The following is a 50,473-nucleotide window of genomic DNA, read 5'->3' as shown; positions in this document are numbered from 1 at the left end:
TAGCAAAACAAGCAATCCCCCGCACACACAGCATTTTCAACTTTCAACTTTCTAAAGCGTTCAACATTTCAAAAGAGCCAAACGCAAGTCGCTTGTCATCCCGAGGAACGAGGGATCTGGGCCCAAAACTAGTGAGCACAATGCGTAAACAATCACGCAGATCCCTCCTTCCTCGGGATGACAAGCAGTCTTTTCTTACGGGTCACAGCCACCATTCCGTTCGGAAAAAAAGTAGCAAAGCAACCAAAAGCAAGTCGCTTGTCATCCCGAGGAACGAGGGATCTGGGTGATTGTTTATGCATAATGTTCGCCAGTGTTAGACTCAGATCCCTCCTTCGTCGGGATGACAAGCAGTCTTTTCTTACGGGTCACAGCCACCATTCCGTTCGGAAAAAAAGTAGCAAAACAAGCAATCCCCCGCACACACAGCATTTTCAACTTTCAACTTTCTAAAGCGTTCAACATTTCAAAAGAGCCAAACGCAAGTCGCTTGTCATCCCGACGAAGGAGGGATCTGCGTGATTGTTTATGCATAATGTTCGCCAGTGTTAGACCCAGATCCCTCCTTCGTCGGGATGACAAGCAGTCCTTTCTTGCGAGTAACAACCACCATTCCGCTCGGAAAAAAAGTAAAGCAAACAATCGCAATCTCCACACGCACAGAAAGCATTTTCAACTTTCAATTATCTAAAGCGTTCATCATTTCAAAAGAACCAAATGCAAGTCGCTTGTCATCCCGAGGAACGAGGGATCTGCGTGATTGTTTATGCATAATGTTCGCCAGTGTTAGACCCAGATTCCTCCTTCGTCGGGATGACAAGCGGTCTTTTCTTACAGGTCACAGCCACCATTCCGCTCGGAAAAAAAATAAAGCAAACAATCGCAATCCCCGCCCGCACACACAGCATTTTCAAGTATCTAAAGCAGTCAGCTTCAAATAGCCCAGGTTTATTTTATCTTCTTCTGAATTGCCCCTTTCAGTAATCACAAGCGAAAACCTTTCTTTTAACCCCTCCGGTAAAATATCCGTTATTTCATAAAGGTCATCCACATCTACACCATACTTATCATCAATATGTGAATTAGCGCCTTCAAAGCCGCAGTGTTTATAGAAAGCCGTCTGCTTCGCTTTTTGAATTGCCACGCTTTTTTCTTCCGCCACTACAAGCATTTTGTAGTGAAACTCTTCAAACTCATTTTGCTTATAACCACCAAGGTTTATAAAAAATAGTTTGTTGGCAGTGCTTTGTACAACAGCTTTCCCTTCTTCTTTTTCCAACACCTCAATAGTAAATCCCTCCACATGTTTCACCTCGCGCCATGCATCGATATGTATTTTATCCTTTGCCTCCGGCCAAAAATCTTGAATAGTGGCAACCGTATTTTTCAACGAATCACTGATGGTAAAAAACATATCGTGCTGCTCCGTATTTCTGCCTTTTGGCTTGCAACCCAGCAATAGCATATATAGTTTGAAAGATGACATGTATCGAAGGTAGAGAATAACTGAATAACCGAGTAACTGAGTGGCAAGCCGCACCGTCATTGCACATCAATTTTTGAATCATTGATCGCAACACAACACACACCAAGACCGCGCCGTCATTGCGAGGCCAGCGGAGAAAGAAGTTCGCGTTTAGTCAAGAAGCTTGCTTCAAGTGAATCGGCCGAAGCAATCCCCGCACGTGCAATGAGATTGCTTCGGCCCGCTCGCTGTTATTGCCAATATTGTTTGTTAATTGAAACACGCTTTGTCGGCTGGGCCTCGCAATGACGTGCCGCATCGCACATCAATTTTTGAATCATTCAATCATGGAATGCAACACAACACACACCAAGCCCGCACCGTCATTGCGAGGCCAGCGGAGAATGAATAATGAACTATCTATTGAAAGACGAACAGAAAGCAAGCGGCCGAAGCAATCCCCGCACGTGCAATGAGATTGCTTCGGCCCGCTCGCTGTTATTGCCAATATTGTTTGTTAATTGAAACACGCTTTGTCGGGAGGGCCTCGCAATGACGTGCAGCATTACATCAATCATCGAATCATTGAATACAACACACCAAGACCGCACCGTCATTGCGAGGCCAGCGGAGAAAGAAGTTCGCGTTTAGTCAAGATGCTTGCTTCAAGTGAATCGGCCGAAGCAATCCCCGCCCGCGCAATGAGATTGCTTCGGCCCGCTCGCTGTTATCGCCATATTGTTTGTTAATTGAAACACGCTTTGTTGGCCGGGCCTCGCAATGACGTGCCGCATCGCACATCAATTTTTGAATCATTGATCGCAACACAACACACACCAAGACCGCACCGTCATTGCGAGGCCTGCGGAGAAAGAAGTTCGCGTTTAGTCAAGAAGCTTGCTTCAAGTGAATCGGCCGAAGCAATCCCCGCACGCGCAATGAGATTGCTTCGGTCCGCTCGCTGTTATTGCCAATATTGTTTGTTAATTGAAACACGCTTTGTTGGCCGGGCCTCGCAATGACGTGCAGCATTACATCAGTCATCGAATCATTCAATCATGGAATACAACACAACACACACCAAGCCCGCACCGTCATTGCGAGGCCAGCGGAGAATGAAGTTCGCGTTTAGTCAAGAAGCTTGCTTCAAGTGAATCGGCCGAAGCAATCCCCGCCAGCGCAATGAGATTGCTTCGGCCCACTTGCTGTTATCGCCATATTGTTTGTTAATTGAAACACGCTTTGTTGGCCGGGCCTCGCAATGACGTGCAGCATTACATCAGTCATCGAATCATTCAATCATGGAATACAACACAACACACACCAATCCCGCACCGTCATTGCGAGGCCAGCGGAGAATGAAGTTCGCGTTTAGTCAAGAAGCTTGCTTCAAGTGAATCGGCCGAAGCAATCTCTCACCCGTGCATAGAGATTGCCCGGCCGCGTTCTTTCTGTTCGGCTTTCAGTTATTCAGTTTATTTCTTATTTGTCTTTTAACTAAAAACTAAAGTCCTTTTACCAATCATTACCACCGCCACCACACATAGCTTTGCCATCGCAATTTTAAACAACACCATTGAGCATTAGCTCTTCCCATTAAATATTTTAAAAACAAATCAAATTTTATGAAAAAGAAACTGTTACTCGTATGTTCTTTAGTGGGAGCTGCTTTACTCTCCCAGGCCCAAACAAAAATCGGCGGTGCACCGGGCCCTGCAAACACTGACGCCTATCTTCAATTGGGCGATGCTACAGGCGCCAGCAAAGGGTTATTAATGCCAAGAGTAATTTTAAAGTCTACTGATCTTGCTTTTCCATTGAGTGCGCACGTAGCGGGCATGTATGTGTACAATACAGCTACAGCCGGCAGTGGTACTACACAGGTTACACCGGGTTTATATTATAATGATGGTACGCAATGGCAACGTGTTACTACGGGCCAAACATCTATTTTAGGCAGCAATGCACCAACAGGTACAGCGGCTGTTGGGACTATTTACACAGATACGCTGACTTACTTAAACAATGACTGGACGGTACAAAATCCTAATGACGACTTCGGCCAACAATATACCTATGATGGCAGCAGCTGGATTTCGTATTCTGCGCCAGCGTCTACAGAGTGGTATTTGAAAGGGGGAAACGACGCAGGCGGCAATAAAAAGATGCTCATTTATAGAGATGCGGATATTAATGTTAACGGGCTTACCGTTGGACGTGGAGGCGGAAACATTTCTACTAACGCGGCAGTAGGCGGCGGTGCATTATTTAATACAACTACGGGTGTATGGAATACAGCCCTTGGCGGATCGACGTTGACATCAAATACTACCGGTGTATTTAATACAGCTGTAGGCGGAGAAGCGTTGATGAATAACACAACCGGTGTTTATAATACAGCTCTAGGCGTAAATTCATTAATGAAAAATATAGCCGGAAGCTACAATACCGCCGTAGGTACAAATGCTGGTCAAAATCAAACTTCTGGAAACAATAACATTATAATCGGATCTGGCGCAAATGCAGTTAATCTTACTGGATCTAACCAGATGAACATCGGTAATATAATTTACGGTACGGGTACTAACGCGGCCGTTGGCGCTGGCAACATAGGTATTGGAACTACCAATCCTCAGGCAAAACTTGATGTAAGTGCGGATGCACTGGTAAATGGTGTTACCGTTGGACATGGAGGCGGAAACGTTTCTACTAATACGGCGTTCGGTGGTAATGCATTAGATGCAGTAGCCACTGGCACATGGAATACAGCCGTTGGAGCAGTAGCATTAAGCGCTAATACAAGCGGCTATTTAAATACTGCCGTTGGCGCCGATGCATTGCTGACTAACACAACCGGTTATTATAATACAGCTCTGGGTGTAAATACATTAATGAAAAACGTAAGCGGAAGCAACAATACTGCCATAGGTACGAATGCGCTCCAAAATTCTACAGGTGACCATAACATTGCAGTTGGTGTACAAGCCCTAAATGCTAACACTACAGGAACGCAAAACGTCGCAGTAGGAGGATACGCACTCTCGAGTTCAACAGCCGGTAGTCACAATACAGCCGTGGGTCACGGTGCTTCTCAAAGCGCAACTGGTGATTGGAACACCGCCTTAGGCTGGAATGCCGCAAAAGCTAATACTGCTGGTAATGGTAACGTTACAATCGGTTCTGGGGTACTGGCGGGTCAAACAACCGGTAATAACAATACCGCAATAGGTTTAAACGCTGGCAATAATCAGACTTCTGGAGATTATAACATTTTAATTGGATCTGGCGCAAATGCACCCAATCTGTCCGGTTCTAACCAAATGAATATAGGCAATATCATATATGCAACAGGTATAACCGGTGGTGGTGCCGGCAACGTAGGTATAGGAACTAGCGCACCCACTTCAAAACTTCAGGTTGTTGGTTTGCCGAAGTATGCAAATGACGCGGCTGCGGCTGCTGGTGGTTTAACTGCTGGAGCATTTTACCAAACTACCGGCACAGGTGCAGCACCTCTTAATGTTGCGGGTATATTAATGGTAAAACAGTAAACTATCAATACTTAAGTTTTGGGTAATGAGTTATGAGTTTAATGCATTGATGCAAACAAACTCATAACTCAACACTCACCACTCAAAACAAACAAAAACAATGAAGCAATTTTTAAAAAATAATATAAAACCACGGCTGGGTCTAAGCGCACTGCTGTTGCTACTGGGCAGCGGCAGGATGTACGCCCAAACCAGCTCCACTTACATAGATGGCGTAGTAAGTGTGCCAAAGGGTACTACGCTGCAATGGTATGGTAATGTGGAGATAGCCCCCACGGCCAAAATCTACATTGAAGATGGCGCAAAGATCATTTTTTACGGAGACGTTTTAAAGATGGACGCCAGTGCTCAGATATTCGGTGCCAATGCTGCCTGGACCGTTTTTACCGCAGGCACAGGCACGGGAAGCATCGTATTTCAAAAGCCTAACCCCAATGATAATAGCACCGGTCAACAGGTGCTGATAGGGAACAACAGCGGCAGCGCGACTGCCAATACCTTTCCCAGTATAGAAATTAACAATACCAATGGCGTAAAGCTAAATGGCAGCAATACAAGAATAGGCAGCAACTTAACCTTTACAGCGGGTCATTTGTACACAGATGTGCAGGATGCGGTACTCAGCAGTACGGCCGCTATTACAGGCGCAGATAAGAATAAGTATGTTGTTACGGCTGTGGCAGCTCCTACGGGAGGTCATTTGGTAAAAGAAAGTTTCACGGGAGCTTTTGTTTTCCCGGTGGGCATGGCAGATAATGACTACACGCCGGCAACTATAACACCGGCATCCGCCAACACGATCCACGTAAATGTTACGGACTATGCAAACGATGCCCCTGCTGAAAACAACGGTGCAGACGGTATGAAGCGCAGCTGGAACATTTATGGCAATACGAGCGCAGGAGCCACCGTAGCACTAACGCACAACAGTGGCACCAATGGCGGCCAGTGGATAAGTGGCGCCAACTTTGTTACCCAGTACGGTAGTGCCAATCCCAACCTGACAGGTGATAAAACCACAGGTGTACTGAGCCAGTGGCAAAGTAATACACCAGGTGCGAGCTCTGCAGCAGGCGGCGCCGGTACAGAAACCAACAGCCGCGTATACCCAGCACTTGCTACTACTGCCTCTGCTAACCAGGCATGGTACAGCAAAGCCAGCGATGTGATAAAACCGTTGCCATTGAAATTGCTAAGCTTTAATGCGGGCAAGCAACTTGGCAGCAGCAGCAATACGGCAATATTAACATGGACCGCAGCCGAGCAGGTAAACACCAAATCCTTTATCGTAGAGCGCAGCACCGATGGTAAGAATTACCAGGAGATAGGCAGCAAAGCGGCGGCAGGTAACTACGCCGGTGAAATGACCTACACCTTTACAGATGCCAATGCTTCTACAGGCACCAACTACTACCGCCTTAAAATGGTAGATATAGATGGACAATCTACTTACAGCAGTGTAAAAACAGTAGCGTTTGACGCAGCAGCATCAGTAAACGTGTATATAGCACCAAACCCAACAAGGGGCCAGTTCTATGTGAAGGGATTAACTCAGGCATCTGTAGTTCGGGTAATAGACATGAGTGGTAAAGTATTGCAAACCTACAGTGGCATCACTCAATTTAACATGGTAAACATTTCTCAATTGCCTGCAGCTGTATACCTGGTACAGGTAGTAGAAGAAGGCAAATTTGTAGGTACGTTTAAAGTGGTGAAAGAATAGACTAAACAGAAGAAGCAAACGATAGGCCGCAACACAATTAATAACCTGCGATTGTACAATTAAAGGCATGGCGCGCCGGAGTGTAATTCATTAAATATGAAAATCTCTGGTGCTCTGTGCCTTTGTACATTTAAGCGGGTTCTAAAAATACATGAGCCATCAGCAATGGGCAATATTTACATTGGAATCCGGGCACTTTTAACAGGCACGGTTCTAACCGTTGCCACAGTACTTATAGGGTTCCGTTATTTAGCAGCATGGAAAAAAGCACAAACAGAGAAAACAAAAGATCGCAAATGCCACCTGTCAAAAAAAGAAATCAGCACCCGGCAGCGGATGCTTGACAAGGAAAGAGAAACAAACAGCAAATAAAACATCTCCGTTGCCACAGAGGCACAGAAACACAGAGGAGTTTTTCTTTTCTGTGCTTCTGTGCCTCTGTGGCAAACCTCACGACAAAAAGAAATCAATTGAAAAACCGAAAGTCAGTATGTGTGCTCATTGCACTAATAGTAATAATAGTTGCAATGCATGCACATAAGATAAACAACAACCGCAGTCCTGAATTACAGAATAACATGAGCGTATCAGCTAATCGCTAAAATGCCTGATGCTTAATGCAAAACGCTTAACGCCTAACGCAGTGCAACGTCGACCTTCAACTGCATTAAGCTTTAGGCGTTCAGCGTTTAGCCAAAGCATCATACAACGACATGCCTGTCAAAATAAAAGAAGACTGCACCGTCATTGCCCGCCCGGATGAATCCGTTAGGACGGGCGAGGCCCACTCGCTGTTATTGCCACAGTCAATTCAAGATTCAGTTTTCATCCGCCCCACCACGCGAAGGGCTTTTTTATTTGATAAAAAGCAATTAACTTGGACGTATAAAACAAACTTTATACGTATGACAAAAGTAAAATTAACGCTCTCGGTTACAGCGGAATTTGCGAATAATATTAAACAATATGCCGTAATGAAAAGCACCACCGTTTCAGACTTGTTTGAAAAAGCCTATCCCAGATTAAGGGCGCAAACCGGGACGCTTACAGACTTACCCAACCGTTTAAAAAACAAAATGGGAGAAGACCGTTATAGGAAAATGCAACAATCGTTATCAGGCGTAGATGCCAAACAGGAATTTCACAAACATTTAGATAAAAAATATGGCAGCAAACGTTCTCATTGATGCAAATATTCTTGTTGATTTCCTTTCCAGAAGAGATACAGCTGTCAATCTTACTGCAACCAATAATTTAATGAAGCGCATCTCCGACAAATCAATAAATGGTTTTATCTCGCCTCAAATAATTCATATTGTCTCCTACCTTATGCAAAAAAATTATAGTGCATCAGTAGACGACATAAGGTTTTTTTGGGACGAGTTGCTGTCATTTGTTTACTTGATTGAGTGCAATGAAAATGCCATAGACGATGTTATACTAAGCGATATGGTAGATTTTGAAGATTGCATGCTCGCCTATACTGCCGTCCATAATGGCATGGACTATTTGGCAACGAACGATAAAAATTTTCTAAAGCAACAAATCCCTCAACTACAAATAGTTACACCGTCCGCTTTATTAAAACAACTACCATGAGTTATGATGAAAAAATCCTGGGCTTTTGCCAGGGGCGTTTGTGTGCATCACTTATTTAACCGCAAAGGATACACAAAGGATGCGCAAAGAAAATGAAGGGTTTTTAATCCAATGTCGTTTAGTTAAGCAATTTTTCAATTACTTGGTTGCTATGCAAGGAAAGAAAGACTGCTTGTCATCCCGACGAAGGAGGGATCTGCGTGATTGTTTACGCACAGTATTGGCTAGTGTTAGGCTCAGATCCCTCGTTCCTCGGGATGACAAGCGAGATGCTTTTGTTTTTTCAAACACCTTAACTAAACGACATTGGGTTTTTAATCGGATGCGCATTGCGTAAAGAGGCACTTTGCGTAAAAGAAGAATAAGGAGTGTTTATACTTTCAATCATCCTCACTTGATGTCTACCATATGTTTCAAACTTTGCGCCTTTGCGGTAAAAAATGTCGCCAATCAAAGTGCACTCAACCTAAAATAGCCGGGTTACATCTAAACCACTCAGTTATTCAATTATTCAGTTAATCAGTCTTTAATCCCGCGACCTTCCTCTGAAACCGCCGCCTCCTCCACCACCACCGCGGCCATTAAACGTTCCCGTTCTTCCGCCGAACTTGCCGAGGTTATACATAAAGCTCGCCATGAAAAATCTTTGCAGTACCTGCGTGCGTGTATCCTGCACCCAGTTGTCGCCCGTACTGGTGCTGATGCTCTTGTTTTGATTTAAGATATCAAGCACGGACAAACGCACTTCTCCATTTTGTTTTTTGAACAATCGCTTCGCAACACTCGCATTCCACAAAGGCACATTTTGATTAAAGCCACTGCTTCTTCCGGTGTTTACAAAAAAATCGAAATCAGAGGAGAGCATATATGTTTTGAAGAAAGAATAGGTTACGTCAAGAGAATAGTGATACGAGAAATATTTTATGTCCTGCGTTTTATTTACCGTATAGGTAGAAGTGTTGTAAGTAACATTAGCACTTGCTCCAAGATCAAGCTTGTCCTTAATATTCATGTTGAAATTAAAGCGCTCGTTCAGCACCCAATTGTTAGAAAAGTTTTTAATGGAATCCAAAATACTTACATCACGATTAAATCTTGCCGAAGTAGTAAGATTCAAATTCAGCGGGCTCTTTTTTCCTGAAGCCACCTTCACCAAAGGAATACCTGTTGTAACATACAAAGAGGAATTGTAAGAACCATTCGTGTTTACCGGAATGATCATTTGCGCCTTATCGAGCGTGATGATCTGGTTTACGATCTTGTTGTTGATCGTTGAAAAATTCAGGTCCATGCTCAGGAACATGAAGTTGTTTGGATTAAACGTTTTGTAGCTCAATCCAAATTCCTGTGTGAACTGCTGCTTCAGATAAGGGTTACCTGCACGCAGCTGCAATTGGTTGGACGAATCGATCACGTTTTGCAATTGCGTAATGGTAGGCGATTGCGTATTACCATGATAATTGAAACGAATGCTTTTTCTTGTACCCAGGTAATAATTAAAATTCGCCGTTGGGAAAAAGTTTACAAAGTTCTGGTTGGTGTATGTTGAGTACGGCTTTCTTGTAGAATCGAGTCTGACACTTTCATTTTTGATAGTAGAAAAATTGACAGCACCTCCCAATTGAAAATCATACTTTTCCTCTTTCACACGGAAGTTTGTTCCTGCACGATGCGTGATCTGGCCATTTTCAAAATGATTGGTAAGGCCAATGTTTGGCAAAACAAATTTGTCAAACGTACTGTCATAATCAAAAGTCTTTTTATCGGAAGTATTTTGATTATTAGTATAGGCATAGTTGAATTCCAGGATCTTGTTTAACCCTATCCCTTCAGTAAAAGACGTGCTTACAGTATTGTTCTTTGAATCACCGGTTTGGTTGTTCTGCTGGTTTTGATTGTTGTGATAATATCTCACGCTATCCGGCGTAAACCTTGCCTGGTCTGACAAAACATAACTTGTGCCATTGTTGGCGCTGAACCCTGTATTCCATCCAACCGTTAATGTGCGGCCCACTTTTTTAAACCGGTGGCGGAAAAGCAGGTTGTTGCCAAAATTCCAACCGTCCCTCGTGCCGTTGGTTTGTCTGTCTGCCAACACCGCCAGGTAATCGTAAGGCTTTGTCGATTCCGTTTTCTGACCGCTCTCGCTATAGTTTGTAGAATGCTGTGTGCTGAACGTAGGTATGGCCAAAACAGAGTTCATGGAATCGATCGCATATTCCCATCTGAAATTGATACGGTTGTTCAAATTCTTATTGTTCGAAGACGAAATCGTATTTGAATTGGAAGATGAATCCGTATACAGGTTTTGTCTGTAGGTATAGCTATTATTAACTGTTTCAGAATTTGCAATAAAATAGTTGCCACTTACATCCATTTTCGGCGACCACTTATCGCGATAGTTAAAGCCCGCATCCCAAACGGTTGTGTTTCCATCGGCACTTCCGCTATTGCCGCCGCCGCCACCGCCACCACCACGGTTTCCACCGCCACCACCTTTTCCGCCACCGCCACCACCTCCGCTGCCAAACATATCCGGAGATGTAAAGCCTGCAACGTTCACATTGTTTGCGCCACCCACTACAGACATCTGTGTGTTTTGCTTGAAATCGTTGAACATCAAACTTCCGTTATAGCGGTCGCTCGTACCCGCGCCTACATTCGCACGACCGAAGTAACCTTTCTTTTTATCTTTCTTCAGTTTAATGTTTATCGTTTTTTGTTTATTGCCATCATCGATCTTGGTAAACTTCGCCTGGTCGCTCATGTCGTCAAATACCTGCACACTTTCGACCATGTCCGCAGTCAAATTCTTTGTAGCCAGTTTCGGGTCGTTACTGAAAAATTCTTTTCCGTCCACATATACTTTTGTGATCTGTTCGCCCTGGTTGGTAATGTTACCGTCTTTATCAACTTCCACGCCCGGCAATTTTTTCAAAAGGTCTTCCACCGTTGCGTTTGGTTTCGTCTTGAAAGCGCCGGCGTTAAACTCAACAGTGTCTTTTTTTATTATGATAGGCGGTCTCTGCACGATTACTTCCTGAAGCATATCAGACTGCTTCGCCATGTGGATCGTGCCAATTTCTACAACAGGTTTATCCCCCGTTAAATGCAGTGTTGTATCATAAATACGATAGCCTGTGAAGGTCACTTGCAGCAGGTATTTATTGGCAGGAATGTTTTTTAAAGAAAAATGTCCTTTGCTATCCGCGATGCTAAAGGCGGTCTGAGAAGAGTCAGTTAACAGCATCAGGCTCACTGTAGCATCTGAAAGAGGCTGTTTGTTGGCAGAATCTACGATCGCTCCATTAATGGAGACTTTGTTTTGGGCATTTGCAAAACAGGTTACTAAAACAAGCAATAAAAGGCAATAGATCTTTTGCATCGGGCAAAATGGTTAAGGTTCCGGTTATTTGATGATTAAAATGATCTGGGTGCGGCACCCAGGCCTGACAGGTTTCTAAAAACCTGTCAGGTCTTGTAACTCGCCGTGCTTCGTGGAGACACGAACCACGGCGGTGTCACATTTCTGGTGAGCAACCCTATCAATTATTAATTGACATTACGATTTAGACGAAAAATCGCCCAAAAACTTGCTACCGCCACAAATTTTTATACAAACGGTAAGGGAACGTTCCCGGGACAGGATAACTGAGTGACTGAGTAATTGAATAACTGAACGCCCCTATTTGATTATGCATTTCGACATTGGACTCTTCAGTTATTTGTTTCCCCCCAAAGGTTCCCTTCAATAACGCTCCTCAGCCCTCAACCCTTCAGTTATTCAGTTACTCAGTTATTGAATAATTAAAGGGCCTTATGTCGGGTAGCCGTGGTTCGTGAAGACACGAACCAGTGATTTTTGCAGTTCGTGTCCTCACCATAGCCGTCAACCTAAGGGGGTTTGTTCAAAAGAACAAACGACAACTAACGTGTCGCCCCGCTGGGGCTTGTAATAACGTCGGGAAGTTCAAGATAGCCCCAGCGGGGCGGCATGTTCGTAGTATTATCCAAATCCAGCGAACCGAATACGAGCCCCAGAGGGGCGACATGTTAAATAACGCGAAGCGAAAAAAAATCAACCCCTTAGGTTGACGGTTATGGTTTCTCTACGAACCATTGATTTTTTGCGGTTCGTGGAGACACGAACCACGGCTGCAGAGAATAACTGAGTGACTGAGTAACCGAATAATTGAATAACTGAACGCTCCTATTTGATTATGCATTTCGACATTGGACTCTTCAGTTATTTGTTTCCCCCCAAAGTTTCCCTTCAATAACGCTCCTCAGCCCTCAACCCTTCAGTTATTCAGTTACTCAGTTATTCAGTTATTGGCAAAGCCTTTAAAAAGATCGCGCCAATGCTGAAAAATTCTGTGGTTTACCCTATTTTTGGCAGCCTAGAACCATTTAGACACTATTAATGAAATCTATACCGGAAAAGCATTTTACGCTTAGCGACTTTGAGGAGGTTATTTTTAAAGGAAAGAAAGTAAAACTGCAAGATGCGGTGATAAAACGCATTGAAGAGAACCATGCTTTCTTGAAGAATTTTTCTTCCAATAAACTTATATACGGTATCAATACCGGCTTTGGGCCAATGGCTCAATATAAAGTGAGCGAAGAAAATTTACTTCAGTTACAATACAACCTGATTCGCAGCCACTCTTCAGGCAGCGGGAAATTAATGGAACCCATGCTTGTGAAATCTTTAATGATGGCGAGACTGGGAAGCATTATGCAAGGCTATTCCGGCGTTCATCCACAAGTAGTGGAAGTTTTGCAAGAGCTCATCAACAAAGATGTTTATCCATGTATTTACGAACATGGTGGCGTGGGCGCAAGCGGCGACCTTGTTCAGCTTGCTCACTTAGGGCTTGTGCTCATAGGCGAAGGCGAAGTGATCTACGAAGATAAAGTGCAGCCAACCGAAGAAGTATTTAAAAGATTAAATATTACACCACTTTCAATACATGTGCGCGAAGGCCTTGCCATTATCAACGGAACATCAGCAATGACGGGCGTTGGCATGGTGAACCTGATCCAGGCAAAAAAATTATTGCACTGGTCACTATTGCTTTCTGCAATTACAAATGAAGTGGTAGAAGCATACGATGATCACTTCTCTCACGAATTGAATGTTGTTAAAAGACATTTTGGTCAAAACAAAGTGAGTGAAATTTTGCGCGACCTTTTGAAAGGAAGCAAACTCATCCGCAGCAGAGAAGAACATTTATATGACGCAGAAAAAACCGACAGAGAGATCTTTACCGATAAAGTGCAGGAATATTATTCACTGCGTTGCATCACTCAAATATTAGGACCGATTTACGACACCATTCGCCACGCAGAAGAAACTGTTGTGAATGAGGTGAATTCAGTAAACGATAACCCGGTAATTGATCACGAAAACAAAAACGTGTTTCACGGCGGTAATTTCCACGGCGATTATATTTCCCTGGAAATGGATAAACTGAAAATTGCCGTTACAAGACTGGCAATGCTATCCGAAAGACAATTGAACTATTTGCTCAACGAAAAATTGAACCAGAAGTTTCCGCCATTTGCAAACCTTGGCGTGCTTGGTTTGAACTTTGGTATGCAGGGCATGCAGTTTCCGGCAACATCCACCGTTGCGGAAAACCAAACACTTTCCTTCCCGATGTATGTACACAGCATCCCCAACAACAACGACAACCAGGACATCGTGAGCATGGGTTGTAACGGAGCGCTGATCACTAAAAAAGTTATCGACAACTCCTTCGAAGTACTTACCATCCAGGCAGGAACATTGCTACAGGTAATTGATTACGCAAACTTTGGCGATAAGCTGGCACCTGTTTCCAAAAAAATGTACAAGAAATTAAGAGAACTGTTCCCAAAATTCGTAGAGGATGTTGCTCCTTATAAAAAACTCAAAGCAGTAAAAACATTTTTGGAAAATACAGATCCCTTCGTTGAAGTAAAAAGTGAATCAATTTGAAAATTTGAAGATTTGAGAATTTGAAAATGCTTTAGGCGTGTCCTTCCAACTTTATTATTTGCTCCCGGACATTTAGAGAGCTAGTCCAAAAATGAAAAGTTGCGCAGAACGAATTTTCAAATTCTCAAATCTTCAAATTGGCTAGTTTCAAATTCTCCATTTCAAAAAGAATTTTCACATGAAAAGCGCACTCGTCACCGGCGGTAGCCGCGGAATCGGCCGAGCAGTTTGTTATAAATTAGCAGAGCAGGGCTATCATATTATCGTAAATTACAGAAGCAACGAAGCGGAAGCGTTGGCAACTTTGGAGAACATCAAATCGAAAGGCGGATCGGGCGAATTGTTGAAATTTGATGTAGGCTCAAAAGAAGATATTCAGTCTGTGCTGGGAGCATGGATAGAAAATAATAAGAACAATAACATCGAGGTACTTGTAAACAACGCCGGCATTAAAGATGACGGTCTGATGATGTGGATGAAAGATGAGCAATGGGAAAATGTTTTAGGTACAAGCCTCAATGGATTTTTCTATGTAACTCGCCTCGTGCTCAATGGCATGCTCATGAAGCGTTACGGAAGAATTATCAACATGGTTTCGTTGTCTGGTATTAAAGGACTGGCAGGACAAACAAATTATTCCGCGGCAAAAGCAGGTGTGATCGGTGCTACAAAAGCATTGGCGCAGGAAGTGGGAAAACGCGGCGTTACCGTAAATGCGGTGGCTCCCGGATTTATCAGAACAGATATGACCGAAGGCCTGCCGGAAGATGAACTGAAAAAAATGATTCCTGTGAACAGATTCGGAACGGTGGAAGAAGTGGCGCATGCCGTAAGTTTTCTTGCCGCACCCGAAGCTGGTTACATTACGGGAACAGTGATTTCTGTAAACGGAGGATTGTACACATAGTTACAAGCAGCAAGTTACAAGGGGCAGGGTGCGAGCTGTTTGAATATATAATAGACCAGATTAGTTTCGCAAGACATGTAACCAGAAACTTGCCACCTGCGACTAACCAAAACAACTTTTTATCTTTACATCATGAACAGAGTAGTGATAACAGGATTAGGCATTTATTCGTGCCTTGGGAAAAACCTGGATGAAGTAACCAAATCGCTGCATGAGGGAAAATCGGGCATTGTGTTCGATTCTGAACGTAAGGCATACGGTTATCGCTCCGGGTTGACGGGTTTTGTGGAAAGACCTGCGCTGAAAGGTGTGCTCGACAGACGTGCACGCATCATGTTGCCCGAACAAGGCGAATACGCATACCTCGCTACCTCAGAAGCGATGCAAAATGCAAAGATCGATGCGGATTATCTTGCAACGATTGAAGCCGGAATTTTGTACGGGAACGACAGTTCTGCTGCGCCGGTGATTGAAGCGACAGATATCATCAGGACAAAAAAAGACACTACATTATTGGGTTCCGGTTCTGTGTTTCAAACCATGAACTCTACAGTGACCATGAACCTGGCCACTATTTTCAAACTAAGAGGCGTAAATTTTACCATTAGCGCGGCTTGCGCAAGTGGTTCGCATTCCATAGGATTAGGGTATCATTTTATCAAGACCGGTTTGCAGGAAATGGTAGTGTGCGGCGGCGCACAAGAAATCAACTATCTTTCCATGGGTAGTTTCGATGCGCTTTCAGCATTTTCCATCCGTGAAGGCGATCCAACAAAAGCCTCCCGGCCCTTTGACCGCGACCGCGATGGATTGATCCCCAGCGGAGGTGCCGCAACTGTGATTTTAGAAAGTCTGGAATCTGCCCTGAAAAGAGGCGCTCCTATTTTAGCTGAAGTGGTGGGTTACGGTTTCTCTTCAAATGGTGCCCATATTTCCAATCCAACCGTGGAAGGTCCCTCAAGGGCGCTGAACATGGCGCTGAAAGACGCTGGTTTACAAAGCAAAGACATCGACTACATAAACGCTCACGCCACCTCCACCCCGGCGGGTGATGCCAGCGAGGCGAAGGCGATAGATGAGGTTTTTGGGTCCACAAAACCATATGTAAGTTCCACAAAATCAATGACCGGGCACGAATGCTGGATGGCCGGTGCTAGCGAAATCGTATACAGCATGCTCATGATGCAAAACGGATTCATTGCCCCTAACATAAACTTCGAAAACCCCGATGAGGATTCTGCAAAACTCAATATTGTAAAAAATACCATTAATGCAGATATTGATATATTTTTGTCGAACTCCTTTGGCTTTGGAGGTACAAACTCCTCGCTTATTGTAAAAAAATATACGGGAGTGTAAAAAAATTAACCCAGCGGTAGTAGAGACAAGGCATTGCCTTGTCTGTCCAAAAGACATTGCAATGCCTTGTCTCTACCAAGAAATGTTTAACCCCTTAATGAAAAATAATGAAAATGAGTAATGAAGAAATAATCGGGAAAATCAATGAATTCCTGGTTGAAGAGTTTGAAGTGCCTGCGGATAAAATTACTGCCAATGCTAACCTTAAAGAAACGCTTGAACTCGATAGCCTGGATTACATTGACCTTGTAGTGGTTATTGAAAGCAACTTTGCTTTCAAAGTAAAACCAGAAGATTTTGTAGGAATTGTAACCTTCGAGGATTTTTACAACTACATCATTTCCCGCGTTAATGCTAAAGAATTTGCTTAATGTCTTCCTGGCAAGGTAGATCAAAAGGTACCCCTTTGGGGTACCGGATCTTTATATCCATACTTAAAAACTTTGGCGTTTCTCCTGCTTATTTCCTGTTAAGATTTGTTGCCGGGTATTATTTCCTTTTCGACAGAAAGTCATCAAAAATTTTGCATAGCTATTTTCGTGACCGTTTGCATTTCAGCAAATGGAAAACCTTCCGCATGATGTACAAAAACTATTATGTGTTCGGTCAGGGCATCATCGACAAGGTAGTAATGATGGCAAATGTGGAGAACCAGTTCACCTTCGACTTTGACGGAGAAGAAAATCTGCGCAACATCACCGCACTTGGCAAAGGTGGCCTGCTGCTGAGTGCCCATTTGGGTAACTGGGAAATTGCGGGTCATTTATTGAAGCGCCTCGAAACCCGCATCAACATTGTGATGTACGATGGTGAGCACGAACAGATAAAACAATATCTCGAAGGTGTTACCGGCAAGCGCAACATGAATGTGATCGTAATTAAAGACGACATTTCACACATCTACGCCATCAATGAAGCGCTAAGAAACAATGAACTTGTTTGTATGCACGCCGATAGATTTGTAGAAGGAAACAAAACTGTTTCGCACGCATTTTTAGGCGAAGAAGCAAGATTTCCTCTCGGGCCGTTCGTGCTGGCATCTACGTTTAAAGTGCCTGTTTCTTTTGTATATGCTTTTAAAGAAACCAACAAACACTACCACCTCTTTTCAAGTGAACCCAGGCATTATACTCATTTAGCAAAAGCGGAAATTGTTCCTGCTTTGTTGAAGGACTATGTGGAAGAAATGGAGAGAAAAGCGAAACTATATCCCACACAGTGGTTCAACTATTATGATTTTTGGAAAGCGTGAAGATGGAAGTCGTTTGCCGTTTTACTTTAGACCGATCAACTTAATGATTTCTTACAGATAATATCTATAAGAAAGAATCGGATGTAAAACCCAACAACCGACAACTCAACTATCAACTTGAAAAAATCGTAGCTTCATTTTCTAAACAGCGCTATAGATCCATGACAGTAACTTTTCCGGTAGAAAATATACAGCCACTTATTCCTCAGGCACCGCCATTTGTGATGATTGATGCTATTGTTAAATCTGAGGCAACCGCGACCCGCAGTACGTTAAAAATAAAAGCTGATAATATCTTTGTAGAAAATGGCCTGTTCCGTGAACCTGGTCTTTTAGAGAACATTGCGCAAACTGCCGCCGCTGGCGTTGGTTTCGAAGCGCAGAAAGAAAACAGGCCCGCACCTATCGGCTACATTGGCGCAGTAAAAAATTTTGAAGTGTTTAGTTTACCCAAAGTGGGTACGACAGTTGAAACAGAAATTTTTGTGAGCAACACAATTTTCGATGTCACTGTTATCACGGGTAAAGTTTGGTACGACAATGTACTGCTCGCACAGTGCGAGATGAAAATTTTTGTACAACCGGATATGCCGGCGAAAGTTTTGTGAGTTTTGAGTGTGAAGAGCCGGGTAACGCAGTTTCGCTGCCGCACCTATTAATTTTTAATTCAATGTCGTTTAGTTAAGGTGTTTGAAAAAACAAAAGCATCTCGCTTGTCATCCCGAGGAACGAGGGATCTGGGCCTAACACTAACGAAACACTAAGCGTAAACAATCACGCAGATCCCTCCTTCGTCGGGATGACAAGCAGTATTTCTTTCCTGAACATGGCAACTAAGTAATTGAAAAGTTGCTTAACTAAACGACATTGAATTATTAATTATTAATTTTTTCGCAAAGCGAAAAGCAACACTTTATATCAAATTCACATTGTATGAAACATTTAAAAACAACACTGATCTTTTCCGTTTTGTTAGCCGTGTTTTCTATCGGCTCCGTTTATGCCCAAACACCAACCCCCAAAGACGTTTTTACGACCGATCTTCCGATAACTTATTTGGGCATTGATTTCTCAAACTCGAAATTGATTGGCGATACGGTAATTTCATTGACCGATCTTCCGACAAAGTTCGAGGCAATTAATGGCGTACCCGTTAATGAGGCAAAAAAATATGACATTGGCACAGCGTTGAAAAAAACGCATGTTACTAACGACCTTTCCGCCGTAAAAGAGCAGAACGATAAAATAGATCCTTCAAAATTTCTTTCAGGAAACGATGCTGATTATGCACGCTTCAAAGAAGCAGACATAAGCAAAATAGTAAGCAAGTACAATTTTAAAGGAAGATCCGGCGTGGGCGTTGTTTTTATTGCCGAAGGGCTTACCAAAAGACAGGAAAAAGCTTCCCTGTGGGTAACTTTTGTAGACATGAAAACCAACAAAGTAATTTATACAGAACGAATGGAAGGAAAGGCCGGCGGCTTTGGCTACAGAAATTACTGGGTGAAAACGGTTTGGAATGTAATCGAAGAAATAAAGAAACATAAGGACGAGGAGTGGATAGCCAAGTTCTCGAAATAGTTTTTTAACCACGGAGTTAACTGAGTTTTTTGACAAGGAATGGAGGTTTTGTGACAACTTCTTTTTCATTCTTTGGTAAATAAGCACTTGCCTCGAGACCCTTCTCCTTCACTCTGTAAAAAAACCTTCTTACCAACGAGTGCCATGGTTCGTGTCTCTCGAGCGCCATGGTTCGTGTCTCCACGAACTATCTGTTTGCGTCATCGCGGGTTCGTGAAGACACGAACCGAGGCACTCGAAAACCCGGTTGATTTTAGATTCAGCCGGGTTTCTTGTTTATTCAACCCCGCTATATGTCGCGGGTGTCAAAATAAATTACAATCCAGCCGTTTCAATGCTTTCTGACCGAAAAATTATCGTAGGTTTGGCCTCTTATGAAAAAAGTTCTGACCCATAAAACGGAGATAGCGGTAAAGTTCAATGAGGCAGATCCGTTAGGCATTGTGTGGCATGGCCATTACATCCGTTATTTTGAAGATGGAAGAGAAGCGTTTGGTGAGGCTCATGGGTGCCGGTATCTTGATTTTTATAAAAACGGCTATGTTGTGCCAATCGTAAGCGTAAACTGTAATTATAAAAAATCATTGAAGTATGGCGATAAGGTAATTATAGAAGCAAGTTATATACCAACGCCTGCGGCAAAAATGAACTTTGAATACACTTTGTACAATGCGAAAACTGGAGATGTAGTAGCGACAGGTACTTCGGTGCAGGTTTTTCTTGATCTTGAAAATTCCAACCTTCAGCTTACGCGACCTCCTTTTTTTGATGAATGGCTCAAAGAAAAAAATTTAATGTAAAACCTAAACAAATCAATAAACAAGTAAAGATTCCCAATCCCTTTTTTTACTTTTTATTTTTGCATTTTTACTTTGCTACGTATGCCAAAAGTTTTTGTAGTCGCGGATAATATTTACTCCCCACTCGGCAGCACCACTGCTGAAAACTTTAGTGAGCTGTTGAAAGGCAACAGTGGCGTACGCCGGCATTCACGCCCCGAGATTTTTAGCGAGCCATTTTTTGCAGCTATTTTCTCCCAGGAAAAAAACCAAGAATTTAGCACGGGCATTCAAAACGCCAATAAGTATACGAAGTTTGAAAAGCTTCTTATTCACTCTATAAAAAATGCATTGTCGCTTTGTGATGTGGACATACAGTCTGCATCAACGGCAATTATCATTTCCACCACAAAAGGAAATATTTCTTTGCTGGAAAACGAAATAGTGACGGGTGAAATGAAAGCGCAACTTCCTTTGCATAGTTCTGCAAAAGCAGTGGCTGATTATTTTCATAATCCAAATTTGCCTGTTACCATTTCCAATGCATGCATTTCAGGCATCTCAGCGCTGCTCACTGCGAAGAGACTGATAGAAACAGATCAATATGAAAATGTAATAGTAGCCGGCGCAGATGTAATATCATCGTTTATTTTCAGTGGCTTCAACTCTTTCCAGGCAATCAGCAAGCAAGTATGCAAGCCGTTTGACGCGGATCGTTCAGGTATTAATTTGGGCGAAGCTGCAGCAACTATCATTTTATCAAAACATAATAAAAATGCTTACGCCACTTTGGACGGTGGTTCTGTAAGCAATGATGCCAACCATATTTCCGGCCCTTCACGCACAGGTGAAGAATTGGCGATTGCCATTAAAAAAGCAATGCAGGAAGCTGACGCAAAACCCGATGCGATAGATTTTATTTCCGGTCATGGTACCGCAACTTTGTACAATGATGAAATGGAAGCAAAGGCTATTAATATTGCTGGGTTGCAGCAGGTGCCGGTTAATAGCTTGAAGCCGTATTTCGGCCACACACTTGGCGCGGCGGGAATATTGGAGTCTGTTGTGGCGCTAAGCACAATGAAGCAAAATACAATCATACCGACCCTGGGCTTTGAAAGCATAGGTGTGCCGGTGCCGGTAAATGTGCCTAATACCATTACTACGAAAAACGTTAATAAAATATTGAAAATAGCTGCCGGCTTTGGCGGATGCAATGCGGCACTTGTTTTCAGCAAAAACTAAAACCTTTCTATTCGATGCAATTTTTCAACGCACCTTCCGAAGAAACAGCCCTCGATGCGAGATCAAAAGCTCAGTGGATCGCATTTGCACCTGTGGTTTTCCAGGCCGCAAAATCACTAAGAAATACCGGTATTTTGAAAACGTTGGAAACTCACAAGGCAACCGGCATGACGATGGAAGAGGTTGAAAAAGAAACAGGCATATCTCACTATGGCGTTCGTGTGTTGCTGGAAGCGGGGTTGGGAATGGGACTTGTGTATGTAGAGGACGAAAAATATTACATGACCAAAACTGCATATTTCGTTTTGCACGACGAGATGACAAATGTGAACATGAACTTCATTCATGACATTTGTTACCACGGACTTCACAAACTGGAAGAAAGCATTCGAAACGGAAGGCCAGAGGGCCTGCCTACACTTGGCAACTGGAACACGATCTATGAAGGGCTCTCGAAATTGCCACCGCATCAGCAAAAAAGCTGGTTTGAATTTGATCATTTTTATTCAGACAATGCATTTCCCGGCGCTTTAAGAACGATATTTAAAACACAGTTCAAAACATTACTGGACATTGGTGGTAACACGGGAAAATGGGCCGTTGCCTGTACAAGATATAATCCGGAGGTGGATGTTACCATGATGGATCTTCCGGGACAATTGGGCCTTGCAAAAGAAAGAATTTCTAAAACAGAAGTGGCCGACCGTATTTCTTATTTTGAAACAAATATTTTAGATGAATCGCTGCCTTTTCCAAAAGGCTTCGATGCCATTTGGATGAGCCAGTTCCTTGATTGTTTTTCCGATGCCGAAATAGAGTCCATCCTTAAAAGATGTTACAACGCATTGAATGAGGGCGGCCATGTTTTCATAATGGAAACTTTCTGGGACAGGCAAAAATTTGAAGCAGCAGCATTTTCGCTTCAGCAAACATCATTGTATTTTACGGCCATGGCAAATGGTAACAGCCAGATGTATCACTCTGATGTGTTCAAAAAGATTGTTGTCGAAGCGGGCTTTGAAGTAGCAGAGCAGATTGACAACATTGGATTGGGACATACGATTTTGAAATGCCGGAAAAAATAAAGGCAATGTGCAGTGTACGAAAGTCATCCGGGCCATGCCTCTAAAGAATATCGTACACCGTGATCGCACGATGAATATTAAAACAAACAAAACCTCACTCAGCAATATGAAAAATGAAAAAGTTGATGTACTTGTAATCGGTGCCGGTCCTTCGGGAACCGTGGCGGCATCTATTGTAAACAAAGCGGGATACAAAGTAAAGATCGTAGAAAAACAAAAGTTTCCGCGTTTTGTAATTGGCGAAAGTTTATTGCCGCGTTGCATGGAAGCTTTGGACGAAGCTGGCTTTTTGCCATTCATCGAGCAAAGGGGCTTTCAGCAAAAATCAGGTGCAAAATTCGTGAGGGATGGCGCTGTGTGTGACTTTTCATTTTCTTCTCAATATACAAAGGGATGGAACTGGACGTGGCAAGTGCCTCGTGCAGAGTTTGATAAAACACTGGCAGACGCAGTAGAATCAATGGGCGTGCCTGTTGATTACGAAACAACTGTTACGGATATAAAATTCAACCCCGACCACACTTCCGTTACAACGGTAGAAGACAAAGACGGCAATAAATCAACCATTGAAGCTCGGTTCATCATCGACGGAAGTGGTTATGGAAGAGTAATTCCAAAGCTCTTCAATCTTGACAGACCCTCCACTCAAAAACCACGTAAAGCATTGTTTGCCCACACCGTGGATTTGAACCGTTCAATGGCCGATGAGCCAAACCGTATTACCATTGTAGTACACAAACCGGACACATGGGTTTGGGTAATTCCTTTTTCCAACGGCGTTACTTCTTTGGGCTTTGTAGGCGATCCGGAATTCTTCAAACAATTTGAAGGTGACGACGAAACGGTTTACCGCGCTATCATTGAAAGCGAACCGTACCTCGCGGATAGATTTAGAAATGTGGAGTTGAAATTCGGTACAAGAGTATTGGAATCATGGTCCGCAACAACAGATAAATTCTTTGGCGACGGCTTTGTATTAACAGGAAACGTAACGGAGTTCCTTGATCCTATTTTCTCTTCCGGCGTAACGCTGGCAACGGTTTCCAGCCAAATCGCTGCGAAACTCGTGATCCGCAAACTGAAAGGAGAAGATGTAGACTGGAAAACTGAATATCAGGACGTGATGATGCAAGGCGTAAATACATTCAGAGCTTATGTTTTCGCGTGGTACGACACTTCTTTGCACAAAATATTCTTTGCGCCAAAACCAGTGCCGGAAATTCAAAACATGATTTGCTCCGTATTGGCAGGTTACGTGTGGGACACAACAAACCCATATGTAAAAGATCATGCAAGAGCAATTGAGAAATTAGCAAAAGTGATTACTCTGGAAGAATCAATGGGGAAAAGATAATGACGCATTCGGCAAATATTGAGTCTGGCTCGCTTTCCCGAGAAAATGTTCCCGGCGGAGTGTATATCACGGGGTATAGCATTTTCAGAAATGGTGCGATTGAAAAAGACGATCACCTTGTCTGGAAAGAAGCGTCCGCCCAGCACACAGATGATTTTCTGGTAAGCGCCTATCGGCAAATGGGACTCAGTTATCCAAAATTTTTCAAAATGGATAACTTGTCAAAACTCGGTTTACTGGTTTCTGAAAACCTGTTATCTGGAACCGACTTAAAAGAAAGATACAAGCCGGATGAAATAAGTGTGGTTTTTGCGAATGCAAGCTCTAGCCTGGATGCAGATCAAAAATATTTCGACACCATAAAGGACATTGCGAGCCCCGCGCTATTCGTGTACACTTTGCCCAATATTGTGATTGGCGAAATTTGTATAAAAAACGGCTTCAAAGGCGAAAATGCTTTTTTTGTGTTTGATAAATTTGAAGCGAAGTTCCTGCATCAATATGTACAAACCCTGATGCAACAGAACACCAATAAAGCTTGTATTTTTGGGTGGCTGGAACTAATGGGCGACAGCTATGAAGCGGCACTGTTTCTTTTGGAAAAAGATGTCGCAGACAAAACAAATCCGTTTACACTAGAAAATATTAATAAACTATACTCATAATTTTTTTATGGAAAAATTGATGGCCGACCTTAAGGCACAGATCATTCAACAACTGAATTTGAAGCACTTGAAACCTGAAGACATTGGCGATGATCAACCGCTTTTTGTAGAAGGCCTTGGATTGGATTCCATTGACGCCCTCGAACTGATTGTGCTTTTGCAACAGGAGTACAACATAAAACTCACCAATGCAGATGATGGCCCGAAAGTTTTTCAATCTGTAAGAACAATGGCCGAATACATTACTGCAAACAAACCAGCATAATAATATTAAAGACTGCCGGCGCTGAATGAGCAATAACATTTACATACAAGGACTGGGAATCATTTCTGCCATTGGTAACAATGTACAGGAATGTCTTGATGCGCTACAAAACAGAGCAGACGGCATTGCCGAAATGCGCTACATGCAATCGGCCCACAAACACGAGTTGCCTGTTGCCGAAGTGAAAAAAAGCAACAGGCAGCTGGCTGAGATGGCAGGAATGCCGGCATCATTAACCAGAACAGCGTTGCTTAGCGCCATTGCAGCAAAAGAAGCACTGGCTGATACGGCAATAGAAAATATTGCTGATTGGAAAGTTGGTTTCATAAGCGCCAACACCGTTGGCGGCATGGATAAAACAGAAGATTTTTACAAAGAGTTTCTGCAAGACACTTCCAAAGGAAAATTGCGGGATATAGCGAATCACGAATGCGGCAGTGCAACGGAAATTGTAGCCGAGCAGTTGGGCGCAACGGATTATATCACCACCATAAGCACTGCCTGTTCTTCTTCCGCCAATAGTATTTTCTATGGAGCGAGATTGATCAGGAACGGCATTCTTGATATTGCCATTGCCGGCGGCGCAGACGCGCTGACAAAATTCACACTCAACGGGTTCAATACACTCATGATCCTAGATAAGGAACCATGCAAACCCTTTGATGAAAATAGAAAGGGCCTGAATCTGGGCGAAGGCGCGGCTTATGTGGTGCTGGTTTCAGAAAGAGTGATGAAAACATTAAGCAAGCAACCTTACTGCAAACTCAGCGCTTATTGCAATGCAAACGACGCATATCACCAAACCGCCTCCTCGCCCGATGGCACAGGTTCATACCTCGCCATGAAAGGGGCTTTGGAAAGAAGCGGGTTGCGATTAGCCGACATCGATTACATAAATCTTCATGGCACCGGAACGCAAAATAACGACAGCGCAGAAGGAACCGCCATCAAAAGATTGTTTGATCCGCACTATCCCAAACTAAGTTCCACGAAAGCGTACACTGGTCACACGCTGGGTGCAAGCGGCGGCGTAGAAGCTGTGTTCGCTTCACTTGCTATTAAACACGGGCTTATTTATCCAAACCTTCGCTTCGAAACTCAAATAGCTGACCAGCCATTTGCCCCGGAAACACAATTGATCCGCCAGGACGTAAAGAACGTATTGTCAAATTCATTTGGATTTGGCGGCAATTGCTCGTCACTGATTTTTTCGAAAGTATAGTTCTAGGCCCTATTTTTACAGGGCCATGACCAAATACCAGAGTATTACCTTTTTTGAGGGGCTAAACCCTTTGAGATTTTTTGCCGCGTTATTAGTATTGATGCATCATTCCGAAGCCATCAAATACAAAAATGGCCTGCCCAATCTTGAATGGCTCGGACTTTTCAAAAATGGAAACAACGCTGTTACATTCTTCTTTGTACTAAGCGGTTTTTTGATTACTTATCTTTTATTGAAGGAAAGTTTTAAAACAGAAACCATCAGCATCAAAACATTCTACATTAAAAGAATGCTCCGCATCTGGCCACTATATTTTTTACTTGTACTTATCGGTGCGATATTATTGCCATTTGCGTTCCATGTTTTAAAAGTAGATTATACAATGCCCTATACGTTTGGGCAAACATGGTTTTACTTTTTGTTTTTTTTACCCGGCCTTGTAACATTTTTTTTCGGGCATCATTTACTGGAGCCACTTTGGTCCATTGGAGTGGAGGAAGTCTTCTATCTTATTTGGGCCCCCCTTTTCAAAGGACTGAAGCATAGAATACTGATTGTTTTGCTCTCCGTTATCGCCATCAAAATATTGCTGACCTTGCTTTCGATGTACGCAATACACAGCGAACTGTTTGCTTATGTGGTAAGCATATTTCAATTTGAGTCAATGGCTATTGGCGGTTTAGGCGCTTACTTTTTATTTTACCACGGAGAAAAATTACAGCGACTGGCTTTGTTTAAGAAGCCCGTACAAGCTGTAGTGTATTTTACGTTGGCCATGTATTTGATATTCCATGCAAATATTGACAATGCGATCTGGAACATAGTTTTCAAAACGCCTGTTGTATCAGCACTTTTCATCAACTTCTTGTTTCTGCATTTAATATTGGATGTTTCATCCGTAGATAGCGGCATCTTGAAAATCAAAAGCCGTTTGTTATCCACCTTCGGTGAAATTTCATACGGCATTTACATGTACCACATGCTTGTCATTTTTGCCCTTATTTTATTTCTGAAAAAATACCTGGTGCAAATAAATCCGGTGTTAAGTAACATTGTTTTTTATATAGTGGTTATTCCGGCGGTGCTGTTGGTGTCCTATCTTTCGAAAAAATATTTCGAGAATTATTTTTTGAATCTGAAGGGAAAACTGGAAAAGCGATCAGCGCAGAGCAAACTGGAAAAAACATCGTGAAAAACGTTTTTTAATTACTTTTATTCCAATGTACATACAAGCCCTCGGCAATATATCACCACAAACAGATTTCAATCAGCTTTCGCAAACGGTTGAATATACCAGCAACCATTTGAAGGCTGCAGATGCGGATATTACAGAATTCGTTAACCCGAACATTGCAAGGCGTATGGGACGCATCATAAAAATGGGCGTTGCTGCTGCAATGGCATGTATGAAAGAGGCAGGTCTTGAAAAGCCAGACGCAATTACAATGGGCACGGCCTATGGTTGCCTGGAAGATACTGGAGTGTTTCTGAAAAAACTGGTGGAGCAAAATGAAACAATGCTTACACCGACAAACTTTATTCAATCCACGCACAACACAGTTTCCGGACAAATTGCTTTGCTGCTGAAAACGCATTGCTACAACAATACTTTCGTGCACCGTGGTTTTTCTTTTGAAAGCGCATTGCAGGATGCCATTATGCTGATGAATGAAAACGATGCAGAGCATGTGCTGGTTGGCGCGGCAGATGAAATCACCGACGCGAGCCACAAAATTTTGAACCGCTTTGATCTGTATAAAAATAATGTTGCAAATTCAGAGGAACTTTTTTCCCAACATACAAAAGGTACAATTGCAGGTGAAGGCGCCGTTTTTTTCCTGATGAATAAGAAAGCATCGGAAAATGACTATGCCATACTTATCGACGTTACTATGTTCTACAAACCCATAGGTAGTAATGCAATTATTGATCGCATCAATAAGTTTCTCTCCTTAAACGGATTGTCAATAAATGATGTCGATGTAATAATCAACGGAAAGAACGGTGATGTGCAAAATGATAAAGTGTACAGCCAATTGGAAGAAAATGTTTTTTCTGATAAAACCAGCATCTCCTATAAGCAATGGTGCGGCGAGTTTCCTACATCAAGTGCCTACGCATTGTGGCTGGCAGCTAATATTGCAAAGCATCAGCAATTGCCTTCGGATAAGGCGGTCAAGACCATAAAGCACATACTTATTTACAACCATTATCAAAACATTCATCACACTTTACAATTGGTAACAGCGTGCTAAACTTTAGAAACACGAATATTTTTTTCATTCTGGTATTGGCGGCGTTGGTGTATCTGCATACGAAATATGGAATGCCGCGGCATGTATACATATTGCTATTTATCGTTTACTCGTTGATATTGTTTTACGGATCTTATTATGTAGGCTCCAATTTTTATTTGAAAACAATTTGCGATGGCGACAGCTCCAAAAAGCAAATTGCCTTAACCTTTGACGATGGCCCAGCAGTTGAATATACTCCTGCGATATTGGACATATTGAAATCACACAACGTTCCCGGAACATTTTTTTGCATTGGAAATAGAATTGCAGGAAATGAATCGCTGTTGCAGCGCATTCACGAAGAAGGACACATAATTGGCAATCACAGTTATTCACACGGTTTTTGGTTTGATATGCTGATGGCGCCTCAAATGCAGGCAGACATTGAACAAATGAATGCGGAAACTGAAAGAGCTATCGGTCTTAAACCCAGATTATTCCGACCACCGTACGGGGTAACCACGCCGCCAATGAACAAAGCATTAAAACGAGGAAATTTTAAAGCAATCGGCTGGAACATCCGTTCGCTGGATACAGTGATAAAAGAAGAAGTTAAATTGCTGGAAAAACTACAACAATTGCTAAAACCGGGCGCCATTGTTTTACTTCACGACACAAGTAAAACTACCTTTGCGGTACTGCCGCAATTCATAAACTTCGCGAAAAAGCAAGGATATGAATTTGTAAGGCTCGATAAAATGATCAATGAAAAAGCATATGCATAAATATTTCTTTCTGATAGTTGGTTTTGTGTTTTCTCTCGCTGCGTCAGCGCAGTATCCGGGCTATAAAGCTGTAACAGATGTCGCTTCTTTCAAGCAACAATTTGCCGCTGCAGCACAAAAAACGCAAAGCATAAAAAGCGATTTTGTACAGGAGAAAAACCTGAGCATGCTTTCAGAAAAAATTACTTCTAAAGGAAAGTTTTACTTCAAAAAAGAAAATCTCGTGCGCATGGAATACACGTCGCCGTTTCAATACCTGATGATCATGAACGGAAGCACTGTGTATATCAAAGATGGCCAGAAGGAAAATAAGATCTCTACAAAATCCAACAAACTATTTCAACAGATCAACAAAATAACCGTTGATTGTATACAAGGTACGGCCCTGGATAATAAGGACTTTACAATGAAGGTCTTTGAAAGCGGGCAGAACTATTTGGTGGAGCTTACGCCAACAAGCAAAAACCTTAAAGATTTTTTTAAGAACATCGATATGACGATCGCGAAAAAAGATTTCTCAGTCTCCAAAATTGATATGCTTGAGCCTTCCGGAGACAATACCGCGATTAGTTTTGTAAACAAGGAAATGAACACCAACTTGCCTGATGCGTTATTTACTATTAAGTAGTTTCTTGTGCATTTTGTTTGCCTGCAAGTCTTCTTACAAAAGCTTGCAAAGCACCAACGATGACACAAAAGGCTGTATACAAAAATTCACCCCGCAGTTCACAAGAGCGTTGTACAAAACGCAGGTAGATGTTGTGGGCAAGCACTTGAGCGGCATTCTGCTCATCAAACAAATGCCGGACAGCAGCATGCGCATTTTATTTTCCAATGAAATGGGATTTAAGTTTTTCGATTTCGAATGGAAGAAAGACGGCGCGTTTACTGCGCATTATGTCTTTGATAAAATGAACAAGAAAGCAGTGATCAAAACGCTGCGCAAAGATTTTGAACTTGTGTTGATGAACACTCTGAACTGGCAAAGCGAAAAAATATTTACAAGAGACAGCTCTTTCTATCACCGCTTCACTGCCACCAAAGGTTACAACTACTACATTACCGAACCTTCCTGCAAGGAATTACTTCGCATAGAAAATGCCTCCAGCCGCAAAACCATCGTGTCTGTAATTATGAAAGACTATGAGAACGGAGTGCCGGATACCATAGGCGTATCACATAAAATGTTCAGCTTCGAAATTGGATTGAAAAAGCTGAAGGACGAATAAAGACAAAGAACGCAGATTATTATGATTGTCATGATTTGTCAAGATAATCTAGAATTTGATTTCAATGTTTTAGCGACACTCTTAAAAAAGGATCATAAAAAATCATGACAATCATGAGAATCTGCGTTCTGTTTTTTGCGTTCCATTCTCTACCTTTAGTTTTATGATCTTACTCAACGACTTTTTTACCATACGACATTTGCACTCTGAACCGGAATTGATAACTGCCGATATCGAACTCAATCCACAACATAAAATATTCGAAGGTCATTTTCCAGGACAGCCAGTTGTGCCGGGAGTTTGCATGATGCAAGTAGTAAAAGAAGTGTTGGAAGATGCACTCGACATTAGCACCAATTTAGCCAAGGCGCTTGACCTAAAATTCCTCCTGGTGATCAATCCGCTTGAGACAAAAGCGTTACAAGTAAAAATAAAATACACCCTGCCCGAAAACAATCAATATTCGTTGCAGGCAGAACTCGTGAACGGCGACAAATGCTTCTTTAAATTCAAAGGAAGCTTTGTGAGGCAAATTGAACTGGCAGAACGTAATTAGGGATTTGATAGCACACAGATGACACGGATTAGACTGATTTACACTGATTTTTCTTGATAAAAACTTGCGAATAACCCTTTGTGGACTAATGAATGACATTCAGTTATTCACTTGTTCGCAAAATATCCGTGTAATCCGTGTCATCTGTGTGCTATAGAAGCTATCCCTCGGTTTTTAATATCTCCCGGTAGGAGCTTACTACATGTTGTTTAAACTGTTCATACCATTTTTGCCAGTCTTTTTCTCCCATGCCGGATTGAAGGCCCTTTTCATATGAGGCAAGGGAATCGAATTCGGCTTCAAATACGAGGCGGTAAGAATCACCTGTAAAATCCGTCAGCATTCTCATTGATTTGGCATTCGGAATGAAGTCCTTTCCCTGAACTTCTTTCAGTAAAGATTTGACATCTTTATAATGTCCGAATTGCAAGCGGAAAACATCACGAACTACGTACATAAACAGGAATTTTGAGATGAATAAATATTCCTGTACGGAGCCAAGGTAAAGTAGAAATGGATAAAGGGGAATTTGAACTTTATGTTGACACTGTAAAGCTAGAGAAAGGAACGCAGATATAAAACAGAACGCAGATTTTCATGATTGTCATGATTTGTCAGGATTCTTGAAAACAAGTCAGCGGCATCATTTTTTAGAAAATCATAATAAATCATGACAATCATGAAAATCTGCGTTCTGGTTTTTGCGCTCCTTTCTCTAGAATTTCATCAACCTCTGCACAGTCTCATCCAGCCGGGATTTTGCAAGGAAATTATTTTCGAGTTCTTTATTGAAGGGAATCGGCGTATCAAGTGAAGCGCAACGCATTACAGGCGCATCAAGCCACTCAAAGCAATGCTCAGCGATCCATGCTGCTATTTCACCGCCAATGCCACCAGTCAAAGTGTCTTCGTGAAGGATTAACACTTTTCCGGTTTTCTTAACTGCATCGCGAATGGCGTCGTAATCAAGTGGCTGCAAAGTTCTCAGGTCGGTAATGTCGATTGACAAATGACTCTCCGCGGCATATTCCGTTGCCCAATGCACGCCTAAACCGTAAGTGATAATGCTAAGGTCCTCGCCCTCCTGTACATGAAAGGCTTTGCCGATCTCAACCTGGTAATACGCGTCAGGCACTTTGCCGGAAATACTCCTGTACAATGCTTTATGCTCAAAAAACAAAACAGGATTCGGATCGTTGATCGCAGCAGTGAGCAAGCCTTTTGCATCAAATGGATTGGAAGGATATACAACCTTCAACCCCGGCACGTGGGTAAACCATGCTTCGTTGCTTTGCGAGTGAAATGGTCCTGCGCCCACGCCGGCACCTGTTGGCATACGGATAACAACGTCCGCATTTTGCTGCCAGCGGTAATAAATTTTGGCGAGATTGTTTACGATCTGGTTAAAGGCCATTGTGACAAAATCGGCAAACTGCATTTCGACCACAGCCTTATTTCCTTCCAAACTCAATCCCAGAGCGGCCCCCACGATGGCGCTTTCGCAAATGGGAGTGTTGCGTATTCTTGCTTTACCAAACTTTTCTACAAAACCTTCTGTAATTTTAAATGCACCACCGTACGCTGCAATATCCTGTCCCATGATAACAAGGTGCTCGTGTTTTTCAAGATTTTGCTCCAATGCATCACGAATCGCATCTATGAAACGTATATCTTTTGACTGATCCTCTTCCGCAGAATTTTTTTCCAAAACACGAACGTCATTGCTGGATGCTGTTGGTGCATAGACGCCGTTCAGCTCGACACCGGAATCAATTATAAAATCTTCTGTCGCTTCTGCCTTGTGAAGCTCTTCTTCAATATGTTGCTTCGTTTCTTTTTTTATCGCTTCTATTTGTGAGTAAGCCAGAATGCTTTCCAGTACAAGATATTCCTCATACTTTTTCACCGGATCTTTCTGGGCCCATTCTTCTAATAAATGCGGCGGGACATATTTAATACCACTCGCTTCTTCGTGCCCTCGCATGCGAAAGGTCATACATTCGATGAGGTAAGGCTTTTTGTTTTCAATACAGTATTCCCGAACGCCCTTAATTGTATCATAAACGGTGAGCAAATTATTGCCGTCAATCTGCACGCCTTCCATTCCATAGCCCTTTGCTTTATCTACAATACTTTGGCAGCGAAATTGTTCATCAACAGGCGTACTCAAACCATAGCCATTATTTTCCACTAAAAAAATAACCGGTAGGTCCCACACGGCGGCCACATTTAATGCTTCGTGAAAATCGCCTTCGCTGGTGCCGCCTTCCCCACTAAAGGCAAGCGCCACTTTGTTTTCGTTTTTTAGAACATGCGCCAATGCTACGCCATCTGCCACGGCAAGTTGCGGACCCAAATGCGAGATCATACCACAGATATGATGCTCTTTGCTGCCGAAATGAAAACTCCTTTCCCGTCCGTTGCTGTACCCTTCTTTGTTGCCCTGCCATTGCATAAATAACTTATGCGGCGGCATATTCCGCGTGGTGAAAACACCAAGGTTTCTATGCAACGGCATGATCCATTCATCTTTCTGCAGGGCAAGCGCAACACCAACGGCAATCGCCTCCTGGCCAATGCCACTGAACCATTTGCTGATTTTTCCCTGGCGCAACAATAGCAACATCTTCTCCTCGATCATCCGCGGAAGTAAAATGCTTTTGTAAAAATCGATCAGTTGTTCGTTAGTGAGATCCTTTCTGTGGAAATGCATGGTGGAGTGTTTTGAGTGGTGGCGAGGTGTGAGGCGTGAACCGCGAATCGTGAAACGTGAATGGGAGTCTCCAAATTTTTATAGTGCAAAACTGAATTGTAGGCTACCCATTCACGATTGACTATTCACGCTATTCATTTTTTGAAGGCCTGTAGAATATAGACGTAATCAGCGACAGCAGGAAGCTAAACAGTAGCGCCCACCAAAAACCATCCACCTTAAAACCCGGGACAAATTTCGCCGCTATCAAAATGATGGCAGCATTGATGACAAATAAAAACAGACCGAAAGTAAAAATCGTTATCGGTAAAGTAAGAATTACAATGATTGGTTTTATAATAGCATTCAATATTCCCAAGACGACTGCTACCAATAGTGCTGTCGTGAATTTATCAATATGTACTCCTGATAAAATATACGAAAGGCCAAACGCGACAACTGCACTTATAATGATTCTCAGAATTAAGTTCATGGGAGTTTTTTTTATGAATTTACGATTTCACATTCATAGAAAAAGCACAGGCTTATTTCATATATAATTCTTGAATTGTAACGCTCGTTTTTCTATCAAGTTCCATGATAAGAAAGCCAATACAAATGTAATTAATACAATAAGAAGAAATAAAGACGCCCCTTTTATATGCGGATATGCATAGTTTGCCAATAACTGTTCAACAGGATATCCGTAAATATACAAACCGTATGAAAAATCACTATTTGGGGTTATTTTTTTTAGCCATTTAATATTTAACACTGTAAAGCCCAAGGTAGTGGCAGCAATGCAAATATGAACCACGTATCCAAAAAAAGGCAATCCTACAAATGGCAGAAATAAAAGAAGGCCAATGAAAAACCAATACGGCCTCACCACTATCTTACCTCTGTATGAGTAGGATAACATTCCCAATAGATACATGGGTACAGCGGAAACGTAAGGAAAGATCTTAAAATTTGTGAAATGAATTTGTGTACGAAAAAAAAACTCCGCCTGCTGTGGGCATGCCGTTCCAATAAAAATCAGGAACAGTGTGATAGCAATCAACACCGCATTTTTATTGCGAAATTTGAGCAGACCCCACATCAGCGAAAAAACATACATCTTGATCTCAAGCGGCAAGGTCCACAAACAAGCGTTAACGGATCGTTCTATAGGAGAGGTTTCAAACACACCAGGGAGATCAAAATGGATTTGGACCAGAAAAACAGAGGAAATGTATTTGAAAAAAACAGGGCTTTTAAAATAATCGCCAGGTGTAAGCGAAGTGATTATTGGACCCATAACGAGCGCACAAATTAAAATCACAACAACAGCCGCGGGATAAATTCTTAGTAGCCTGCGCCAGATAAAATTTTTGACAGTGCCGCTTGCTTCAAAGCTTTGCGAAACAAGCAGCCCACTTAAGAAAAAGAACACCGGAACACCGAAAGCTCCCGCATATCCTACAGGACCTACAAACAAAGTACAATGAACGTATATAACTATTAACGCGGCTAAGTGCCGTATTGCATCAAAATTATTTTTATGTCGGCTAACAATAATTTCTTCCAGACCGCACGGACCATTTAACCAGTTCCAAACTTTTTTCATTGTTGAATTTAGATACTACACAACCACTAATTCATAATATTCTTTTGGCTGTAAATATTTATTAGCCAGCTCCTGCAATTCTGCCGGGGTAATAGACTTGATGGCGCGAATAGAATTGTAGAAATAGCTCTCATCAAGATCGTTGAGAATAATATTTTTCCATCTTCCTATGATATGGAACGGTCCATCAAGGTCTCCTAAAATAGAACCCATCATAAAATTTTTCACGAGCAACAATTCTTCGTCATCAACTAGTTTTTCACGAAGCTTTTTCATTTCCTTGTATACTTCTTTTACTGTTGCATCGCACACATCTTTGCCGGCTTCAGTTGTAATCATCCACGCAGAAGAATGAATATGATTCTGCAAATAACTGTGAATGCCATATGTGTAACCTTTGTCCTCACGGATATTGTTCATCAACCTCGATCCAAAGAAACCACCAAATAAAGTATTCAAAACCTGTACGTTCAAAAAGTCTGGGTGGTGACGATTTGGAAATGGTCTTGCTATACGCACCGCACCTTGAACGCCTTCCGGGTCGTTTGAGAGACGAATCGGTGAGCCAATATTTGACGATTGCACAATCGGATGTGCGCCTTCCGGTAACGTTTTATTGTTAAGCGGCAGGCTGCCAAAGTATTTGTTTAGCTGCGCAAACAGGTTCGCTGGAATCTTACCGGCAACAAACAAAATGCATTTGCCATGACGATAAAACTGATCGTAAAATGCTTTCAACTGATCTCTTTCTACCGCATCATAAGCCTCTGCAGAGCTATATTTCCCGTAAGGGTGATCAATACCAAACAGATATTCATCAATATGCCTGTTCGCTACGAAATCGCATTTCTTCAGGTTAACAGAAAGGCGCTGTTTATTATTTTGTTTGTAAAGCTTTAGTTCATCCTCGGGAAAAGTCGCATCTGTAATCAACTCCTGCACCACAGGCAAAAGCTCCTCAATATGTTTGTTTAAACAATGCAGCGTAATAGTTGACGTTTCATTATAACAGCCGCGATTCAAATAAGCACCATAATATTCAAAATGCTCACTGATCTGAAAAGCCGTTTTAGAAGCCGTTCCGTTTTTAAGTAAAAAGTTGGTTGTGGCCGCAATCATGTTTTGCTGCTCATACCAGTTGCCTGCAAAAAACACCCATTCTATTTGCAAAACCTCTTCTGCTCCTGCATCGATTGCATACACTTCAATACCGTTGTCAAGCGTCTTCTTTTCGTAAGGCTTTAAGTGCAGGTCAAATTCAACCGGATCAATTATTTTAGGGGCTATTGTTCTGTTTGCCATATGTTTTGTGAGTTATAAGTTTTAAGTTGTAAGGGATAAGTAGTGAAGTTGCTGTGCTACACTCAGAACTTATTACTTACAACTTATAACTCAATTAGCGTAATAGTATAAAGTATTTGAATTGTTCTCGTCGAAAATTTCGTTGCTCAGTTTTTGAATATCGCTTATTGTTACCTCTTGATATTTTGAAAGTTCGGTATTCATTAGCTGTGCGTCGCCTAGCAGTTCGTACATAGCAATACTGCTTGCGCGGTTCATAACGCTCATGTCTTCAAAAGCGATTGCACTCTCTGTTTTGTTCTTCACCTTTTCCAATTCGCTTTCCGAAACTTTTTCATTTTTAATTTTCGTCAGTTCCTCTTCCACTGCTTTTTCGGCATCCTGCAATTTTACGCCCTTCACAAGTTTGCCCTCGATAGCAAGTAGGCCCGCGTCTGTAGACCCGAAATGATAACAGTCGATATTGCTGAACAATTTCTTTTCTTTCACCAATGCCTGGTACAATCTTGAAGAACCGCCACCGCCAAGTATTTCTGTGATCAGGTCCATAGCGTAGTAAGTGCTATCGAGCCTTGAACCCACGTGCCAGCATTTGTAGAATGCATCCAGCGGAACATTCGCTTTTACTTCAAGCCTGCGAGGTTCCATTTGCTTTGGTTCCTGTGGCAAATTTCTTTCGTATTTTTCTCCGGCAGGAATGTCTCCGAACCATTTTTCTGCTAGTTCCTTTACCTGCGCCGTTGTAATATCGCCGGCAACAACAAGGATAGCATTCGAAGGACGATAATGTTTGAAGAAGAAGTTCTTTACGTCTTCAATCTTTGCATTTTCTATATGGCTCAGTTCCTTGCCAATCGTTTGCCATTTGTACGGATGTACTTTATATGCCAGTTCGCGCATCTTGAACCAAACATCTCCATACGGCTTGTTGATATAATGTTCCTTGAATTCTTCGCAAACCACTTTGCGCTGAACCTCGAGACTTTTCTTGCTGAAAGCAAGACTCAGCATGCGATCACTTTCCAGCCAGAAAGCTGTTTCTATGTTTTGCGCGGGAAGCTGGCAATAGTAATTCGTAAGGTCATTGGTGGTAAAAGCATTGTTTTCGCCACCCGCCAGTTGCAGCGGATCATCATAGCTTGGCACGTTCACACTTCCACCAAACATCAGGTGTTCAAATAAATGGGCAAATCCTGTTTTGCTTTCACTCTCATCTTTTGCACCAACATCGTATAATACATTAACCACCGCCATAGGGGTAGAATGGTCTTCGTGAACCAACACTCTAAGCCCGTTGGCCAGTGAAAAACGATCAAATTGTATCATGGGAAAGTCTCCTTTTAAAATTGAAATGGAGTGCAATATAATTAATGTGGGGGTGTGCCAATGGTAGAAAATTTGTAGAAGGCGGTTTGTGGACTGATTTAGAGCAGATTGAAAGTTGGTAATCAACACAAGTTTGAATCTGAAAACGGATAAACAATAGGAGTTTCAAAATAGCTGGGATTAAAGAAGGCACAACAACTATGCCTTCTTTATTTATATTTGCCACAAATTTTTTGGAGATGTTACAGGTTAATTTTATTCGTCAAAATGCAGAACTGGTAAAGCAAAGACTGGCAGTAAAGAATTTTAAACAGCCGGAACTGGTAGATGAGTTACTGCAATGGGATGAAAAAAGAAAAAAGTATCAATTTGAGTTGGACGAGGCTTTGGCAAAAGTAAATGCTGCTTCCAAAGAAATTGGCCAGTTAATGGCCAAAGGCGAAAAGGAAAAAGCAGAAGCAAAAAAGCAGGAAGTAGCGCAGCTGAAAACCTCACAGGACAACTCGAAATTGGTGGAGGCAGAAAAAGAAATTGAAAAGATTCTTTATCAGCTGCCAAACCTGCCATCGGAAAAAGTTCCTCCGGGAAAAACGCCGGAAGACAATGTGGTAGTAAGAGAAGGCGGCAGCAAACCTGCGCTATTCCAAGGCGCTGTTCCTCACTGGGATCTTATTAAAACATACGACCTGGTAGACTTTGAAACAGGTGCAAAAATTACAGGAAGCGGGTTCCCATTATATAAAGGCAAAGGTGCAAAGTTGCAACGTGCGTTGGTGCAGTATTTCCTTGACTTCAATACAGCTGCAGGGTACACAGAATATCTGCCGCCATTGTTGGTAAACGAAGCGTCTGCTTACGGCACGGGCCAGTTGCCAGATAAAGAAGGGCAAATGTATCATGCGACAGAAGACAACTTGTTCCTGATCCCAACCTCTGAAGTTCCGGTAACGAACATTTACCGCGATGAGATGCTGAAAGAATCTCAATTGCCGATTAAGATGACCGCATTTTCTGCGTGTTTCAGAAGAGAAGCCGGAAGCTTTGGTAAAGATGTGCGTGGTTTGAACCGTGTTCACCAGTTTGATAAAGTTGAAATAGTACAAATAGTAAACCCTGAAAAAAGCTACGATGTGCATTTGGAAATGGTGGCACACGTGGAAAAACTGTTGCAAACACTTGAGCTGTCTTATCGCATATTGGCGCTTTGTGGTGGTGATATGGGTTTTGCAAGCGCATTGACCTATGACTTTGAGGTGTACAGCGCAGCACAGGAAAAATGGCTGGAAGTAAGCTCTGTGAGTAATTTTGAAAGCTTCCAAGCAAACAGGATGAAATGCCGCTTTAAAGATGGCAACGGAAAATCTCAGTTGGTGCACACGCTGAACGGAAGCTCATTAGCCCTTCCAAGAATTGTAGCTTGTTTGCTGGAAAACAATCAAACAGAAAGTGGAATTAATTTGCCGAAGGCGCTCCATCAATATTTTGGCGCGGAAGGAATTTCTAAATAAGATCATTAAGAGATAAATGTAAAAACGGAAGGCGAGAGCTTTCCGTTTTTTTGTTTTAACAGACCACACGGATGGAAATGTGAATATCCGAATACACGGTTCGTGAGTTTACAATAGTCGCTAACCTAAGATCTATCTGTTCAAAGAACAGATGACATTTAACATGTCGCCTCTACGGGGCTGGCTCTTGTGTTCCAAATTCTTTCTTTTTCTGTGCTACTAACGTGTCGCCCCGCTGGGGCTAGTTGGCGTCCCCGAGTGTTTCTTATAGCCCCGGCGGGGCGACACGTTAGTAGGCCAATATTACGTTTCAGCGATCCAAATACCAGCCCCGTAGGGGGCAGCATGTTAAATATCGCGAAGCGAAAGATGTTCGGTTCGCGTTCCATTAACTGCTATGGTGTCTACACGACTCACTGCAGTTGAACTGTCAAGTAATTCTTGACAGTTGCCATTTTTAGACCTAGCTCATTAAATCAACTACCGAGAACTCCTCGGTAGTTGATTTTTCCATCTAACGAGTGTCTATCACATTCACCTTGAAAATCAAAATAAAAATCAGTGCAAATCAGTCTAATCAGCGTCATCAGCGTGCTCCTTCAAAATAAAACTAAAAAAATAGTTGTATAACTAAAGAATTAGTTTATATCTTTATGTCACGAATCTTTTATATGAATAAGTCACTTACAAAAGCAGAAGAACAGGTAATGCAGGTTTTATGGAAACTGGAAAAAGGTTTCCTGAAAGAGGTTGTGGAAGCTATGCCAGAGCCCAAGCCGCATTCTAATACTGTTGCCACCATTCTTAAAATATTGGTAGAAAAAGAGTTTGTTGGTATTGAAGTTTTCGGAAGGCAGCACAGCTACTACCCACTGGTAAGCAAGGAGAATTATTCCGCACAAACAATGAAGCAGCTTGTGCAGGGATATTTTGATGGCTCAGTTAACAACGTGCTTTCTTTCCTTGTAAAAGAAAACGAAATAGACGTAAAGGATCTCGAACTCTTGTTGCAGCAATTGAAAAAACAAAAGTAAAGACCATGACAGCGATTGCCTATTACTTACTCAAAATGCTCATTTGCTCCGGCATACTGACGGCATACTATTATGCCTGTTTACAAAACAAATTGTTTCATCAGTGGAACAGGTTCTATTTGCTGTTAACAGTGATTTTTTCTATCACATTCCCACTGCTGTATATACCAATATTTGATTTTAATGAAACTTCAAATGCGGTTGGGCAAATGGTTTATAAGGTAAGTGCCTCTGAATTGCTTTTGCTTAAAAACCAAACACAATCCGTTTCCTTTTTTAACCTGATGGTTTACGGAACATACTGCGTCGTTGCAATTGTTTTTTTGTCGCTGTTCATCGTCAGTTTGTATAAAATTCATTCACTAAAAAGAAGATCGACTTTTATAGAGCAGAGCGATATTAATATTTACCAAACCAATGCATCGCAAGCACCGTTCTCTTTTTTCAAAAATATTTTCTGGAAACAAGACATCAATCTTCAATCAACGGAAGGCCAGCAAATATTGAAACATGAGCTGGTTCATGTGCATGAAAAACACAGTGCCGACAAAGTATTCATGCAATTGGTGCTGAGTGTGTTTTGGATCAATCCGTTTTTTTGGCTCATTAAAAAAGAGCTGACCATCATACATGAGTTTATCGCCGATAAAAAAAGTATAGGAAACAATGACGCATCTGTATTGGCGTCACTCATATTAACCACCGCGTATTCGTCCGGACGTTTCGATATCACCAATCAATTTTTTCATTCATCCATTAAAAGAAGAATTACAATGGTCACAAAAATTAAAGACCCGAGGTTTTCATATATCCGCCGCATTGCAGCCTTGTTTGTATTGCTTGCAACGCTTGGCATGGTGGCGTTTCGATCAAAAAATGTTAAAGAGTCAGGCGTCATTAAGTCTGGAAAAGATACGAGCATTACTCCCACAAAAAGAGGTTCGGTGGATACTGCAAGGAAAGGCAGCATATCTTTGGATAAGGCGAACCCCATTTATTATATTGACGGTAGGGAAGCCACTAAAGCAGATATAGACAAAGTAAATCCCAATGATATCCAATCCATAGATGTATGGAAAGGCGAAAAAGCCATTGAAAAATTTGGCGAAAAAGGTAAGCACGGCGTAGTAGATGTTACTATGAAAAAAGAGCACATCAATAAACCTGCAGTTATAAACACCGCAACCAATCACAATATCACGCTTTCGCAACAGACGCCGGATAAAGGCGCAGACACAGCCAAGCAAGTTTCCATAACTAACGGCGACATAACCATTACTGCCAACACTATTATTGTTATGAGTAAGAAAGATGAATCAGGAAGTTTAATCAATTCATCAACCCTGCTCTATATTCTAGACGGCAAAGAAATTAATGAAAAAGACTTTAAAACTATTAATCCGAATAACATTGAATCTATCACTGTGTGGAAAGACTCGCTTGCCATTGAAAAATTTGGCGACAAAGGGAAAAACGGAGTAATAGATATCGTAACAAAAAAAACAATCAATCCGGCATCTCTTACGCCTTAGCGCCTACGCCGGCTGCAACAACTTAAAGCAGTTAGGAATTATTTTAATATCAAAAGATGAAGACGTTTCCTTTGGCTCTCCATCAATGTGAAGCGGAGCATGGGAAACGTTTTTTATTTTGATTTTCGATGTTTGAAAATAAGTAATGCCCGGCGTTTTAATTTCTTTCTCAGAAGTGATCTTTCCTGTTTTTACCTGCTGCAAAACCGCCAGCGGCAAAACAACTTTGTTCATGTACGGAACAATTACAATATCCAGCAAACCATCGCTGAGACTGGCTTTGGGTGCAATGGTAAATTGATTGCCGAACTGATTACTATTGGCAATGCTGATGAAAAACGCCTGTGTATTAAATTTCGCACCATTCACCGTCAACTCAAATGTATAAGGCTTTGCAGAAAAGAAGTTTTTGAAAGATTCCTTTACATAGGTCAACAATCCGCGTGTTTTTTGCTGCGCAAAATCATGCGCCACCTTCGCGTCAAAGCCGATGCCACAAAGCATGCAGGAAAATTCGTTGTTGATGGTAAATGCATCTATATAAGTCGCATGTCCTTTAATCACAATGTCAAGCGCCTTTGCAGAATCCTTTGGAATTTTCGCCGTATTTGAAAGTCCATTACCCGAACCAAGAGGAACAATGCCAAAATTTACGCCTGTAGTATATAACTGCTGCGTCACAGTATTCACGCTGCCGTCACCACCACAAATCACCACATCAGTAATCTTCTCCTCTTCAATTTTTTGCTTTACAAACTTGTAATCGCCGCTGGCAACTGTTGGTAAAATTTCAAAATGAATCTTTGCCGCCTTTGTTTTAGCAGCAATCAGCTCCGGAAGGTTTTGTTTATTCTTAGTACCGGAAATAGGATTTACGAGGTATATGATTTTGCGGGTCATTCGGCAAATGTAGGGAAATGATAGGAACGCAGAAGTTTAGAGAAAGAACGCAGATTGTCATGATTTTCATGATTGGTCAAGATTTTTTTGAATCTGAGTATTGATAAAATAAAAGCCACCAATTTTCAAATCATAACAAATCTTGACAGTCATGAAAATCTGCGTTCAATCTCATCGTCCCGCAGGGACAGGTACCACCGGTAATCCTTCGTTGCCATCTTCGCTTATGGATTGAACCGCAAAGAAATAATTGTCTTTTGAATAAGGCAGATCTATTTTTAAATCGGCGGTAAAAATTTTTTTCTGCCACACCGCGCTTGTTGTTTCCCTCATCAAAATATAATAACCTTTCACTTTACCGGTCTTTGGTACTTTCCAGCTTAAGTTTGTATAATTGGTAAGTTTCTTTACATCTATTCTTACTTCCTGCGGCATGGAAGGTGACTTAGCAAGATTGGCAAGATTGCTGAGGTTCATGCAGGTGTTTTTTCGCAGGTATTCGAAATCGATATACTGTACCAGATCGCCATATTGAATGCCGTTTTCCACCCGCACATCCTGGTGCTGATGATAATAGTTTTCGTTCATCTCCGTGATGCGTACTGCAGCATAACCACGCTGTACGAAAGGCGAATGATCGCCGCCTCTTAAGAACCGGTCATTGCGATAGATCATCATCACTTGAAGATTATCAACGTAGCGTTCGCCAATTTCTTTTACATATCTCGCCAGTTGTCTTGCTTTGCCGTCGTTTTCCAAACCAAGGTTGCGAATGTTTAATGCAGACTTTCCTGTGTCAGTTACTTCAAATGCTTCACTAAACACACGCACCTTTGTGTTATCAGTAATGTTTGTTTCGCTGCTGTTGTTGCTGCCCATGATATCATTGTTCAGCACCGCTTCAATGTTCCAATTCTCCTTTTTTGCTTTTTGTGCCATAAATGTTGATCCAAGAAGCCCTTGCTCCTCGCCGCTAACGGCAACAAAAATTATTGTTGCAGGGAAAGCGTTTTTGCTCATTACCCTTGCACACTCCATTACAGCGGCTGTTCCGCTGGCGTCATCATTTGCGCCAGGGGCATCTCCGTTGCGATCCATTACATCGGTGCGCATATTATCCAAATGACCGCTGATGATAAAAATGCGATCATCATTTGGATCGGTTCCCTTTAGTGTTGCTACAACGTTGCCCAGTAAAATAGTGGTATCAACTCTGCGTCCATCTTTTTGTAATGTGGTAGTGTCAATGAAAGCAGTCATTCTTCCGCCCGATTGTTTTGCGAATTCATTGAAGCGACTAAGCACCCATTGCCTTGCAGCGCCAATTCCTCTTTTGGGATTGGTTTGTGTACTCAGCGTGTTTCTGGTTCCAAAACCTACCAGCCTGGTTATATAAGATTTCAGCGAGTCCGAAGAAACATCTTTCAGCATTTTCTCTATCTGCGGATCCTTTTGAATAATGGTTTGAGAGAAAGTATGTGATGAAATAAAAAGAAGAAACAGGAGTAGGAGTCGCATTTTCATGTTGATCAATTTAGGTTGGATAAAAGTAGAGAACGGAACGCAGATTTTCATGATTTGAAATTGCAGATTGATGGCACACGGATGACACGGACTAGACGGATTTACACGGATCCTTGTCTAATGGTTGGGTAGGTGATAACTTTCTTCTTTGAGTTACCGGATGAGTAGCTCACAATTTCTCCAATTAGGAAAAAATCCGTGCAAATCAGTCTAATCAGCGTCATCTGCGTGCTCTCTCACCACCGCACCAGCGCACTCGCCCATGTAAATCCGCTACCAAATGCAGCAAGGCAAACCAAATCGCCTTCTTTTACTTTACCAGCTTCCCATGCTTCGCATAAAGCAATGGGAATAGATGCCGCGGTGGTGTTGCCGTATTTTTGAATATTGTTATAAACCTTATCGTCGCTCAGTTTTAGTGTTTGTTGAACAAACTGCGCAATGCGCAAATTTGCCTGGTGAGGAACCAGCATATCAATATCTGAAGGTTTCAGATTATTTGCAGCAAGCGCTTCACCAATTACTTCAGGAAATTTCACCACAGCCTTTTTGAAAACAGCGGGACCATCCATGTAGGCAAAATTCTGTCCGTTGTCAATCATTTGATGGCTCATGAATGTTTCTCCGATAGCCGCTTCATCGTAGTCTGCGAGCTTTTTATCCAGCCAATGATTTGAATGCGTTCCCGGATTGAACATTGCCAAAAGTTCTGCGTCACCACCATCACTGTGCAAATGCGTGCTTAAGATGCCATGTCCTTCTTTTGAAGTTGGTTGCAGTACAACCGCTCCAGCACCATCACCAAATATTACGCTTACGTTTCTACCTCTTGTAGTAAAGTCCATTCCGAAAGAATGTTTCTCACTGCCTATAACAAGAATGTTTTTGTACATACCCGTTTTAATGAATTGATCCGCCACACTCAATGCATAGATGAAACCACTGCACTGGTTGCGTATGTCAAGTGCACCTACCTCCTTCATTTGTAAAGCCCTTTGTACAAGCACACCGCATCCGGGGAAATAATAATCCGGACTCAATGTTGCAAATACAATGAAGTCTATATCCTGTGGAGTAATACCCGCTCTTTCAATAGCAATTTTCGCTGCTTCAACCCCCATCGTAGTTGTCGTTTCTCCAGTGCGGTCGGCATAGCGGCGCTCTTTGATACCCGTACGTTCCTGTATCCATTCATCACTCGTATCCATGAAGTTGGTAAGATCTGTATTCGTGTAAACATTCTTAGGAACATACATTCCTATTCCGGCTATTTTAGAGTGTTGCATTTACAATCGTTTTAATTGAAACCAAAGATAGTAGAGAATTGAAAATTGAAAGTTGAAAATGTAGGGACGAATCGCATTCGCCCTTCCTGCACAGAAAAAGCCCACGGAATTACTCGCGGGCTTTCAATATCATTTTCAATTTTCCACTTTCAATTACTTAAACATCAAATCCTTCACCTTCTCTTTATCTTCTTTTTCTTTTTTAAGATCGAACATAGTACCAAACACGTGGTCCCAAATGGTAGAACTAACACCATAACCCATGTGATCATTTTTGTAATGATGCAGGTGATGGTTTCTCCACAATGGTTTCATCCATTTGAACGGAGGGTTCCAAGCGTGAATAGCATAGTGCATAGAGCCGTACAAAAGATAGCCCAACATAAAACCAGGGAAGAACATAAATGTGTAACCGCGCAGTATTGAGTACTGAAGAGAAAAAATAATAGAAGCTAAAATCAAACTTGGAACCGGCGGCATAAACAAACGCTCCTTGTCTCTTGGATATTCGTGGTGGTTGCCGTGCAGTACATAAACGAAGCGTTGTGTTCTAGGATTTTCTGTAACAAAATGAAATAAAAAACGGTGAGCGAGATATTCAAAAAAAGTCCAGAAAAACAAGCCGCAAAAAAATACCAGCAGCAGTGTTGTTATATCGAAACCAAGTTTTGTGTGAGCGTGAAATAATAGGTAACCAATAATCGGAATGTACATGCCCCAAATCACCAAAGGGTGTGTTTTGGTAAGCATTTCAAGGTATTGACTTTCAAACAACCGTGCCTGTCCTTTATTCTTAATTTTGTCAAACTTCATAGCTAATGATTTTTATTACCTTCTACAAAAATAGTAAATATCAAATAGCCAAAAACCCTACCAATATTAATCGAAGCTGATGTTTATTAGGCCCAGTTTCGCCAAAACCTGCCTGAAATCGGGTAACACGTTCAACGCCAGATGTTTCTCCGGAGAATAACTTTCGAATAAATGCTGCAATACTTCAGGAATTACATTTGTGTAGCTAACAGGCTCATAAGTGTAAGATTCGAGCCATTGATTGATATGAGCAACAAAGTCGCCGTCTATCGTTTGTAGAACTTTTACACCAAACTCATCAAGAGCTGCTGCATTGCAGTATTGCTCGTATTGACCTTTGATGGGAATTACCATTAGCTTCTTTTGCAAATGCATAACCTCTGCAGGAGTCTCGAAACCCGCGCCGGTAATGACTCCCATTGAATGGATCATACTTTCATTGAAGGCCGCCTGCTGCACCGGAATAAAAGTGACATTATCCTGAACTATTTTTTGTTTCACTTGTTTCGAAAACACGTGGAAACGAACATGAGGGATCTGGCGGAAATATTTTATCAATACTTCATCATGATAAGCTGATAAATAAACCGTGATATGTCCATTATTTACGGGACTTGCTTCAAGAATTTCTTTTTTAACGACTGGCTCAAAAATAAAATCATCATAGCTTTTGAAGTGTAGGCCGATGTATTGTGAAGCTCGTGCATAGTTTTTCAAAACGGTTTCACCAACGAACTCTTTGTTAGCAGGACGTGGCACAAACGGAGATTGAAAAGATGCCTGGTGACCAAAATTTACTGAAGCAACTTTTTTAAACGCACATGATAAGGATGTGATGCTTTCAAAATCATTTATAACAACATCGTATTTATCAACAGGAAGAGAACGCACTTCGGAAATTATACGCTTTAAACCTGTAGTTACATGTTTTGCGGTTTTCAAATAGTCGAGGCCGCCATTTTTATTGTAGAAGAAACTCATTCCCTTGCTGCGGTATTTTACAGGAAGATCTGTTGCAAGGTCGCAGTTGCTGCCGCTTAGGAACACGTCTACCTCACCATACTTTTCCATGTAAGGAAGTAATTGCGTGGCTCTGCTAATGTGTCCGTTTCCCGTTGCCTGCACTGCGTATAAAATTTTCATGGAATGGGTTTTAGATAGCTAAGGAGTTTATATAAAAATGAATGTCGTCAGTTACTACGTTCAGCGTAGGTTCGGAGTGTTCGTGTTTGGTATTTTCAAACTTGGCGTGATCGTATTCATAAATGTGCCAGTCGTTGCTGTAATATTCCAAAGCGGTAAGGTTTTCTACCCAGTCGCCCGAATTGAGGTACATTACACTTCCGTCTTTCGTTTCGATTACTCTTTTTTGCGGCTGATGAATATGTCCGCAGATCACATAGTCATATTTCTTTTCGATCGCGAGTTCTGCAGCTGTTTGTTCAAAGTCATTGATTTTGGTAACCGCCTTGTTTACTTCCTCCATTACTTTTTTGGAAAAAGAAACGCGTTCGCGACCCATCAATTTAAGGCAACGGTTCACAAATTTGTTCAGTAGAATGAGCAAGCCATATCCACTGCTGCCCAATTTTGCCAGGATTTTTGCGCTCCCTTTCGTGGTGTTGTCAAACACATCGCCGTGAAAGATCCAGGTCATTTTATTATTGATCTCGATAACTACCTTATCTGTAAGCTGGAAGTTTCCAAGTTGAATGTCGCTGTAGCGACGAAGCATTTCATCATGGTTGCCGGTAATGTAAATTACGCGGGTGCCCTTGCTCAGCAAACTCATAATTTCTTTGATAACGCCCATGTGTGCTGCAGGAAAATATCTTTTGCTGAATTGCCAGCCGTCGATTACGTCGCCGTTTAAAATGAGGATTTGCGGAGAGATGCTTTTAAGGTAATTGAGGATCTCTTTAGCATGGCAGCCATAAGTGCCTAAATGCAGGTCGGACAACACGGCAACATCTACAGAACGCTTTTCCATGACTTTCGGTTTTCCAAAATTGCTTATAACATATTACCCCTGTATTAAGCGGTGATTAAGAAAAGGTTAACTGCTGCAAATGATGTACGATATACGAAGTACGGTGTACAAAATACTTTAAAGGGTAGCATCCAGACGAATTTCGTACACCGTACATCTAACACCGTACACTTGCTTATTTGGCCTATATTTGTAAAATATGTCCTGGTAAAATACATTATTGATTGATTTGCCGGATTTGAAATAAATTTTTTAATACTCGTAAACCTATATATACATGGGATGTGGTAGTTGCGGTACCGGAAAACCGAACGGATGCAAAAGCAATGGCGGATGCAGTTCAGGAGGTTGTAACCGGATGAATGTGCACGACTGGCTTGCCAATCTCCCCTTTGCAGATGTTGAGAGCGCTTGCAAAGTGGTCGAGATCAGCTTTAACAATGGCAGTCGCAAAGACTTTTTTAGAAATACAACTTTACAGCACTTTGAAAAAGGTGAGAATGTAACTGTTGAAGGAGTGAGCGGATTTGATGTGGGAGAAATTTCAATGACGGGAGAACTGGTGCGCCTGCAAATGAAAAAAAGGGGTGTGAACGAGTTTGATCCCGATATGAAAAAAATTCTTCGCCGCGCTTCCGACAGGGACATTGAAGTAAGAGACATTAATAAAGCAAGGGAGCCGGAAGCGGTAATCCGTTCAAGAGCTATTGCAAAACAGCTAAAGCTGAACATGAAAATTTCCCAGGTGGAAATGCAAGCCGATGGCAGAAAGGCAACCTTCTTTTACATAGCAGATGATCGTGTTGACTTCCGTGAACTTATTAAAGTTTACGCCGGAGAGTTCAAAGTAAAGGTGGAAATGCGCCAGATCGGTGCCCGCCAGGAAGCGGCAAAAGTAGGTGGTGTAGGAAGTTGCGGTCGCGAACTTTGCTGTAGCACGTGGCTCACAGATTTTAAGAGCGTAAATACTACGGCGGCACGTTATCAGAACCTTTCCATCAACCAGACAAAACTCAGCGGCCAATGTGGGCGTTTGAAATGTTGTCTGAACTATGAGCTGGATACATATCTTGATGCATTGCAGCATTTCCCTGAAAATGCAGATACCTTACAGGTGGGAAGAGGAAATGCGATCCTGATTAAGAAAGACATTTTCAAAAACCTGATGTGGTATGTATTGCCCGACAGTACAAAACAATATCCGGTAGCTATTGACAGGGTTAAGAAAATCAGATCTCTGAATATGCAGGGCATTGTGCCTGATGAGTTGGAAGTAGTTGAGGTTACCAGTTCCAAAGTGAAGGAAGTAGAACCTGAGTTTGTAGATGTAGTTGGTCAGATCAGTTTGCAAAGCCTTGATAAAAATGATAGGAAGAAAAAACAGTCTTCCCAGCACCACAACAAGAGCAGAAACGAGCGCCAACCTCAACAGCCGCAGGGCCAAGGAGGAAACAATCCGCAGCAAAGAAGCTCCGTAGGGAAACCTCAACAGCCACAAGGTAAGCCGCAACAGCCGCAGCAACCAAACAGACCTCCTCAGCAGCCGAGACCGCCGCAACAAGGCCAGGGTCAAAGACCGGCGCCTCAGCAGCAGCAAGGCGGAAACCAGCAACAAAGGCCGCCGCAGGGACAGGGACAACAACCGCAGAAGGAAAATCCGCAGCAAAGACCTCCTCAGCACAACAGGCAGCATCATCAAAAAAGACCAAACCGACCTCCTCAGCAGCCTCCACAAGAAGGCGGAGAGAAGAAATAAAAAGAGATAAATAAAAAGTAAAAAGGGTTCAAGAAATTGGACCCTTTTGCTTTTCTGCATTTGTTGTTGCCAGAGGCAACAGAATAAAACTGCGAGGCTGAAAGCCTCGCAGAGCGGCGGCCCGAAATGAATTGTGCAGTGCTGCTCCTCAAAGCTTCCAGCTTTGATGTATTATTCTATCGCCTCTGGCGATTAACTATCAAAGATTAAAATCGAAAAGGTCCCGATCACTCGGAACCTTTAGCTTTTATAATGTGCCTCGTCCTGAAATAAGTTGACACAAAAGTTGACTTATACAATGAAAGCAACAAAGAGTGGTAATCTAAAAAGGACCCAGAAGGATTATAGTTTATCGTTCA

43 protein-coding genes are annotated in these 50,473 nt (G+C 42.1%); 29 read left to right on the top strand and 14 right to left on the bottom strand.

The features are described from left to right. Positions 1–910: 910 nt before the first annotated feature. Positions 911–1,546 carry a DUF1543 domain-containing protein gene (locus QJ048_RS10055; protein ID WP_282334213.1) on the bottom strand — a complete coding sequence of 212 codons (636 nt, stop codon included), beginning with the start codon at positions 1,544–1,546 and terminating at the stop codon, positions 911–913. Positions 1,547–3,090: 1,544 nt separating this feature from the next. Here QJ048_RS10055 and QJ048_RS10050 point away from each other — a divergent pair. From QJ048_RS10050 to QJ048_RS10030, 5 genes are all read left to right on the top strand, one after another. Next, positions 3,091–5,016, top strand: a complete 1,926-nt coding sequence (locus tag QJ048_RS10050; protein ID WP_282334212.1) for a beta strand repeat-containing protein — start codon at positions 3,091–3,093, stop codon at positions 5,014–5,016. A gap of 100 nt (positions 5,017–5,116) precedes the next feature. Continuing rightward, positions 5,117–6,739, top strand: coding sequence for a T9SS type A sorting domain-containing protein (locus tag QJ048_RS10045; RefSeq protein WP_282334211.1), 1,623 nt, complete (start codon positions 5,117–5,119; stop codon positions 6,737–6,739). A gap of 96 nt (positions 6,740–6,835) precedes the next feature. Next, the gene (locus tag QJ048_RS10040; protein WP_282334210.1) at positions 6,836–7,111 is read left to right on the top strand and encodes a hypothetical protein; all 276 of its coding nucleotides are present in this window, start codon (positions 6,836–6,838) and stop codon (positions 7,109–7,111) included. Between the two features lie 341 nt (positions 7,112–7,452). Next, the gene (locus QJ048_RS10035; RefSeq protein WP_282334209.1) at positions 7,453–7,926 is read left to right on the top strand and encodes a DUF6364 family protein; all 474 of its coding nucleotides are present in this window, start codon (positions 7,453–7,455) and stop codon (positions 7,924–7,926) included. Next, on the top strand, positions 7,904–8,338 hold the full coding sequence (locus QJ048_RS10030) for a type II toxin-antitoxin system VapC family toxin (RefSeq protein WP_282334208.1): 435 nt from the start codon (positions 7,904–7,906) through the stop codon (positions 8,336–8,338). Before QJ048_RS10035 ends, QJ048_RS10030 begins: the two co-directional genes overlap by 23 nt. A 526-nt stretch (positions 8,339–8,864) precedes the next feature. Here the strand turns inward: QJ048_RS10030 and QJ048_RS10025 are convergent. Further along, positions 8,865–11,723: an outer membrane beta-barrel protein gene (locus tag QJ048_RS10025; RefSeq protein WP_282334207.1), complete on the bottom strand. Its 2,859-nt coding sequence runs from the start codon at positions 11,721–11,723 to the stop codon at positions 8,865–8,867. A gap of 1,038 nt (positions 11,724–12,761) precedes the next feature. Here QJ048_RS10025 and flxA point away from each other — a divergent pair. The 20 genes from flxA (at position 12,762) to QJ048_RS09925 (ending at position 30,842) form a co-directional block, all read left to right on the top strand. Next, a complete protein-coding gene (flxA, locus tag QJ048_RS10020; protein ID WP_282334206.1) occupies positions 12,762–14,321 on the top strand; it encodes a flexirubin biosynthesis tyrosine ammonia-lyase FlxA in 1,560 nt (519 codons plus the stop codon). 178 nt (positions 14,322–14,499) lie between these two features. Next, positions 14,500–15,228: a flexirubin biosynthesis SDR family reductase FlxB gene (flxB, locus tag QJ048_RS10015; protein WP_282334205.1), complete on the top strand. Its 729-nt coding sequence runs from the start codon at positions 14,500–14,502 to the stop codon at positions 15,226–15,228. Between the two features lie 132 nt (positions 15,229–15,360). Next, the gene (locus QJ048_RS10010) at positions 15,361–16,587 is read left to right on the top strand and encodes a beta-ketoacyl-[acyl-carrier-protein] synthase family protein (RefSeq protein ID WP_282334204.1); all 1,227 of its coding nucleotides are present in this window, start codon (positions 15,361–15,363) and stop codon (positions 16,585–16,587) included. Positions 16,588–16,700: 113 nt separating this feature from the next. Beyond that, on the top strand, positions 16,701–16,958 hold the full coding sequence (locus QJ048_RS10005; RefSeq protein WP_282334203.1) for a phosphopantetheine-binding protein: 258 nt from the start codon (positions 16,701–16,703) through the stop codon (positions 16,956–16,958). Next, positions 16,958–17,839, top strand: coding sequence for a lysophospholipid acyltransferase family protein (locus QJ048_RS10000; protein WP_282334202.1), 882 nt, complete (start codon positions 16,958–16,960; stop codon positions 17,837–17,839). Before QJ048_RS10005 ends, QJ048_RS10000 begins: the two co-directional genes overlap by 1 nt. Positions 17,840–18,000: 161 nt before the next feature. Then, the gene (locus tag QJ048_RS09995) at positions 18,001–18,447 is read left to right on the top strand and encodes a hotdog family protein (RefSeq protein ID WP_282334201.1); all 447 of its coding nucleotides are present in this window, start codon (positions 18,001–18,003) and stop codon (positions 18,445–18,447) included. A gap of 325 nt (positions 18,448–18,772) precedes the next feature. Further along, a complete protein-coding gene (locus tag QJ048_RS09990) occupies positions 18,773–19,420 on the top strand; it encodes a hypothetical protein (RefSeq protein ID WP_282334200.1) in 648 nt (215 codons plus the stop codon). Between the two features lie 374 nt (positions 19,421–19,794). After that, entirely contained in the window at positions 19,795–20,220 is a 426-nt protein-coding gene (locus tag QJ048_RS09985) for an acyl-CoA thioesterase (RefSeq protein ID WP_282334199.1), read from the top strand. An 81-nt stretch (positions 20,221–20,301) separates the two neighbouring features. Then, positions 20,302–21,444, top strand: coding sequence for a beta-ketoacyl-[acyl-carrier-protein] synthase family protein (locus QJ048_RS09980; RefSeq protein ID WP_282334198.1), 1,143 nt, complete (start codon positions 20,302–20,304; stop codon positions 21,442–21,444). 14 nt (positions 21,445–21,458) lie between these two features. Continuing rightward, the gene (locus QJ048_RS09975; protein ID WP_282334197.1) at positions 21,459–22,529 is read left to right on the top strand and encodes a methyltransferase; all 1,071 of its coding nucleotides are present in this window, start codon (positions 21,459–21,461) and stop codon (positions 22,527–22,529) included. 106 nt (positions 22,530–22,635) lie between these two features. After that, positions 22,636–23,883, top strand: coding sequence for an NAD(P)/FAD-dependent oxidoreductase (locus QJ048_RS09970; RefSeq protein WP_282334196.1), 1,248 nt, complete (start codon positions 22,636–22,638; stop codon positions 23,881–23,883). Further along, on the top strand, positions 23,883–24,548 hold the full coding sequence (locus QJ048_RS09965) for a hypothetical protein (protein WP_282334195.1): 666 nt from the start codon (positions 23,883–23,885) through the stop codon (positions 24,546–24,548). The genes QJ048_RS09970 and QJ048_RS09965 overlap by 1 nt, the downstream gene beginning before the upstream one ends. Before the next feature lie 7 nt (positions 24,549–24,555). After that, positions 24,556–24,813 carry a phosphopantetheine-binding protein gene (locus QJ048_RS09960; protein WP_282334194.1) on the top strand — a complete coding sequence of 86 codons (258 nt, stop codon included), beginning with the start codon at positions 24,556–24,558 and terminating at the stop codon, positions 24,811–24,813. A 25-nt stretch (positions 24,814–24,838) separates the two neighbouring features. After that, positions 24,839–26,035, top strand: coding sequence for a beta-ketoacyl-[acyl-carrier-protein] synthase family protein (locus tag QJ048_RS09955; protein WP_282334193.1), 1,197 nt, complete (start codon positions 24,839–24,841; stop codon positions 26,033–26,035). A gap of 70 nt (positions 26,036–26,105) precedes the next feature. After that, the gene (locus QJ048_RS09950; RefSeq protein WP_282334192.1) at positions 26,106–27,227 is read left to right on the top strand and encodes an acyltransferase family protein; all 1,122 of its coding nucleotides are present in this window, start codon (positions 26,106–26,108) and stop codon (positions 27,225–27,227) included. A 28-nt stretch (positions 27,228–27,255) separates the two neighbouring features. Beyond that, the gene (locus tag QJ048_RS09945; protein WP_282334191.1) at positions 27,256–28,290 is read left to right on the top strand and encodes a beta-ketoacyl synthase chain length factor; all 1,035 of its coding nucleotides are present in this window, start codon (positions 27,256–27,258) and stop codon (positions 28,288–28,290) included. Next, a complete protein-coding gene (locus tag QJ048_RS09940; RefSeq protein WP_282334190.1) occupies positions 28,284–29,057 on the top strand; it encodes a polysaccharide deacetylase family protein in 774 nt (257 codons plus the stop codon). Before QJ048_RS09945 ends, QJ048_RS09940 begins: the two co-directional genes overlap by 7 nt. Then, complete coding sequence (lolA2, locus tag QJ048_RS09935) at positions 29,050–29,685, top strand: flexirubin biosynthesis/transport protein LolA2 (RefSeq protein WP_478355506.1); 636 nt, start codon at positions 29,050–29,052, stop codon at positions 29,683–29,685. Before QJ048_RS09940 ends, lolA2 begins: the two co-directional genes overlap by 8 nt. Continuing rightward, positions 29,663–30,286 (top strand): flexirubin biosynthesis protein LolB2, encoded by a 624-nt coding sequence (gene lolB2, locus QJ048_RS09930; protein WP_282334188.1) that lies wholly within the window; start codon positions 29,663–29,665, stop codon positions 30,284–30,286. Before lolA2 ends, lolB2 begins: the two co-directional genes overlap by 23 nt. Positions 30,287–30,449: 163 nt before the next feature. Beyond that, entirely contained in the window at positions 30,450–30,842 is a 393-nt protein-coding gene (locus tag QJ048_RS09925; RefSeq protein ID WP_282334187.1) for an ApeI family dehydratase, read from the top strand. Positions 30,843–31,002: 160 nt separating this feature from the next. On the opposite strand, the gene QJ048_RS09920 is transcribed toward QJ048_RS09925, so the two are convergent. From QJ048_RS09920 to QJ048_RS09895, 6 genes are all read right to left on the bottom strand, one after another. Beyond that, entirely contained in the window at positions 31,003–31,299 is a 297-nt protein-coding gene (locus QJ048_RS09920) for a hypothetical protein (protein WP_282334186.1), read from the bottom strand. 258 nt (positions 31,300–31,557) lie between these two features. Beyond that, positions 31,558–33,555 carry an alpha-ketoacid dehydrogenase subunit alpha/beta gene (locus QJ048_RS09915; RefSeq protein ID WP_282334185.1) on the bottom strand — a complete coding sequence of 666 codons (1,998 nt, stop codon included), beginning with the start codon at positions 33,553–33,555 and terminating at the stop codon, positions 31,558–31,560. A gap of 130 nt (positions 33,556–33,685) precedes the next feature. Continuing rightward, the gene (locus tag QJ048_RS09910) at positions 33,686–34,027 is read right to left on the bottom strand and encodes a phage holin family protein (protein ID WP_282334184.1); all 342 of its coding nucleotides are present in this window, start codon (positions 34,025–34,027) and stop codon (positions 33,686–33,688) included. A 57-nt stretch (positions 34,028–34,084) separates the two neighbouring features. Further along, on the bottom strand, positions 34,085–35,143 hold the full coding sequence (locus tag QJ048_RS09905; protein ID WP_282334183.1) for an acyltransferase family protein: 1,059 nt from the start codon (positions 35,141–35,143) through the stop codon (positions 34,085–34,087). A gap of 15 nt (positions 35,144–35,158) precedes the next feature. Further along, positions 35,159–36,445, bottom strand: a complete 1,287-nt coding sequence (locus QJ048_RS09900; protein ID WP_282334182.1) for a M16 family metallopeptidase — start codon at positions 36,443–36,445, stop codon at positions 35,159–35,161. A 90-nt stretch (positions 36,446–36,535) separates the two neighbouring features. Beyond that, on the bottom strand, positions 36,536–37,771 hold the full coding sequence (locus tag QJ048_RS09895) for a M16 family metallopeptidase (protein ID WP_282334181.1): 1,236 nt from the start codon (positions 37,769–37,771) through the stop codon (positions 36,536–36,538). A 239-nt stretch (positions 37,772–38,010) separates the two neighbouring features. Between QJ048_RS09895 and serS the strand changes: the two genes are divergently transcribed. The 3 genes from serS to QJ048_RS09880 all read left to right on the top strand — a co-directional run bounded on the left by serS (position 38,011) and on the right by QJ048_RS09880 (position 41,845). Continuing rightward, positions 38,011–39,279 carry a serine--tRNA ligase gene (gene serS / locus QJ048_RS09890; protein WP_282334180.1) on the top strand — a complete coding sequence of 423 codons (1,269 nt, stop codon included), beginning with the start codon at positions 38,011–38,013 and terminating at the stop codon, positions 39,277–39,279. A 671-nt stretch (positions 39,280–39,950) separates the two neighbouring features. Further along, complete coding sequence (locus tag QJ048_RS09885) at positions 39,951–40,313, top strand: BlaI/MecI/CopY family transcriptional regulator (protein WP_282334179.1); 363 nt, start codon at positions 39,951–39,953, stop codon at positions 40,311–40,313. Between the two features lie 5 nt (positions 40,314–40,318). Continuing rightward, positions 40,319–41,845, top strand: a complete 1,527-nt coding sequence (locus QJ048_RS09880; RefSeq protein ID WP_282334178.1) for a M56 family metallopeptidase — start codon at positions 40,319–40,321, stop codon at positions 41,843–41,845. A 3-nt stretch (positions 41,846–41,848) separates the two neighbouring features. Here the strand turns inward: QJ048_RS09880 and QJ048_RS09875 are convergent, their stop codons facing one another. From QJ048_RS09875 to QJ048_RS09850, 6 genes are all read right to left on the bottom strand, one after another. Further along, positions 41,849–42,745 (bottom strand): diacylglycerol/lipid kinase family protein, encoded by an 897-nt coding sequence (locus QJ048_RS09875; protein ID WP_282334177.1) that lies wholly within the window; start codon positions 42,743–42,745, stop codon positions 41,849–41,851. Positions 42,746–42,916: 171 nt separating this feature from the next. After that, the gene (locus QJ048_RS09870; RefSeq protein WP_282334176.1) at positions 42,917–44,269 is read right to left on the bottom strand and encodes a M20/M25/M40 family metallo-hydrolase; all 1,353 of its coding nucleotides are present in this window, start codon (positions 44,267–44,269) and stop codon (positions 42,917–42,919) included. A gap of 236 nt (positions 44,270–44,505) precedes the next feature. After that, on the bottom strand, positions 44,506–45,555 hold the full coding sequence (locus QJ048_RS09865; RefSeq protein WP_282334175.1) for a 3-oxoacyl-ACP synthase III family protein: 1,050 nt from the start codon (positions 45,553–45,555) through the stop codon (positions 44,506–44,508). A 153-nt stretch (positions 45,556–45,708) separates the two neighbouring features. Beyond that, positions 45,709–46,368, bottom strand: a complete 660-nt coding sequence (locus QJ048_RS09860; protein WP_282334174.1) for a sterol desaturase family protein — start codon at positions 46,366–46,368, stop codon at positions 45,709–45,711. 66 nt (positions 46,369–46,434) lie between these two features. After that, positions 46,435–47,511, bottom strand: coding sequence for a glycosyltransferase family protein (locus tag QJ048_RS09855; protein WP_282334173.1), 1,077 nt, complete (start codon positions 47,509–47,511; stop codon positions 46,435–46,437). Positions 47,512–47,521: 10 nt separating this feature from the next. Continuing rightward, a complete protein-coding gene (locus QJ048_RS09850; RefSeq protein WP_282334172.1) occupies positions 47,522–48,358 on the bottom strand; it encodes a UDP-2,3-diacylglucosamine diphosphatase in 837 nt (278 codons plus the stop codon). Positions 48,359–48,635: 277 nt separating this feature from the next. Here QJ048_RS09850 and QJ048_RS09845 point away from each other — a divergent pair, with 277 nt between their 5' ends. Then, the gene (locus QJ048_RS09845) at positions 48,636–50,114 is read left to right on the top strand and encodes a PSP1 domain-containing protein (RefSeq protein ID WP_282334171.1); all 1,479 of its coding nucleotides are present in this window, start codon (positions 48,636–48,638) and stop codon (positions 50,112–50,114) included. Positions 50,115–50,473: the final 359 nt, after the last annotated feature.

This window comes from Pinibacter soli (genome assembly GCF_029961145.1).
Classification (GTDB): Bacteria; Bacteroidota; Bacteroidia; order Chitinophagales; family Chitinophagaceae; genus Pinibacter; species Pinibacter soli.
This window is presented reverse-complemented; position numbering and strand designations above follow the sequence as displayed.

Coding starts and splice junctions, on each gene's coding strand:
- QJ048_RS10030 (WP_282334208.1), top strand. CDS start 7,904: ATGGCAGCAAACGTTCTCATTGATGCAAATATTCTTGTTGATTTCCTT.
- QJ048_RS09990 (WP_282334200.1), top strand. CDS start 18,773: ATGAAACATTTAAAAACAACACTGATCTTTTCCGTTTTGTTAGCCGTG.
- QJ048_RS10045 (WP_282334211.1), top strand. CDS start 5,117: ATGAAGCAATTTTTAAAAAATAATATAAAACCACGGCTGGGTCTAAGC.
- QJ048_RS09860 (WP_282334174.1), bottom strand. CDS start 46,368: ATGAAGTTTGACAAAATTAAGAATAAAGGACAGGCACGGTTGTTTGAA.
- QJ048_RS09925 (WP_282334187.1), top strand. CDS start 30,450: ATGATCTTACTCAACGACTTTTTTACCATACGACATTTGCACTCTGAA.
- flxA (WP_282334206.1), top strand. CDS start 12,762: ATGAAATCTATACCGGAAAAGCATTTTACGCTTAGCGACTTTGAGGAG.
- QJ048_RS09850 (WP_282334172.1), bottom strand. CDS start 48,358: ATGGAAAAGCGTTCTGTAGATGTTGCCGTGTTGTCCGACCTGCATTTA.
- QJ048_RS09955 (WP_282334193.1), top strand. CDS start 24,839: ATGAGCAATAACATTTACATACAAGGACTGGGAATCATTTCTGCCATT.
- flxB (WP_282334205.1), top strand. CDS start 14,500: ATGAAAAGCGCACTCGTCACCGGCGGTAGCCGCGGAATCGGCCGAGCA.
- QJ048_RS10010 (WP_282334204.1), top strand. CDS start 15,361: ATGAACAGAGTAGTGATAACAGGATTAGGCATTTATTCGTGCCTTGGG.
- QJ048_RS10050 (WP_282334212.1), top strand. CDS start 3,091: ATGAAAAAGAAACTGTTACTCGTATGTTCTTTAGTGGGAGCTGCTTTA.
- QJ048_RS09855 (WP_282334173.1), bottom strand. CDS start 47,511: ATGAAAATTTTATACGCAGTGCAGGCAACGGGAAACGGACACATTAGC.
- QJ048_RS10025 (WP_282334207.1), bottom strand. CDS start 11,723: ATGCAAAAGATCTATTGCCTTTTATTGCTTGTTTTAGTAACCTGTTTT.
- QJ048_RS09975 (WP_282334197.1), top strand. CDS start 21,459: ATGCAATTTTTCAACGCACCTTCCGAAGAAACAGCCCTCGATGCGAGA.
- QJ048_RS09910 (WP_282334184.1), bottom strand. CDS start 34,027: ATGAACTTAATTCTGAGAATCATTATAAGTGCAGTTGTCGCGTTTGGC.
- QJ048_RS09965 (WP_282334195.1), top strand. CDS start 23,883: ATGACGCATTCGGCAAATATTGAGTCTGGCTCGCTTTCCCGAGAAAAT.
- QJ048_RS09960 (WP_282334194.1), top strand. CDS start 24,556: ATGGAAAAATTGATGGCCGACCTTAAGGCACAGATCATTCAACAACTG.
- QJ048_RS10035 (WP_282334209.1), top strand. CDS start 7,453: ATGCCTGTCAAAATAAAAGAAGACTGCACCGTCATTGCCCGCCCGGAT.
- QJ048_RS10005 (WP_282334203.1), top strand. CDS start 16,701: ATGAGTAATGAAGAAATAATCGGGAAAATCAATGAATTCCTGGTTGAA.
- QJ048_RS09895 (WP_282334181.1), bottom strand. CDS start 37,771: ATGATACAATTTGATCGTTTTTCACTGGCCAACGGGCTTAGAGTGTTG.
- QJ048_RS09905 (WP_282334183.1), bottom strand. CDS start 35,143: ATGAAAAAAGTTTGGAACTGGTTAAATGGTCCGTGCGGTCTGGAAGAA.
- QJ048_RS09875 (WP_282334177.1), bottom strand. CDS start 42,745: ATGACCCGCAAAATCATATACCTCGTAAATCCTATTTCCGGTACTAAG.
- serS (WP_282334180.1), top strand. CDS start 38,011: ATGTTACAGGTTAATTTTATTCGTCAAAATGCAGAACTGGTAAAGCAA.
- QJ048_RS09865 (WP_282334175.1), bottom strand. CDS start 45,555: ATGCAACACTCTAAAATAGCCGGAATAGGAATGTATGTTCCTAAGAAT.
- QJ048_RS09970 (WP_282334196.1), top strand. CDS start 22,636: ATGAAAAATGAAAAAGTTGATGTACTTGTAATCGGTGCCGGTCCTTCG.
- lolA2 (WP_478355506.1), top strand. CDS start 29,050: ATGCATAAATATTTCTTTCTGATAGTTGGTTTTGTGTTTTCTCTCGCT.
- QJ048_RS10000 (WP_282334202.1), top strand. CDS start 16,958: ATGTCTTCCTGGCAAGGTAGATCAAAAGGTACCCCTTTGGGGTACCGG.
- QJ048_RS10040 (WP_282334210.1), top strand. CDS start 6,836: ATGAAAATCTCTGGTGCTCTGTGCCTTTGTACATTTAAGCGGGTTCTA.
- QJ048_RS09980 (WP_282334198.1), top strand. CDS start 20,302: ATGCCAAAAGTTTTTGTAGTCGCGGATAATATTTACTCCCCACTCGGC.
- QJ048_RS09985 (WP_282334199.1), top strand. CDS start 19,795: ATGAAAAAAGTTCTGACCCATAAAACGGAGATAGCGGTAAAGTTCAAT.
- QJ048_RS09915 (WP_282334185.1), bottom strand. CDS start 33,555: ATGCATTTCCACAGAAAGGATCTCACTAACGAACAACTGATCGATTTT.
- QJ048_RS10055 (WP_282334213.1), bottom strand. CDS start 1,546: ATGACGGTGCGGCTTGCCACTCAGTTACTCGGTTATTCAGTTATTCTC.
- QJ048_RS09880 (WP_282334178.1), top strand. CDS start 40,319: ATGACAGCGATTGCCTATTACTTACTCAAAATGCTCATTTGCTCCGGC.
- QJ048_RS09885 (WP_282334179.1), top strand. CDS start 39,951: ATGAATAAGTCACTTACAAAAGCAGAAGAACAGGTAATGCAGGTTTTA.
- QJ048_RS09870 (WP_282334176.1), bottom strand. CDS start 44,269: ATGAAAATGCGACTCCTACTCCTGTTTCTTCTTTTTATTTCATCACAT.
- QJ048_RS09920 (WP_282334186.1), bottom strand. CDS start 31,299: ATGTACGTAGTTCGTGATGTTTTCCGCTTGCAATTCGGACATTATAAA.
- QJ048_RS09945 (WP_282334191.1), top strand. CDS start 27,256: ATGTACATACAAGCCCTCGGCAATATATCACCACAAACAGATTTCAAT.
- QJ048_RS09995 (WP_282334201.1), top strand. CDS start 18,001: ATGACAGTAACTTTTCCGGTAGAAAATATACAGCCACTTATTCCTCAG.
- QJ048_RS09900 (WP_282334182.1), bottom strand. CDS start 36,445: ATGGCAAACAGAACAATAGCCCCTAAAATAATTGATCCGGTTGAATTT.
- lolB2 (WP_282334188.1), top strand. CDS start 29,663: ATGCGTTATTTACTATTAAGTAGTTTCTTGTGCATTTTGTTTGCCTGC.
- QJ048_RS09845 (WP_282334171.1), top strand. CDS start 48,636: ATGGGATGTGGTAGTTGCGGTACCGGAAAACCGAACGGATGCAAAAGC.